Origin of the sequence: Clostridium zeae, from assembly GCF_017312485.1 — a bacterium.
Classification (GTDB): domain Bacteria; phylum Bacillota; class Clostridia; order Clostridiales; family Clostridiaceae; genus Clostridium_AR; species Clostridium_AR zeae.
This window is the reverse complement of sequence record NZ_BMBA01000001.1, coordinates 288,358-346,028: the sequence shown is the minus strand read 5'-3', so window position 1 is coordinate 346,028 and position 57,671 is coordinate 288,358. Positions and strand designations below refer to the sequence as shown.

The window sequence follows — 57,671 nt, the reverse complement described above, 5'->3', positions numbered from 1 at the left end:
CTTTAAGTTTATCAAGTATCCTATCTTTCATGCCTATGATCTTATAGTAAGATATATTTTTAAGCTCAGCGAATTTCCTAAAGGTGTAGCCTTTAAAGTATACGTAATCAATTAATTCTTGTTCTTCTAAACTCAGTTTTTTTATTTGAATATGAAGAGAAGCTAAAATTAATTTATTACAAATAAGATCCTCTAAATTCATGTCGTCTAATACAGACTGTTCGTCGATATTTGAGTCAAAACTAATAGTTTGAGTTCCATCTTTAGGTCTTTTATTAAGTGAACTTCTTATAAGTAAATTTACAGAATTTCTTAGGGCATTTGTAGCATAAGCTACAAACCTATGTTTACTAGTATCATATAGCTTTATACATTTAAAAAGAGTAAAGTAACATTCATTTTTTATATCTTCAAAATCATAGAAACCAACATAACACTTTTTGGATAAATTGATTATATAAGGGGTAAACTCAGCTGCTATAACTTCTTTTGACCGTTCATCTCCCGATTTACAAAGTACTACTAATTCTTCAATATTATTAAAATCCATAAAATCACCTCTCAAAGTGAATATACACTGAATAAGAAAAAAATGGGCTGTTTTATAGAAAAGTTAAGAAGTTTTTAAGAATTTTTAGTTTCCGTGTTCTTAAATTAGTGGTTCCTCTATATAGTTTTGTTCAAAGTGGAACAATTACTGAAGCACAAAAGAATTCTATTAATAACATATTGATGACACAAATGAGATATGAAGATAATGATAACAGTTGTGATGTTACTACTGTACCAAGCATTGGAGCTTAAAAAAATTTAGAAAATGTCCTGAGTTGAATTTTAACTCAGGATTTTTATTTGTAGTTTTTTAGCAAATGATGAACTGCTGTACAATAATTTGAATTAACAAAGTTTATTTTAAAATATAAAATTATAGATATTATTGAAACCGTTTTTTGATTTTATAGTTTGTTATTAAAAAAATAAGCGAACTAACAATAATAAAATGTCGAATATTTTAAGTAAAAATTTAATGTGATTATAAAGGATAATATTGACAATAGGTAAGTAACAAATTATAATTAAATTAGAAACATACATATAATGTGTGTTTGACCTATATTATATCAAAAAATTCATTTCTAGCTATTAAATTTACATTTATTCTGGTTCAAACATATTTTTATGTAGAAAGGGGTGAGCAATGGAGCGTAAGAAAAAAATAATTACCATCCTGTCATTTTTTCTATTAGTTGTAAGCGTGATTCTCTATAATTCTTTTTTATCTCAAAATACAAAGAAATTAACTACTAACACAATTGCTAAGACTCAAAATTTATCAACTGATAAATTTTCATTAAAGGAAGCTTATTCAAAAGCTTTAATAGAAGCAATGAATTGGAATAAGGATTCTAAGCTTGTGATAATTACAAGTGTTGATGATGATGAAAAAGAATTGGCGGGAGCATCAGGAAAGAGAAAAAAATGGAATCTTATATTTGCAAACCTTCCAACTGAAGAAACCCTCCAAATTTCAATAGACAATGGAGAGGTTAAGAAGTTTCCTGTAAGTAAGGAAAAGACCATGGCAAATGTAATAATTAATCCTGATTCTATGCAGATTGATTCAACTGAAATAATAGAAAAAGCCAAGAAAGATTTTAAATTAAAACCAGGAATTGATTGGGCTAATGGATTCCATTTTTCTCTCATGAATAATGGAAATCAAACCTATATGACAGTCACAGGGCTTAATCAGGACAATAAATTTACTCAAATCTATTATGATTCTAAAACTGGAGCTTGTATTGGTTCCAAAGTTCAACCCAACTAGAGCGCGTAGCTTTTGTAATAGTCTTATCTTTTTTATATTCAAATTCTAAATGACACTCATATACTAAAGGTGAAATACTTCAATCCAAAATTCATTTTAAAAATTCCTCTGGGTTATGATGGAGATCTTTTAAAATATAAATTTGATTATGAAGTGAGTCATCTATAACTTTAGATACCAATCCTATCTAATAAAGCGTGATATAGCGTTAATGGTTGTGTTTAATGATTACTTAGCTATAAAAAATGTCTGCAAGTATCATTTATATAAATATAATTTGATGAATGCTATGTCTAATTTTGAGTAAAGTCTTTTCTTAGAAATAAATTGATTTCAAAACTATGTGCAAAGTTAAAGCTATGAGTAAGACGATTTACTAAAAATATGTAATTTAATTTATAAGTAAATTTTAGGACAAGCTAGTTATGAAGTGGTTCATCTATATAATTGTAAAATATTAAATTAATAAGAGGATGTGTTAATGATGATTAAAAGAAAAGCATTGAAAAAAGTATTAGCTTCTGGAGTACTTACGTTGTTATCTGTTGGAGTTTTTCAGCCAGTTTTTGCATCAGCAGCAACTACTTATTCAAATCAAGATTTTACAGCATATACTTGCCCGGTAGGTGGAATTACTTCATCAGGTGTAGCACCTACTCCTTATACAACTTGTGCGGTTCATCCATCTAATAAGAGTAATCCTTACTCAGCACCAATCTTCCCATTTGGAACAGTGATAAAAACCACAAAAGCACTGAATCTTCCTGGTTATGGAAGCAAGAGTTCGTTTGTTGTTCAAGATAAGGGAGATCTAGCTTTCCAAAAATCTCAATATTGGGTAGATATTTTCTTTGATTATGAAAATAATCCTAACGCAATAACCAATGCTATAAATTTTGGGAACCAAAAGATTAGTTATACAGTAAACTAATTTTTAAATAATTTGAAAAGCACCACTTAACCTTTAAGAAAGCTTAGGTTAAGTGGTGTATTTTCTTTATCTAAATTAGATTGCTATATCTGGTTCAATTTCTTTAAAGTCAGCTTCTCTTTTTTTATTGAAGGGTACGGCGATAAGCCCGAAAAATGCAATTATTGCTGTTATTAAGAAGCACTTATTGTAAACTTTGTTTGTTTCATCATTCTTTATTGTAGCTGCTTCATCTATAATATTATGGATTTCTTCGGCCTGCTTATTGAAGTTTTCATTTATTGCTGATTTCATAGTAGTAGGAGCAGTAGATAAAACCACATTTTTCTTAGCTTCAATTAATTTATCGGCCATGTCCTTTGAAAATGTTATATTTTTGCTTGCATCAGCTACAGTTATCTTATTAATTATAGTGGATTTTACTTCTGGTTCTAGGATGACGTTTTTATTAACAATCTCAATAATTCTAGTTTTTGTAGTATCTATAGCTTCAGTAGTGTAGTGACTACTTAAAGTCGAAACTAAAGCGATGGCTAGACATGCAGTTAATTGTCTGAGACTATTGAGTATTCCAGATGCCATGCCGTTTTTATCTTTAGAGATTTCTTCAAAAGCACTTTGATAGAGTGGTGAAGTTGCACCGATACCTAGACCTACAAGAATGAAGGAGCTATAGATTATTTTCATGTTATTAGTATTGTTCATAAATACAAACATCAAATCTCCAAGAGATACAAATAAAATAGCAAACATTGAAGTTACTCTCGCACCAAATTTTTTAGATATAATACCGAATATAGGTGACATGAAAAAAGATATGCCGCTTACAATGCCAAGTATAAGTCCAGCTTTAAGAACCGAGTAACCTAATTGATTTTCTAGATAGAAATTCATAAGGTAGGATATTGGCATGTAGGCAAAAAATATAACGCTAATTACCACTATTGAAGAGGTAAAGGTTTTTGTTCTAAATAACTTAAATTCTATCATTGGGTTTTTTGCTCTAGATTCGTATATTAAGAATGAAATTATTGTAATTGATGAGGTTATAGCTAGTATAAGAATTTTTATGCTTCCCCATCCATAATCATTGCCTTTTACTAGTAGAAAAGTCAGTGCGCCAATGCCATAAGCTAATAGTACCGAGCCAATAAAATCTATCTTTCTTTCTATGGTTACATCAAAGCACTCTTTCAAATATCTAATTCCCAATAGTAAAGAAACTATGATAAATGGAGTATTTACATAGAAAATTGATTTAAAACCAAATACTTCATTTAAGAGACCACCTGCAACAGGACCTGAAGCAGCTGAAATTGATATTATCATACCAATGATTATAGCTAATTTTGACATGGCATTTTTGCCGAATATTTCTATTCCTAAGGGGATAGCTAGTGGGGTTAATATTGCAGCTCCTACACCTTGCATAACCCTAAAAATTATCATCATAATAAGAGATGTTGAGAGTCCGCAGAGTATTGAAGAAAATCCGAAGATAAAAAGACCTAATATAAATAGTTTTTTCCTTCCGAAAATGTCTGCGATTTTGGAAAAGTTAATCAAAAGTGCAGAAAAGGGAATTAAATAAGCTGTACTTACCCAAGAAATTCCTACTATATCTGTGTTAAAGTAGGTAGCCATAGATGGTAAAGATACATTTACGATGGTTGCGTCTAAAACAGTCAAAAAACATGCTATTGCTAAAGAGATGAATGCTAAAACTTTTTCTTTTTTACTCATAATATCCTCCAAAAACTAAAATATGAAATAAAGTTCACATTCATATACTATACTGGAAAAAAATAAAAGTCAATACATGAAATGAATTTCATATTTTGTTGACTTTTATTTTTTTATCTTTTATTATTAAATTAGGTGATAATATGGAAAGAAAAATAAGAATACCAACGCAAAAAAGAGCTTTAGATAAGTTTAATAGAATAGTAGATGCAGCTTATAAACTGTTTAATGAAAGAGGATATTATAATATCACTACAGCAGATATATCAAAAGAAGCAAATGTAGCTACTGGTTCTGTGTACGCTTATTTTAAAGATAAGAGGGAAATTTATATTAGAGTAATAGAGAGACTAAATGAAAGCTTTAATTATCCCACTAGGGAATATTGGGTTGAAAACATGGATAAACCTCTAAATAATCCTGAAACAGGTAAAGAGTTATTTAGGGTATTTATAAAAATGATGATTGAGTATCATAATTTCTCTAAAACTTTTCATGATGAAATGGATGCTTTAGCATTATTAGATGATGATATAGGTAAAACAATAAATGAGCAGCGTGAAGGAAGAACAAATAAAACAAGAGAAGTTTTTAAATTATTATCCATACCATTTAAAAGTGATGAAGAAGAAATAATATTTGTACACTATACTTTTTTACTTATTGAGGATGTATGTCATAAAATTCTTTATGACGAGGATATAAAAGATATAGATCTATGTATAGATAAGTGTGTAAATATGTTGTTTACTTTGTTTATGGATAGTACGAATTATAAGTAGTTAAATGATAAATAATTATGAGCTTTATTTATGCACTACGTATTAACAAACATTAAAATGTCTTAGAAATGTACCATATACGAAAGTGAAGAAGTAAAGTTTATATTTATGGAAATGATATTTATAATGGATTAACAAAATTGGTTTATTAATGAAAGACAATATGGTAATATATTGGTATAAATTAATAATTATTATGGGGTGTTTATGAGAAAAAACGGGTTTGAATGGCTTTTTTGGGGATTTCTTTTTGTGATGTTGGGTTTTAGCATTAATAATTTTGATATTTTGCCAGACATAGTAGGATATATCTTATTTGCTGTTGGTTTTAGCAAACTGTCAAATGAAAGCAGCTTTTTTTTAAAGGCCGGAAAGTATAATATAGTTTTAATAATTTTATCAATTCCTAGGATTTTTAATTCATCTATACCAATTACAAATTTTACATTTACAACTTCAGCTTTAATTTCAATGATTCTTTTTATTGTGTATATAATATTTAACTTACTCACAATCTATAATCTTTTTCAAGGAATACAAGATATGGCAAGGCAAAAAGAAAACAGATTTTTAGAGTTAGAGGCTGGTGAAAAATGGAGTCAGTATTTGTTTTTGCAGATTGGATTTGCATTGGCATTTATTTTTGTATTTATTCCTTTACTAGGACCAATATACTTCATTTTTATATTTATAGCATCAATTGTAATTGCAATTATGGTAATGAGGTTTATGAGTAAATGCAGTTATGAGCTTAATTAAATAGAAAGTATATAGGAATAAAGAGGTACAGCATATATTTATTAAAATGCTGTACCATTAAATTTTATTTAGCTTTTATTTAATCATGCTATAAAATTATTTATTCATTTAAATACTTATCTGATATTTCGCCGTGTTTTTCATAGTTGCCTACGTTTAAAATAGAGTTATCATCATTTACAAATACAACAGTAGGTTTATGTTCCTTTATCTCAATTTCATCCAATTGACAATAGCACATTATTATTACTTTGTCGCCTTTTTGCACGCAACGAGCAGCAGCACCATTAAGACAAATAACACCACTGTTAGGCTCACCAGCTATTACGTAAGTTTCAAGTCTTTCTCCATTATCTATATCAGCTATAGCAACCTTCTCATATTCATGAATCCCAGCAGCTTCCATAAGAACTTTATCAATAGTAATGCTTCCAACATAGTTTAACTCAGCTTGAGTTACAGTCGCTCTGTGAATTTTAGATTTAAGCATATTTAATATCATTATTTATCCCCCAAAAAATTAAAGTTTAAAAGTAAAATTATCTATTAATCTAGTTTTTCCCATAAAGACTGCAATAGCAATAAGGATACTGTTTTCTATGTAATTAATAGAAGTTAGTGATGTGCTGTCTACAATTTCAACATAATCAATTTTAGCTAAAGGTTCCGATGAAAGCGTATCAATTATGATATCTCTAATTTTTTCGCTGGACCTTTCTCCAGCTGTTAAAGCACTTTTGGCTTTTTCTAGACTTTTACTTAGTATTAGTGCAGCAGTTCTTTCTTCCGCATTTAGATAAATATTTCTTGAGCTTTTTGCAAGTCCATCATTTTCTCTAATAATAGGACAGCCTATTATTTCTACAGGAATGTTTAAGTCTCTTACCATTTTCTTTATCACTGCAAGTTGCTGAGCATCCTTCTCACCGAAATATGCTTTATCAGGTGTAACTATATTAAATAACTTAGTAACTACAGTACAAACTCCTTTGAAGTGTCCAGGTCTTTTAGCTCCGCAAAGTCCATCAGTAAGAGAATTAACTTCAACGAAGGAGGAGAAATCCTCCACATACATCTCAGAAGGATTTGGATTAAATATTAAATCCCCACCAGAAGCTTCAACTATTTTGCTATCTCTTTTAAGATCTCTCGGATATTTATCTAAATCTTCTTTTGGACCAAATTGAATTGGATTAACAAAGATACTTACTACAACCTTATGGTTTTCTTTACTTGCAGCTTCAATTAATGAAGCATGGCCTTCATGAAGATATCCCATGGTTGGTACAAAACCTACAGAAAGACCTTCTTTTTGCCACTGCTTAACAATTTCTCTAACATCACTTATTTTATTGATAATTTGCATTTTAAAATCCTCCCTAGAATTTAATAAAGTTTTTCTAATACATCGTCGGAAATAGTAAATTCATGCTCTGCTGAAGGGAAGCTTCCATCATTTACTTCTTCGATATATTGAGAAAAAGCTAGCTTCATTTGATCACCAATATTTGCATATTGCTTTACAAACTTAGGTTTAAAATCAGAGAAAAGAGCAAGTAAATCTTGATAAACCAGTATCTGTCCATCACATTTATTGCCTGCACCTATTCCAATTGTAGGAATTGATATTTTTTTTGATATAATTTCAGCAAGTTTAGCTGGTACACATTCAAGTACAATAGCAAAAGCTCCAGCTTCTTCTAGTGCTAAAGCATCTTCAATCAATTTCTTTGCAGCAGTTTCGCTTTTTCCTTGAACCTTAAACCCACCAAAGGAGTTTATTGATTGAGGGGTTAGGCCAATATGTCCCATAACAGGAATTGAAGCCTTTACTATTGCATTAACATGTTCAGAAAACTCTGAGCCACCTTCAAGTTTAATAGCATGAGCTTTTCCTTCTTTTATTAGTCTACCAGCGTTACAAACTGCATCGTATACAGAAGTTTGATAAGACATAAAAGGCATATCACAAACAACAAGTGCATTTTTATTTCCCCTTGTAACAGCTTTACAATGATGGAGCATGTCGTCCATAGTAACACTTAAGGTATCTTCATAACCTAGGCATACCATACCAAGAGAATCACCTACTAAAATGCCATTAACTCCAGCTGCGTCAATTAATTTTGATGTAGAGTAGTCATAGGAAGTTAACATAGTTAGCTTATTGCCATTATTTTTAGAGTCTTTAAAGGTAGTTACTGTGTTTTTCAATTTTATTCCTCCTGATTTATCAAAAACTTTTCCAATTTTTCATAATCAATATTCATATTTTTAAGTTTAGAAAGATATAAAAGTTCCGAAGACAAAGTTGTGTAATTAGCTTTATGCTCTGTAGGTATAACATCAAGATGTTTTTTTATAGTATTCAAATCGCATCTTTCCACTGGTCCAGTTAAGGAGTTTATAAGCCCATTCTTTTTCACATTCTCAATATTGGACAAGATTAGTGGATAAAGTGCATTTATTGCATCTTTTTCACTGAATCCATACTCTTTAAGATAAGAGCAGGAAAAGCTAATAAGAGCATTGACTAAATTGCTTGATGTAACAGCAGCTAAGTGATAAAGCGTTTTATCGTCTTTGCTAAGCGTAATAATTGGATTTTTTAGTTCTTCGAACATGGAAACAAAACTTTCAAGATATTTTTTATCACCTTCAATAGTGAAAAATGCATCTTTTAGTTTTTTATAGCTTTCATATTTATTGGATATTGGAAATAAAGGGTGAATTGAATAAGCATATGCATCAGACTTTTTGATATCAGAAAAGATATTGGAAGAAAGAGAGCCACTAGCGTGACAAATTATTTTTTCTCTTATATTTAAAATTTTTATGCGCGTCCATATGTTAGATATTTCATCATCAGGTGTAGTGATAAATATAATATCACTTTCAGAAACTAAATCCTCTAAGTTAGAATAAAATCTGGTTTCAGTAAATATAGCTGCTTCTTTCGAAGAAGTCAGAGTCTTACTAAAATAACCAGTTACTTCAATATTATTTTGGACAAAGTATTTTCCAAGAGAAAAACCAACTTTGCCTGCTCCTATAAAGCCAATTTTGATAGGCGTCACCTCCAGTTAATTAAAGACATAAGTCTTCATTATAAGATGATACCTGAGATAAAATATGTCCCATTCATTTAGATATGCGCATAATTTTTATTTATTAAAAAGTCTGGTGTAGCTCGTTAGATGCCACCCACGTTAACAATTTACTATACTTTTATTAAAATGTAAATATTAATGTTTAGATAGAGTAAGAAGTATGTGGAAATATTAACAATATATAAAAGTATTTTATGTTTCAATTATATTTGATACAAATAAAGCAGAAATTTAAAAATGAAATAGGTCAATTTTTGTTTATGGATAAACTGCTAACTCCAAGGGCTTTATTTGACCAAAGTATTGATTTTATCATATCTAATTCAGTTTCATTACACTCAATTATTAAAACGACTTCTGTTCCTTTTTTTTGATTCTCATGGTTAGATTTTTTTATGAGTATTAGTTTTATAATTAATCCTAAGATTATTCCTGTCAAAATAGCTATTAATCCCCATAGGAATGGCCCCCATTTTAATACGAAACCATAGATTCCTCCAAAAATCCCAAAAATCACTGCTAAAATTGCAGGTAAATCCAGTAAACTCAATCCATCAGAATTATGGATTGAATCAAAAAGCTTTATATCGTCATTTTTTTTATCCATAGGAATAGCTAGAATGTTTTCCTTTTTTATTCCGGTTTCTTCTATTTCAGTAATTGCTAGTTCTAAATATATACAATGATCAAAGGTAGAAACTATATGCATTTTGGCACCGCTTTCGTCGTTTTTTGAAGGCATATTAAAACTTGTAAATTGATAAGTTTTCTTTAAAAACTTACTTTGTTCCCAATCAAATAATTTATTATTTTCTACAGTGTTTACATAAGCATCATACATGGCAAAAAAATAAACAGAAGGGATATTTAAAAACCACTGCATATTTAATATAGATTTTACACTGTTAAAATCTCCCATTGCTGTGTAATGTGCTGCTGGAAGAAGCTTGGAGTTAAAGCTGATAATAATCCACCAAGCTATGAGAAAAAACGCTGTAATAAGTCTATGAATATAAAGCTGACCTGATCCAGGGATTAATAATGACCAAGTGGCTGAGACCCAAGGGTTTCTTTTATCTAAGTAATTGATTTCGATAAAGTTTAGAGTAAATGAATTTATATCAGCATCTTCTCGTTTAGCTAAAATATATTCATTATTTAAGTCAACTGTAGTTCTATAACTATCCCATATAGAAAATATATAAGTTGGAATGTACAAGGACATCCATTGAATATCTGTAACTTGTTTAGCTTTTTCAAAATCACCTATACATGAATATAATATCAATAGGTTAATATGTGCTTTGTAGTTTATATATACTTCCCATAGAAAGAGCACAAAACCTCGTAAATATTTAGATAAGAGAAGGTGCCCCATTCCTGGAAAGGCTACAGACCAAGCTGCAATAACAAAAGGATTTCTTAAGTGAAGTTGAGTTGACCCTAAGGTACTGATATAGGCTAATGTTCTTCTTGCAGTGGTGCGTCTAAATTTTGAACTATCCATAGTTAAACTCCTAAAAGTAAATTTATCAATTAAGTCTTTTATAGTATAAGTAATTATTTAATTAATATAACAAATAGATTTGGGTTGTTAAGAATGTGTGATTAGTAAAACATAGAATAAATTAGTTGACAAAAATTACATAATTAAATACAATGAAAATATAAAAGTACTAATAATAGTATTTTGCATTGAAAGGAGTGTTGTTTTATGAATGCAAATTTAAAGGTGATTGCAGTCTAAAACTAAATATGGGCAAGAATATAACTGTAGGGTAAGCATGCCCTTTGTTTGTGTTGTATTTTTGCAGTAATATATAACCTTTCATAATATACTGTCTAAAATGGATTAGTAACACGGCAGGAAGGTCGTGTTTTTTTTGTACCGTTATATAGCTTAAAAGCTATATAACTCTGCAAGTTTTAACCGTAGATAGCAGCACATTAAGGGTTGTTTATCTACGGTATTTTTATGCCCATTTTTAGACTAAAACAAAAATCAGACATTAAAAACTTATATCAAAATATTGATACAAAAACAAATTTTTTTAAAAGGAGTGATTTAATATGGTGATTTTAACAGGTAATTTTAAGATAGAAAACAACTATATAAATTTGGAGGAATTAGATGAACAATATTATAAAACAATATGGATATAATGAATTTTATGAAAGACAAATAGATGAAACTCAGATGGATTGTAGTGAACTAGTACCAGCAAGGATTCTTGAAGTGCATAGAGAATACTACAAACTTATGACTAGTGAAGGTGAAAATAGTGCAAAGCTTAAAGGATCAATTTTTTATAATGATAGTGCAAGCAGTGTGTATCCAGCAATAGGAGACTTTGTTTTAGTAAAGAAAAATCCTATGGGAGATGACATAATATATAAGGTTCTTGATAGAAAAAGCAAGTTTGCTAGAATTGATTCTTTTAATGAAAAAGAACAGATAGTTGCAACAAATTTTGATTATGTATTTATCGTGACATCACTTAACTATGATTTTAGTATAAAGAGAATTGAACGCTATTTGACTTGTGCTTGGGAGAGTGGAGCAAACCCTGTTATAATTCTTACTAAAGCAGATTTATGTGATGCTTATGAAAGCTATATAGCTGAATTAGAAACAGTAGCCATTGGTGTACCAATCATTGCTGTAAGTTCATATACAGGACAGGGATTTGATGAAATTAAAGACTTTGTAAAACCAGGAAAAACAATTGTGCTTCTCGGATCATCCGGTGTAGGAAAGTCATCATTGGTAAATGCTATAGCTGAAGAAGAGATAATGCGTGTAAATGGTATTAGAGAAGATGATAGTAAGGGAAAGCATACCACAACTCATAGACAGCTTATTATGCTAAAGAATGGTACGATGATAATTGATACTCCTGGTATGAGGGAGCTTGGTATGTGGGTTGTTGATGATGGTCTTAATGCTACTTTCTCTGATGTAGAACAATTAGAGCTAAATTGCAAATTTAGTGATTGTAAGCATCAAACTGAACCAGGATGTGCGGTTAAAGCTGCACTAGAAAGTGGTGAATTATCTACTGAAAGATGGAAAAACTTTGTGAAACTTAAGAAAGAGGCTGAGTTTGCAGAGAAGAAAGCTAAGCTATTAAGTAGAGATAAAAGTACTAATAAGAAAAAGCAATTTGCTAGATAAGTAGTGATATTAAGTTGGGTCTTTTTGATCCAACTTTTTTACTGTAAAAAAAAGTGTGAAATTTTTATAGCCGTTAAAAAGGTCACTTTAGAGACCTTTTACTTTATAAGGTTATTTATAGTAAGGTGAGTAATAAAGAAAATACCATAAATCTTATAGAAAGAACTGGATATTTTCAAAAACAGAAAATGTTTTCATTTGAATTTCGATAAAATGTTTTGTACAATAAAAATAGTAAATTAAAAAGGTAAACAATTGTTGGTTTTCATAATTTATAGTGAAAGTTATACTAGGAGGCGAAGTAATGAAAAATATAAAAATAGGTAATGGTAAAATTGATGGTTCTGAAATTTCTCTAGGTTGCATGAGAATGGCTGCATTAAGCAAAGAAGAAGCTGAAAAAGTAATTAAGGTTTCTTTGGAAGAAGGCATAAATTTCTTTGATCATGCAGATATCTATGGCGGTGGAAAATCTGAAGAAATATTTGCTGATGCAATAGGAATGAATTCAGATATAAGAGAAAAGATGATAATACAAACTAAATGCGGAATAGTTCCAGGTAAGATGTTCGACTTTTCAAAAGAGCATATTTTAGCATCAGTAGAAGGAAGCTTAAAAAGATTAAAAACAGATTATGTGGATACCTTATTATTGCATCGTCCAGATACTCTAATGGAACCTGAAGAGGTTGCAGAAGCATTTACTCAACTACATGATAGTGGTAAGGTAAAATACTTTGGAGTAAGTAATCAAAATCCAATGCAAATAGAGCTTCTAAATAAATACTTAGGTGAAAACAACATTATAATCAATCAATTACAATTTGGTGTGATGCACACTGGAATGATTGATTCAGGTATAAATGTAAATATGAAGGTTGATGGATCTGTTGATAGAGATGGAAGTATTCTTGAATATTGTCGACTTAAAGATATAACAATACAAGCATGGTCTCCATACCAGTATGGATTCTTTGAAGGGGTATTTTTAAATAATGATAAATTCCCTGAACTAAACAAGAAAATTGATGAAATAGCAGAGAAAAAATGTGTAACAAATACAGCAATAGCTACAGCTTGGATTTTAAGACATCCAGCAAAGATTCAAACAATAGTTGGTTCAATGAGTCCAAATCGTATAAGAGAAATCTGTGCAGCTTCAAAAGTTGAACTTAGTAGAGAAGAATGGTATTCAATATACCTTGCAGCAGGAAATAAATTACCTTAATAATATAATTAAAAGCATCCCGAATTTTAAACTTAGATTCGGGATGCTTTTACATTTATACAAATAAGTAAAGATAATTTGATGAAGCCTCAATTGAAGGGGTTTGATTAGTGCTTTTTACATCTGTACTGCCTAAAGAATCAGATAATATAGCTCCAACTCCAAAGAAAAGCATGTATATTGTGATCAAAGCCATAATTATAAATTTTATAAAAAAGATACGTTTCTTAAATCTTATGCTTTTTTCTGAGAAGTAATACATAAGATAAAAACCAGCGAAAAGGTTTAAAGTACCAAAAATTTTATTGTGATCTAAAAATAAATAAAGATACAAGATAATAGATACTGGGATAGTCAACCATCTAGGTATCTTTATTAAATTAATTTTATTAGTATTAAAATTAGATTCGGTTAATGTAAAATTATGCACTACGGTATTATCACAAATCTTTTGATTAGACTTTATTTTACCTCTAGAATCAATATGAGCAACACCAATTAAATTTTCATTAAAACTTTGATTATTTTCTTTATTGTCAATATCTATGTACATTTTTCCCCCTAATACAAAGTTGGTATATTAATATTATACATCTACCAAAGTGCATATGACACACGTAATATAAGTAAAGGATATTTTCACATATGTATTTAAATTTTGATTTAAATGTTTTGGCTGTAAGATTTCATCTAAGACCTTTATTTTAGTTCCTTTAATTTGAAAAGGACATATATTATTTAATATAGTGCCCTTATTTTGAAATGAAGAAAATCTTTTTAGTATTTTAGTAATTACATTTAGAAAGTTCTTTTTATCAGTAAACAAGTCTAAAAAACAGAGGGGATTTCTTACTTGGATTTGCAGGGGGAATCAGATTTATAATTAATTTAAATGTATTTATAAATAATAATTTTAATGAAGGGGTATGGGTAATGGAAAATGAGAACACAGCTGGGGGAAATGAACTATATGGAAGCGGAAACAAAAATGAACAAAAGAAGCTTAAAAAGATCATAAAAAAGAAAGCTAAAAAAGCAGGGAAAAAAGGTTACAAAAAGGGGTTTAAGGCAGGATTCAAAGCAGGTATTAAAAAGGCATTGGAGGAAAGTACTGGAGAGGTGTGAACTCACTTAAGCTTCAAAAACTTAATAGTCTTGTGTTAAATTTCTAATTAAAACTTTATATTCGTACATATAGCCTCTATTAAACAAGTGTAATAACTATAAATAGATTAATATGCAATTATGCAAAAACGCAAATGTGTGTAAAGTTTTATCATGAATCTGTGGCAATGAGTTTTGGAATCATTTATATAAAATTGTGCAGTTTCTAGACAAACCACACAAACTGTATAATTACAATAAAAAATCATTGCCTTATAATTGTTATTAAAGAGTTTATATACCAAAACTTAGGTTGCACTAGTTTGATAATTTATTTATTTAAGTTAATGGAGGAAAAAGGTATGAGTAAAAAGTCTAATAAGGATAACGTAAATATATTACTTGCATTAGGGGCAATAGCTGGTGCTGCAACGGTAGCAGCAATTGGTGCGAAAAAGTTAAAGGACAGAGCCCAAAAAACAGAAAAAAGTTTACCTAAAGTTAGTAACAGTGAAGATAAACAGGTTTATTTTGTTGGAGGCGGATTGGCTTCTTTAGCTGGAGCAGCTTATCTTATAAGAGATTGTAATTTTAAGGGTGAAAATATTCATATAATAGAAGGTCTTAAGATACTTGGTGGTAGCAATGATGGTGCTGGAGATGCAGTAAATGGTTTTATTTGCAGAGGCGGTAGAATGCTAAACGAAGAGACTTATGAAAATTTTTGGGAATTACTAGCAACTGTACCATCATTAGATATGCCTAACATGAGTGTAACTGAAGAAATATTAAATTTTGATAAGTCACATCCAACTTATGCAAAAGCAAGACTAATAGACAGAAACGGGGTCATTCAAGATGTAACTAGCATGGGGTTCAATAATGCTGATCGTATGGCACTTGGAAAGCTTATGGCTACATCTGAAGATAAGCTTGACGATATGACAATTGAACAATGGTTTAAACATACACCACATTTCTTTGAAACAAATTTTTGGTATATGTGGCAGACTACTTTTGCTTTTCAAAAATGGTCTAGTTTATTTGAATTCAAGAGATATATGGATCGTATGATTTTTGAGTTCTCCCGTATAGAAACTTTAGAAGGTGTAACAAGAACTCCATATAATCAATACGATTCAGTTATTCTTCCATTAAAAACTTTTTTAGAAGGTTTTAATGTTGATTTTAGTATAAATGCTACTGTTACTGATCTTGATTTTAAACCAGGTGAAGAAATAACAGTAACAGCAATACATGTACAAGATGGTGAAGGGGAAAAAGTTATCGAGCTAAAGGATGATGATGTATGCATTATGATAAATGGATGCATGACAGATAACGCAACTTTAGGCGATATGCATAGTGCGCCAGAATATACTACAAATAAGCCGATTTCAGGAGAATTATGGGCTAAAGTTGCTAAGAAAAAGTGGGGACTTGGAAATCCAGAACCGTTCTTTGGGCATCATGAAGAAACAAACTGGGAGAGCTTTACTGTAACTTGTAAAGGTAATAAGTTACTTAAGCTTATTGAAAAGTTTTCTTCAAACGCCCCTGGCAGTGGAGCATTAATGACCTTCAAAGACTCAAATTGGTTGATGAGCATAGTAGTTGCAGCTCAACCACATTTTAAAAATCAACCACTTGATACAACTATTTTCTGGGGATATGGATTATATACTGACAGAATAGGGGATTATGTTAAGAAACCTATGAGAGAATGTACTGGTGAAGAAATATTAATAGAGCTATTACATCATCTTCATATGGAGGATAAGACAGAAGAAATAATGGATACCGTAGTAAATGTAATTCCTTGTATGATGCCGTATATAGATTCTCAGTTCCAACCTCGTAAGAAGACTGATAGACCAGAAGTTGTTCCAAAGGGGTCAACAAATTTTGCAATGATAAGTCAATTTGTTGAAATACCAGAGGATATGGTATTTACTGAAGAATATTCTGTTCGTGCAGCCAGAATTGCAATATATACTTTATTTGGTGTAAAAGATAAGAAGATTTGTCCAGTAACACCATATAAGAAAAATCCTAAGGTTTTGAAGGATGCTCTAAAGACATCTTTTAGATAAAATTAAAAAATAAATTAGATAATTAAGAGGGTAATTTAGATATATAATTTATAGAATATTAGTTTAATATTATGGATTTATCGTAAGATAAATCCATAATAATTTTTACTATACAAAAAAATATGAAATTTTAAACTAACCATTGATATGAAAAAGTAATTATTAAATTGGTAAAATTGCATAAAATATGTTGACAGAAAACTAATACAAAGCATATAATATGTATTAATTAAATAATAGTTTTAACTTATCTCGAGAGGTGGAGGGACTGGCCCTGTGAAACCCAGCAACCAGCATAAATTTCATTTAATTTATGTAATGGTGCTAATTCCTGCAGTTATATATAACTGGAAGATGAGAATAGATTTCTGTAGTAAATACATGCCAGAGTTTATTCTCTGGCATTTTTTTATTCTTTAGACTAATTATATATGTGAATAAGTATGTTAAACAGACTTGAAAATTTTGTTGTCGACTTTTATAAGCAAAATATTAAGGGGGCATTTAATATGTGTGCAGAAAAATTACTGAAATTTGAGACTACAGCAGTACATGGAAGTAAGGGATTTGATCCGTTAACTGGTGCAATAAGCTTTCCAATATATCAGACAGCTACATTCAAGCATGGGGGCTTGAATGAAAGTACGGGATATGATTATTCTAGATTGCAAAATCCTACTAGAGAAGAGGTAGAGAAAACTGTGGCAAGACTTGAAGGAGCAAAATTTGGTGCTGGCTTTTCTACAGGTGTAGCAGCTGTAACTGCAGTGCTAAGCCTTTTTAAATCTGGTGATCATATTTTGGTTTCTGATGATTTATATGGAGGTACCTTTAGATTATTTAGAGATATTTATGGACCTTATGGAATAGAACATGATTTTATAGATACCACTGATTTAAATGATGTAATAAAAAATATCAAGGAAAATACTAAAGCCATCTTTATAGAAACGCCCTCAAATCCTATGATGAAAGTTGTAAATATCAATGAAGTGGTGAAGATAGCAAAAGAGAAAAATCTAATTGTAATAGTAGACAATACATTTTTAACACCATATTTTCAAAAACCTATTAATTTAGGTGCTCATATAGTGGTTCATAGTGGAACAAAGTACCTTGGCGGACATAACGATACTCTTGCTGGTTTTGTGGTAACTAATGAAGAATGGATAAATGAAAGAATAAGATTTTATGAAAAATCTACAGGTGCAACCTTAGCGCCTTTTGACTCATGGCTCATACTAAGAGGAATAAAAACATTACATATAAGAATGGAGAAAAGTCAAGAAAATGCAATAGAAGTTGCTGAATTTTTGAAAAAGCATCCTAAGATAAAAGAAGTGTTTTACGTAGGTTTACCTGAGCATAAAGGATATGAAATCTCTAAAAGACAGGCAACTGGTTTTGGTTCAATGATATCATTTAAAGTTAAAAACCAGGAGGATGTAGCTAAAATCTTAAAGAATGTCAAAGTCATAAACTTTGCAGAAAGTTTAGGTGGTGTTGAGACTCTGATCACCTATCCACAAACTCAAACACACGCAGAAATTCCAGCTGAAATTAAGAAGAAACTTGGAGTGACAGAAGATTTATTAAGGCTATCTGTAGGTATTGAGAATATAAGTGATCTAATTGAAGATTTAGAAAGTGCATTGGGGTGTTAAATATGAAATTTGGGACAAAATTAATTCATAATGGAAATGAGATAGATGAAGAAACAGGCGCACTAAGTATACCAATATACCAGGCTTCTACCTTTCATCAAAGAGACATAGATAGCTTTGGAAAGTATGATTATTCTAGAAGTGGAAATCCTACAAGGGAAGCGTTAGAAGACACAATTGCTCAACTTGAAAATGGACATAGAGGTTTTGCCTTTTCTTCAGGTATGGCAGCCACATCATCTGTTTTATCAATATTTTCAGCTGGAGACCATATTATAATCTGTGAAGATGTATATGGAGGAACATATAGAATAACTACTAAAGTACTCAGCAGATTTAATATAGAGTTCACTTTTGTTGATGCATCTAAATTAGAAAATATAAGAAGTGCAATTAAGGAAAATACAAAAGCAATTTTCTTAGAGACACCTTCAAATCCTCTGCTTAAAATAACAGATTTAAAAGGTGCTATATCTTTAGTAAAGGAGAAAGATATAATCGTAATAGTAGATAATACTTTTATGTCACCATATCTACAAAGACCATTAGATTTAGGTGCTGATATTGTAGTTCATAGTGCTACCAAGTTTATAGGTGGACATAGCGATGTGGTAGGCGGACTTGCTGTTGCTAAAACTAAAGAATTAGCAGACAGGATATACACTATACAAAATTCTTTTGGAGCTATACTTGGACCTCAAGATTGTTGGTTACTTCTTAGAGGGCTTAAGACATTAAAAATAAGATTAGATGCTCATCAAGCAACTGCGCTGAAGCTTTCAGCATGGCTTCAAGAGCAGGAACAGGTAGAAAAAGTTTACTATCCAGGATTAGAAGGTCATATAGGAAAAGATATTCATTTTTCTCAAGCCTCTGGTGCTGGCGCAGTGCTTTCTTTTAAGTTTAAAACTTTAGAGCAAACGAAATATTTTCTTAATAATATAGAGAATGCTGCTTTTGCTGTTTCTCTAGGTGGTGTGGAAACTATTGTTTCTTATCCAGCGAAAATGTCACATGCAGCTATACCGAGAGAAGAGAGAGAGGCACTTGGTGTTAGTGACACCTTAATTAGGGTATCTGTTGGACTAGAAGAATACGAAGATATAATTGAAAGCTTTGAAAAAGCCATTATTTAAAAAGGTACATCTATATATCAGCTACTTGCATATGAAATAATATATAAGTAGCTGATTTTTTACTGTATATAAAAGTAAAAAAATCACTGAAGTATTTAATAATATAAGTTGGTAAAACTAATTTTCAGATTAAGGATATAACTACAATAAAGAGGTGATTATTTTGAATTTAAAGGGCTTCTATTTATTACCACATCCTCCAATAGCTGTACCAGAAGTAGGTAAAGGAGAAGAAGAAAAGATAAGTGCAACTTGCAATAGTTTTCATGTAGTTGGTGAAGATATTGCTAAAAAGGCTCCAGATACTATTGTATTAGTTACTCCTCATGGAGTGATGTTTCAAGATGCTATTGCAATAAGTTATGAGAATGAGATATATGGTGATTTAAAAAACTTTAGAGTTCCCAACGTAAATATGAAACTTAAAATAAACAAAGAATTAACAGCAAAAATATACGAAATAGCATATGGAGAGGGAATACCAGTTATAATGGCAACTAATTCTCTTTTAAATAAGTATAAGCAATCAGTTACATTAGATCATGGAGCGATTGTTCCTCTTTATTTCATAAATAAACATTATAGTAACTACAAATTCGTACATATAACTTATGCAGCCTTAAGTGATATAGACTTATATAAGTTTGGAATTGCTATAAGAAAAGCAGTAGAGGAATTAAATGAAAATGCTGTTTTTATAGCAAGTGGAGACTTATCTCATAAACTTAAAGCGGAAGGGCCATATGGATATAATCCATTTGGTGAGAAGTTTGACAGAGAGTTTCTTGATAACTTAGCAAAAGGTGATGTTAAAACAGTATTAAGTATTGATAAAGAAACTGTTTGCGAAGCTGGTGAATGTGGAAGACGGTCAACAGTAACGCTACTTGGTGCACTTGAAGGTAAAAAATTTAATGGTGATCTTTTGAGTTATGAAGGAACTTTTGGAGTTGGGTATGGAATAATGAAATTTAGTATTTTGTCTGAAGATGAGCCAAAGCTTAGTGAATTAGAGGAACTTAGAAAATTACACTATGAAAAAAAGAATAAACAAAGTGATCCTTACGTAAGACTTGCTAGAGAAAGCCTTACTACTTATTTAAACACTAGGAGAAAACTTAAAGAAATTCCTGAATATGTACCTGATGAAATGAAAAATATGCAAAGAGGTGTATTTGTATCACTAAAGAAAAATGGTGATTTAAGAGGGTGTATAGGTACTATATTTCCAGCGACAGATAATGTAGCAAAAGAAATTATTAGAAATGCTATAGAAGCAGGAATTAACGATCCAAGATTTTATGAAGTGGAAGAAGAAGAACTTCTTGATATTGATTTTTCTGTAGATGTTTTGACCGAACCTGAGGTGGCAACAAAGGATGATTTAAATCCTAAGGAATATGGTGTTATTGTAAGGTATATGATGAAAACAGGACTCTTACTGCCTGACTTAGAAGGAGTAAATACAGTTGAAGAGCAGCTTTCTATAGCCTTAGAAAAGGGAAATATAGATCAAGAGGATGAGTACACTATACAAAGATTTCAAGTTATAAGACATAAAGAAAGCTAGGAGAATGCTATAAGAATGAAAAAAGAAGCTATGTTTTATGAAAATCTTAAAGATAAAGTACACTGTTATTTGTGTCCCCATAATTGTGTAATTGAAAATGGGCATATAGGAAAATGCAATGTGAGAACTCATGAGGATGGAAAACTTTATACATTAAATTATGGAGAAATAACCTCAGCTGCATTGGATCCAATAGAAAAAAAGCCGTTATATTATTTTAAACCAGAAAGTTTTATTTTGTCAGTGGGGAGCTTTGGATGTAATTTTGTATGTGGATTTTGTCAAAACTATAGGATATCTCAACTGATAACCAAAAGTGAATTTGTTTCAAAAGAAGAATTAGTAAAAACAGCGTTGACAACAAAAGATAATATAGGTTTAGCATTTACTTATAACGAACCTAGTATATGGTATGAGTATGTATATGACTGTTCAAAGCTTCTAAAAGAAACTGATGAAAATGCTTCTGTTGTAATCGTAACTAATGGGTATATAAGCGAAGAACCATTAAATAAGCTACTCCCTTATGTTGATGCTATGAATATAGACTTAAAAAGTTATAGTAACAGCTATTACAAGAATTTATGTGGCGGAAGCTTGAAGCCAGTATTAAAGACTATTGAGATAGCGGCACAAAAATGTCATGTTGAAATAACAACTTTATTAGTTAGCGGTGAAAATGATAGTTTAGAAGAGGTAGAAGAAATAGCAAGGTTTTTAAGTAGTATAAATAAAGATATACCTTTACATCTTTCAAGATATTTTCCACGTTATAAATTAATGAATTCTCCAACAGATTTAACATTTATGAGGAAAGCAGAAGAAGTTGCAGGTAAGTATTTGAATAGAGTTATATTGGGAAATGTATAGGAAAGATAAAAATTCTGAAATTTTCTGTCTATACCACTTGACTTATATACTACAAAAGGAGTTATATTAAACTTGTACACAAAGCTAGGTTATAGAAGGGAAGTTGTTTTTTATGAAATACATGATAAAGCAAGTAGCTGAAAAATTTGATTTAACTGAGTATGCGATAAGATATTATGAAAAAGAGGGATTACTTCCCAATATAGCACGTGATGAACATGGGATTAGAAACTTCAGTGAAGATGATATTGAATGGATAAAGCTTATATGCTGTTTACGTAATACTGGAATGGCCATTTCAAAGATTAAGAACTTTGTTGCTCTTTGTATGGAAGGTGACGGAACCTTAGAATTAAGAAGAGAAATTATACTGGCACAAAAGAAGATAACTGAACAAAAAATTAAGGAGATGAACAATAATCTAGAAATGATCAATTGGAAGCTTAATCATTACACTGGTCTAATAGAAGAAAAGAAAACAGATAACTGTTGCTGCAAGACTATCAATAACTGCGAAAATAGTGGAGCAGCAGTATAGTGAATTTTATAAAAAGATAAAATATGCAAAAAATAAACTATGCTATAGATATATAAATATTCATAATTAGGGAATTTAGATAAGTATGTATATATAGTATAGTTTTATTTAGAAAAGAAATTAATCTTAAACTTCTTATGAAGTTTCAAGGGTTAATTTCTTTTATTTTATCCCATAGATATGTAAGATTAAATTCTACTTACATTAATAAAGGGGGGGTTGAGATTCATCTAAGGAGACTACCTTACCATATTTTGTGCAAGACTAAAATCGTCAAACACGAATTTAACCTTGCATTCACGAATTTACTATTACATTTTACGAAAAAGATTTAGTCACTATATTGACTTAGAGTACACTTTAAGGTGTAATATTTATAATATATGGAAACAAACATCAAATAATAGTATTTTAAAAGGAAAATATTTAAGATTCATATTGTCAAATCTTTTTCATAATTGCCCGCGGAGCCTGGCTTATTAGTTTGGTTTTGCATATATGATTTAGGTTAAAGCATATGTGTCAAGAGTATGAGGAGGAGTCGAGATGTTATACAGAGAGTTTGGTAAGACAAATGAAAAGGTTTCAATTTTAGGTTTTGGATGTATGAGACTACCATTGATACCAGGAGGAGATCCATCCCAAATTGATGAAGAAAAATCAATGGGTTTAGTTCGTTATGCAATAGATAACGGCGTAAACTATATAGACACAGCTTACCCATACCATGGTAATGGCATGACTAGAGGTGGCGGTGCAAGTGAACCTTTTGTTGGAAGAGCGTTAAAAGATGGATATAGAGAAAAAGTAAAATTAGCAACAAAGCTTCCAAGCTGGTTAATACAGTCAAGAAGCGATATGGATAAATATTTAAATGAACAACTTGAACGTTTGGATACAGATCATATAGATTTCTATTTGGTACATGCTTTAAATAAAACTGATTGGGAAAGATTAAAAGCAAATGGGATAGATGAATTTTTAGATACTGCTATAAAAGATGGTAGAATAAAATATGCTGGTTTCTCATTCCATGATAAATTAGAAGTATTTAAAGAAATAGTTGATTATTATAATTGGTCATTCTGCCAAATACAATATAACTATTTAGATGAAGAATTTCAAGCAGGAACTGAAGGCTTAGAATATGCTGCTGCAAGAGGTTTAGGGGTTACTATAATGGAACCTATCAGAGGTGGAAAACTTGTAAATATCCCTGATGAAGCAAAAGAAGCTTTTGATAAAGCAGATGTAAAGAGATCTCCAGCAGAGTGGGCTTTAAAGTGGGTATGGAATCACCCAGAAGTAAAAGTTGTACTAAGCGGAATGAACACTTTAGAGCAATTAGTAGAAAATATAAAAGCAGCTGGTGAAACTCCTGAAAATTCATTGACTGAAAAAGAATTAGCAATAGTTGATGAAGTTAAGACTATAATAAAAGGTAAGATGAAAGTTAACTGTACTGCTTGTGGATATTGTATGCCATGTCCTGCAGGAGTAAATATACCAAGATGCTTCAGTGCATATAATACTTATAACATGTTCCCTGGAGACAAGTCATATGAGAATTTACCAGCAAAAGAAAAGGCAACAAGCTGCGTAAAGTGTGGTAAATGTGAACAACATTGTCCACAAAGTCTTCCTATCCGTGAGCATTTACAAACTATCAAAGAAGTGTTTGCATAAAAGATAAGAAGTTAAGAATTTAAATAGTAAAAAATTAAGATGTACAGGTTCTACTTTAAATATATCCTTAAAATTATTATGAATAAGTGATTTTAATAGACCAAACTAAATTGGGAGCTGTACATCTCTCTATATAGACATAAAAGTTCTAAAGAAAGTTAAATAACAAATGTAATGGAGAGAATAAGATGAAAATATTATATTATGATTGCTTTTGTGGAATTAGTGGAGATATGAATTTAGGAGCACTTATCGATTTAGGAGTGGACAAAGAATACTTACTAAACGAGATTGCGAAATTAAATATTTCTTCTGAGTATGATATAAAAATTAAAAAAGATATTAAAAACGGTATAACTGGCACTAAAGTTGATGTAATTATAAAGAAACAAGACAATCATAACCATGTTCATATTGATGAAGAATATCATAATGAAGCACACACACATACCCATAAACATGATGATCAAGATTTTCAGCATGAACATCATAACCACCATCATAAGCATATGGATGAACGACATTTACATGAGGATTTAAATATTGCGGAAAATAAAACACATCACCATCATGAACATAGAAATTTTAATGATATTAAGAATATAATTAGCTCCAGTGAGTTGAGTGATAAGGTTAAGAGTTTAAGCTTAGCCATTTTTATGAGAATAGCAGAAGCTGAAGCAGAAGTTCACGGAAAAACAATAGATGAAGTTCATTTTCATGAAGTTGGCGCTATAGATTCAATAATAGACATTGTAGGTGCAGCAATAGCATTGGATTATTTGAAGGTTGACAAGATAATGGCATCACCAATTCAATTAGGTGGAGGCTTTGTAAAATGCGCACATGGTCTTATACCTGTGCCAGCACCAGCAACAATTAGAATACTTAAAAATATACCAGTAAAAACTGGAATAGTTAATTTTGAAACTACAACTCCTACAGGTGCAGCAATTTTAGCTGAAAATGTTGAAGTCTACACTGATAAGACGGAGTTTTCAATAGAGAAGATTGGATATGGTCTTGGAACTAGAGTACTTGAAATACCTAATGTTTTAAGAGTATATTTAGGAGAAGAAATTAAAAATGAAGACATTGAAGAACAACACTTACTTGAAACTAACATTGATGATATGAATCCTGAAATATATAGTTATGTTGAAGAAAAGCTTTTTGAATCGGGAGCATTAGACGTATTCAAAACTGCTATAATTATGAAAAAAGGAAGACCAGCAATAAAACTAAGTGTATTAGTTAATAAAAAGGTTGAAAAGAAGGTACTAGAAGTTATTTTTAAAGAAACTACCTCTATCGGGGTTAGGAAGTTTAATGTAGAGAAGATTATGTTAAACAGAGAGTTTTCTAAGCTTACAACTAAGTATGGAGAGGTAACAGTGAAAAACTCATATTATAATGGCGAATTGGTTAAGTCAAAACCTGAATATGAGGATTGTAAAAGATTAGCTAAAGAAAATAATGTAGCAATATCTAAAATATATAACGAAGTATATAAGACATTATAGGAGGTATGGGGAATGGAACTTAAAGAAAAATTTCAATTACTTAAAGATATAATTAAAGAAAAGGGAAGTGCTGCTGTAGCATTTTCTGGTGGAGTAGACAGTACTTTTCTTGTAAAAGTAGCCTACGAAGTATTAGGTGAAAGGCTAATTGCAGTTACAGCGACTTCATCAACTTACCCTGAAAGAGAGCTAAAAGAAGCAATTAAATATGCAAAGGATATGGGAGCAAAACATATTATAATATCTTCAGAAGAACTCGATATAGAAGGTTTCGCAAGTAATCCTAAGAACAGGTGTTATTATTGCAAAAAAGAACTTTTTACAAAAATTAAGGATGTCGCTTTAGAAAATGGAGTTAAGTATGTATTTGATGGTTCTAACTTAGATGATAACGGAGATTATAGACCAGGAATGCAGGCTGCTAGGGAATTAGAAGTGATTAGTCCTTTAAAGCAAGCTGGATTAACGAAAAATGATATAAGAGAACTATCTAAGGAACTTGGTCTTCCAACTTGGGATAAGCCATCATTCGCATGTCTTTCTTCTAGATTTCCATATGGGCATAAAATAACATTACCTAAGTTGAAAATGGTAGATCAAGCTGAACAATTCCTTCTTGATATGGGAATTAAGCAAGTTAGAGTAAGACATCATGGAGAGATTGCTAGAATAGAAGTTGCCCCTGAAGAAAGAGAGCAATTTTTCAATATTGAACTTATGGATAAGATAGGAAATAAGTTTAAGGAAATTGGGTTTACTTATGTTACTTTAGATATGTTGGGATATAGAACTGGTAGTATGAATGAAGTTTTAAATAAAGAAGAGAAAACCCTATTTACTATGCAAAAAAAGAGTCTTAATTAAGACTCTTTTTAGTGATTACAATTTGAAATAAAAGCCTTAGTATATTTTAGGAGGAAAGTATGGACAAAGATGATATAAAAAAATTATTAGAAGCCGTTAAAAATGGTGGGATTGAAATAGAAAAGGCAGTAAAAGAAATTGAAGAGTTACCTTTTAAAGATTTAGGTTTTGCAGTAATTGACAATCACAGGCAAATAAGAACTGGGTATCCTGAAGTTATATACTGTGAAGGAAAAACAATAGAACAGGTAACAAATATCATTGAATTTATGCTTACTAAAGAAAATAATATTTTAGCTACAAGAGCCAGTGAAGAAATGTTTAATTCAATTAAGGAAATATGTAGTGAGGCAAAGTACAATAAGTTAGGTAGAACTATAACTATTAGAAAAAGAGAAGAAGAATTAACAGAAAGTTATATTGCTATTATTTCAGCTGGAACTTCTGATTTACCAGTTGTTGAAGAAGCATATGAAACAGCACTAATTCTTGGTAATAAAGTTGAGAAGATTGTAGACGTAGGTGTAGCAGGTATACATAGATTATTTGCTAGGCTCGATGTTATAAGAGGTGCTAAGGTAGTGATTGTCATTGCAGGAATGGAAGGTGCTCTTGCAAGTGTCATAGGTGGATTAGTAGATAAGCCTGTAATCGCTGTTCCTACAAGTGTTGGTTATGGAGCTAACTTTGGAGGTTTTGCTGCTCTTTTATCAATGCTAAACAGTTGTGCCAACGGTATAAGTGTTGTAAATATAGATAATGGATTTGGAGCTGCATATAATGCAAGCATGATAAATAAATTATAAAAGAACGTAATTGTTTGGTGTTAAGGGGGAGTTATAGGAGTATGCAATTAAAAAAGAATACTAATTGGATATTCTACTGTGTTATAGTAGTTGTATTACATATTATTGGAGTATCTTTGGTGTTAATTAATATTAGTAAGTATCCACAAATCATTGGCCTTGCTCTTTTAGTATATACATTAGGACTAAGGCATGCATTCGATGTGGATCATATTGCAGCTATTGACAATACAGTGAGAAAATTAATAGAGCAAAAAAAAGATTCCACAGGAGTCGGATTCTTTTTTTCAATGGGACATTCCTCAGTGGTCTTTATAATGGCACTTATAACCACATTTTCGATGGGGTGGGCAAGTAAAAATATTCCGCAAATCAAAGAAGTAGGAAGTATAATAGGTACATCAGTTTCAGGGGCATTTCTTGTGCTTATTGGCGTACTTAATCTATTTATTTGGTTCGATATTTATAAGTTTTTTAAAGATACAAGAAAAGGTAAATATGAAGAAGAAAGTTTAGAGAAACTTTTGTTAGATAGAGGACTAATTGCGAAGCTAGGGAAGCCATTCTATAAGTTCATAAGCAAAAGTTGGCATGTATACCCTTTAGGTTTTCTTTTTGGATTAGGATTTGATACCGCCTCAGAGGTAGCTCTTTTAGCAATTTCGGCAAACGCTGCAACAAAGAGCATACCGATAACAATGCTTATCGCTTTGCCTATTGTCTTTGCAGCTGGTATGAGCTTGATGGATACTGCAGATGGGATATTTATGACATCAGCATATAACTGGGCTTTTTCAACTCCTTTACGTAAGATATACTATAATCTTTCTGTAACAGGTATATCTGTAATAGCGGCATTATTTATTGGAGTAGTTGAGTTAACTCAAATATTGGCTCCGAAGCTAGGCTTAAACAGTGGAGTGTGGATGTGGATACAAAATTTAGATATGGCTAACATTGGGTATTTGTTAGTTGTATTGTTTGTTATAATGTGGGCATTGTCTTATATAATATGGAAAACATTAAAGTTAGAAAGTGCTTAAAATGCATTGAAATTTATAAACAATTTAATAAGGATTGGTTTTATAATTGAACAAATAGTTTTTTTAATTGATGGTACCATAAAACAAGCGAGAATACGATTTAAAGAAAAACACAGATGTATAAAAAATCTGTGTTTTTTTACGATATTTAATGATATTTAAATATACTGATTTCGAAATCCTCCTCTGGATAATCCATTATATAATCGAATCCACAATTTGAATAAAAGGTCTTTAATTTAGTGTTTTTTGACCAACAGTCCAAATAAAGTGGCTTGTTCAAGGTCACAGCTTGGTTATGTGAAAAGTCAATAATTTTGCAGCCAATATTTTTCTTCTGGTATTCTGGTAATATTGCTAAAGTATGTAGATAAAGTATTTCTTCATCAATTTCAGGTATCCAAGAACTTTTCGATTTTAGCTTTAAAGAAAAAGTACCTATAATTTTTTCGTTGTTAAATACAGCATAAGTATATTTGTTTTCAATATTACTTTTTATCTCTTCAGTATCCCAAGGGTATTTCCATTGATTTATATTTTTTTTATGTAGATTTAAAGTAACGGTATTAAGTAATTTAACGATATCATTAAGATTATTCATATGAGCTGTTTTGATTTCGTAATCCATTCCTACTCCTTATACAAAATATAAAAAAATATAGTGGTTTGGTTTTTACATTACAATAAACTGTAAAAAAATTCAAGTTAGTTAATCTTATATACTTCAATAGATTTAGAAGTTTTTTATATGTGAATATTTAAATGTTAATACTAATTCTAACATGAAGTTCTATAATATGGAATTGTTTATGGATTAGTTTTCTGAACATATCATAATTTAATTTGATTATAAATACTACAGTAACAAAATATACCTAAATCGTAGAAATACATTAAAACTTGATGATTTAGCTATAAAAATGAGTCTTAGTATAAAATCATAAGTTAGACTAATATAATAACCAAGTGTTATAATTGCTATAGTCTGAAATAATAATATAAGGCCAGTAATGCCTAAAACGCCTTATAATAAATAGGAGAGTGTAAAGTTTTATGATGAATGTTAATGCGGAAAAATGTATTGGTTGTGGATTGTGCGCAAAGGATTGTTTTGTAAGAGATATAGAGATGATTGAGGGAAAAGCAAAGATTAAGAATGAAGCTTGTTTCAAATGTGGACACTGCGTTGCAATATGTCCAAGAGAAGCAGTGTCAACTGATGATTATAACATGGAAGAAGTAAAAGCATATAAGAAAGATGAATTTGAAATAGAACCAGAAAGATTACTGAACTTTATTAAGTTTAGAAGAACAGTAAGACAATTTCAAGCTAAAGACATAGAAGTTGAAAAACTAAATAAAATTATAGAAGCAGGAAGATTTACACAAACAGGAAGTAATGCACAGAATGTTTCTTATGTAGTAGTAAGAGAAAGTTTAGACAAGTTAAAAGCTTTAGCTTTTGAAGGCTTAAGTAATTATGGAAAATATATGCTCAATAATTTAACACCTGAGACTGCTCATTTTAAAAGATATGCTGATATGTGGGTGCAAATGAACGAAGATTTTAAAGCAGATAATACTAAGGACAAGTTGTTCTTTAATGCGCCAGCAGTAGTATTGGTATTATCTGAATCAGAAGTTAATGGATCTCTAGCTTCTTCAAATATGGAGCTTATGGTAGATGCTTTAGGATTAGGAACTTTCTTTAGTGGTTTCTTTGTAAGAGCGGCACAAGGAAATAAGGAAATAATGGAGCTACTAGGATTAAATGAGGGACAAAAGATAGTTACCTGTATGGTAATAGGTTACCCTGCTGTAAAATATTCAAGAACTGTACCAAGAAAAGATGCCGTAGTTTCATGGAAATAGGATTCTTAACATATCTAGGTAATATATTGCATTAGAAAACATTGATTAGTATAGGAATTTATATTGTTAAAAGTTTTACTTATAACTAATCATAAGGTGAAAATAGATTTGAATACTTAATAGACTGCGACTACATTGATTTAATAGTCGTAGTCTTTAATATTTAAAAAAGATTTAACAGTAAAAGATATTTTAATGAATACATTGTTTCACTGCTTTTAGCATTTCTTCTCTGGCTTTAGCAACAATCTTGCCAATTCTCTTTAAAGCTACCAATTCACTTTCTGAATTTATTATCATTTATATCACATCTTAAATTCTTTTTAAGCAACTTCTAATATTTTACTTTTAATAAATATTTATATAATACCATAATTCTGCCTAATAAGTTATTAAGATACATTTTAAATATAGAGCTTTCAATAAATTGAATGGATATTAAGAAACTTGAAATTTTATACGAAAAAGCATTGGAATAATTCGTGATATCTTACCATATGCGTATGGGTTTAATATTAATTACTATATTGATAATAAAATGTTACAAATAAATAAGAAATTTTATGACTAAATAGAATAATATTGGAATTATAGATAATAATACTTTAATGGAACTTTGTTTTTTATTTATGAATCTACAATTTAATTAATTATGTAGATAAGTGTGTGTAGTAGGCTTAAATAATAATATAGGTTAAAGAATAAAAAATAAAAATTGATGTCTGCAAGATTCTTCATTAAGTTCTGAAAAAGCAAATGCTCAAAGAAATAATTGAAGAAAGTCGATTCGGTAATTTTTTATGGAGGGTAAAATGAAAGTTGGTATTCCAAAAGGACTCTTATATTATAAGTATCATCCTTTCCTAAATACATTTTTTACTGAACTAGGAGCTGAGATAATAACATCGGAAGATACAAACAAAAAGATTTTGGATGAAGGTGTAAAGTATTGCGTAGATGAGGCTTGTTTACCTATAAAAATTTTTCATGGTCACGTGGCAATGCTCAAAGATAAATGCGATGTTATAGTTATACCAAGAATAATGCAACTTAGGTCAAGAGAATATATATGTCCTAAGTTTTGTGGCTTGCCTGAAATGGTTCTAAATAGCATACCAGGTATTACAGAATCAATATCAGAGCCTATATATGCAGCTTCTGAGAAGGAACTTTATCACTGGGCCCAGAAGGCAGGAAAAGCAATCACAAATAATAGAACACAAATAAGAAATGCTTTTGATAAGGCATTAGATGAACAAAATAAATTCAAAACTGGAATAAGAAATGAGAATTATAAAATAAATGTTGCTTTAGCAGGTCATCCCTACAATTTATATGATGACTTTATAAACATGAATATAGTGAAAAAATTAAATAAATTAGGGGTTGGGGTTATAACAGAGGAATTCATAGATGACAACTTAATTGATAATAAAGTTAAAGATCTATATAAAAGACCGTTTTGGACTTTTGCTCGTAATGCATATGGATTCACTTTAGAAGCTTCCAAGGAAAAAATGGTCAATGGAATAATATATATATCATCCTTCGCTTGTGGCATTGATTCAGTTATAGTGGAGCTTATTAAGGATAAAATTGGAGATTTTCCTTTTATGATTCTAAAGGTTGATGAGCATACTGGGGAAGCAGGTCTAGAAACCAGAGTAGAAGCTTTTGTTGATATGTTAGAAAGGAGCTGTTAATTTGAAAATAACATTTCCACATATGGGTAATGTATATCTTGCAGCTAAGGCCTTATTTGATGGCCTTGGCATTGAATATGTTATACCTAATCAGAGTAGTAAATCATCACTTGAAATAGGGGCATTACACTCGCCTGAAGAAATATGCCTTCCATTTAAAATAATGATTGGAAACTATATTGAAGCAATTGAGCAAGGGGCAGACACTGTAATAATAACTGGAAGCTGTGGGCCTTGTAGATTTGGAGAATACTGCGAGATGCAGATGAATCTACTCAAAAAGCTTGGTCATGATTTGGATTTTATAGTTATAGATGCTCCAAAAGAAATAGGGATTAAAGAACTATTTGCTAGAGTTAGTAAAATATCATCGGTTAGTGAAAAAAATTCTTTTGAAAAATTAAGAGTATTATATGATGCTTTAAGAGTGGTAAGGTTAGTTGATGAAATAGAAGCAAAAGCACACTATCTTGCTGGTTTTGAAAATGAAACTGGCACTTGTAAAAGATTACTACATAAATGTAAAGTTGAGGCTTTAAAGACTTCAAATCCATCCCAGATGATAAAGCTCCTTTTAGATTATAAAAAGCAGTTGGATAATGTACCTGTAGATAGTAAAAAGAATCCTATTAAAATTGCAATAATAGGGGAGATATATACGGTAATTGAGCCATTTTCTAATCTATACATTGAAGATAAATTAATGGATTATGGAGTTTCAACAATAAGAAGATTAACTCCTAGTTGGTGGGTGAAAAATACAGCACTTGTTCCAACTAAATTAAATTCACTAGATTTAAGAAAGGGGTCTAAAAAATATCTGCCACTTTATATTGGGGGGCATGCTAGAGAATGTATTGGTGAAGCAGTTTTAGCCTATGAAGATGGATGTGATGGAGCTATTCAGATTTTTCCAATGGGATGTATGCCTGAGATTGTTTCGAAAGCTATTTTGCCTAAAATATCCAGTGACAAAGATTTTCCTATAATGTCTTTAGTTGTTGATGAAATGACCGGAGAGGCAGGATATGTCACAAGAATAGAAGCATTTGTAGATTTACTTGAAAGGAGAAAGATGAGATGTACTACCTTGGCGTAGATGTAGGTTCTGTAAGCACTGATTTAGTGCTTATTGATGATAAAATGAATGTAATAGAAAAACTGTATTTGAGGACTAAGGGAAGACCAATAAAGGCTATTCAGCAAGGCTTTAAGATTCTAAAAGAAAAATATAATGGAATAGAGGTAAATGCTGCAGGAACAACTGGAAGTGGTAGGCATATCGCATCAACACTAATAGGTGCTGATGCCATAAAAAACGAGATAACAGCTCATGCAGTAGCAGCTCTAGAAATTGACAAAGATGTAAGAACAATAATTGAGATTGGTGGTCAAGATTCAAAAATTATTGTTTTAAAAAATGGAGTGGTTTCTGATTTTGCAATGAACACTGTATGTGCAGCTGGTACCGGTTCATTCCTTGATAGGCAGGCAGAAAGACTAGATATTCCAATTGAAGAGTTTGGTGAATACGCGCTTAAGGCTACAACACCTGTAAGAATAGCAGGTAGATGTGCTGTGTTTGCAGAATCTGATATGATACATAAACAGCAATTGGGATATAATGATTCTGATATTATAAGAGGTTTATGTGACGCATTAGTAAGAAATTACTTGAATAATATAGGGAAGGGAAAGGATATTGAATCCAAGGTGTTTTTTCAAGGTGGAGTAGCAGCAAACAAAGGTATGAAAGCTGCTTTTGAAAGCTCTTTAGGTTTTGAGATCTTTGTACCAGAGCACTATAATATGATGGGAGCTATAGGTTCGGCGCTTATTGCTAAAGCAGCAGTTGAAAAGACTGGTAAGACTAATTTCAGAGGATTCAATCTTGCTGATAGTAAATTTATATCAAAAAGCTTCGAGTGCGAAGGGTGCCCTAATAGGTGTGAAGTTGTTAGGATTAATGAAAATGAAAGTACAATTGGATGCTTTGGAGATAGATGTGGTAAGTGGAGTAATAAGAAAGCGATATAATATATAATCCTGATTTGATAAATCGTAAATTAATGAGATAAAAATATTACTATTATTCTTAATAGTAGAGTATAGGTGCTGAAAATTTCAGGTTTCAGCACCTATACTTTTATTAAATTAAATAACTATAATTGACCAGTTTTAAACAAAATCTAACATGGTAATTTAGTCTCCATTAATAGTTAGTGGAATCATTAACTAAGGTTTGTATATCTTATTAATAAATAATAAAAGGTTAAAATAACTAAATTTTTTGATGCAAATGAGTTATAATTTAAAATATGATTTGTATAATAGGTATATTAAGGGAGAATTTATGAAAAAGTTAAAGATTGAAGAGATAAAAATTTATGAGACCTTCGAAAATAAATTGGCTGAGTGCCCATTTTGCGTTATGGAAAAAAACTATGAAGAACAGCTTATGCATTCTATTTTAGGCGAAAGAATAATGGATATTGATTTCTACCCTAAAATAGGAAATGAGCATAAGTTTTGTGAAATTCACATAGAAAAATTAAATAGAGGTAGTGATAAATTAGGTTTTGCAATAATGTTAGATAAAATAATAAATGAGGAAAAGAAAAAATTACATAAAAATAAAACCCTACAAAAAAACGATGATTCAGTAGTTAAAAAGTTATTGTCTTTATCAAAAAAAACTAGTAAACCTTTAAACGGAAAAGCAGACTATGAATGTTTTATATGTAGTAAGCTCGATGAAAACAATAAAGATAATATTATGGTAACCATTGAATTATGGAAAAAGGATACTGATTTTAGAGTACTTTATAAGGATTCTAGGGGATTTTGTAATAATCATTACATAAATTTGATTAATGAGTTAGAAAAATCATCTGATAAGAAAAATATAGTTGATATGCATGAAGTTACTAATGAGATACATTTAAAGAATTTAGAAAGACTTCAAGAAGAACTGCAATGGTTTATTAAAAAATTTGACTATCTTAATGCTGATAAACCTTGGGGAACATCTAAAGATTCTGTGCAAAGAGCACTTCAAAAACTTTTAGGAAATCATTAATTAAACACAAAATTTTTATATTAGTGGGTAGGTAATTTATGAGTAAAATATTCAGCAAAAATAATTTGCAGGAAGCTTATAATATACTAAATGTAGAACAGAAAGATTTTTTAGAAAACTACATTAAGAGAAGTAAAAAAACACAATGGCTAAATAGTTGGGCTAAGAAATTAGGGATTGTTCTAGATGAACATGATTTAGAAGATCCAGAAGTTTCTATGAATAAACTTCTTGATTGGGTATTGCTAGAGTATGAGGAAGCTGATTCAAAAACCGGGGAAATGAGATGCGAATGTGGAAGAGCTTTAAAGTATAGATATACAATTAAGCACATGGGGACGGGTAAAGTATATAGGCTAGGTATAGTGCATCTGGGACAACATACTGGTTTAGATTTAGAACTGGTTAGACAAGTAAGACAGGGATTAAATAGAATAGATTTAGAAAAAGATGAAATATTATTGAAAATGCTGAATGGCTGGAAATTATCATTTAAAATACCAAATGACATAGAATTGCCTAAAGATATAGAATTGCAAATGAATATTGGATTACCATTATTAACTTCCCAAGAGAAACGTTTAAAAAAAATAATAAATAAAGCTAATAAATCTCTTGATTTTCATAGAAATATTGATTTGTTAGAAATACCTAAAAGTATTAATAATACGGGTGTGGAACAAGCTGTTGACTTAATTAATAAATTAAGAAATGTGGAAATAAATGAACTAGAAGTTTTGGAGTTATATAGATTTATTAAGGATAACGTTAATAATCTTAATGCTTATGAACTTGATATTAAGGCTATAAGAAAATTAGTAATACAAGCTCAATCAACAACTAAGAATAAAAACATAAGAAAGTGTTTGATAGATATAGAGTTCTTTATAGATTATAATAGTTAAATTTGAGCGGTTTGAGAATAAAATCTATATTGTGGTTAAAAATTACATAATCTTCATGAATTAAAAACTCTGCCTTGAATTCGGCAGAGTTTTTTTAAAGTAGACTTCGGATTGTTCTAGCAAAGAATATTAGGTTTATTACTAGAATTTTCACTATTTGTTTTATTATAAGTTAGATAACTTTGGATTACTATTTATTATCTTATATATATCTAGTAAGATTAAGTTTAATGTAAGCCATACTAATCCGAAAACATATCCATTATAAATTGAACTTGGATTTTCCATATTAGATAAAATAGGTGAAATTCCACATAATAAACATATTAATAAAGTTGATGCGATTAAAATTATAGCAGACAAATGTTTTTCTATGTATTTTAATAGTACGAAGGCAGAAAAACCATATGCAACGATTGAAATTAAACCTTCATGGCTAGGGAAAGTGTAGTCTATATTACTATAGTAGTTTGATATTGGGTTTAACCGCTTAAATATGGTATTTAAGGATATGCATAATATTTCTCCACCTATTATAGTAGTGAATAGAAATTGTAGTTCAAGCCATGGAGTGGAGCTTTTTTTAATTATTAACATAGCTATCAAGAATATTAAAATAACTATAAATGTGTTTGAAGTCAAGAAGGTTAATATGGTAATAAACTTTGATAAACTACTTGAAAAAATATCCTTGATATAATATGTTGCTACTAAATTAAATTGATTTAAATCAGATGTTATATAGTCTTGAACTATTCCTACAATTAGTGCAAAAATTCCTATTAGTGCGAGAGTTAATATACTCATAACATTACGATTTCTGGCGAAAGAATATACATATATAAAGGTATTGTTGAGTATTTTATAACTAAACTTTGCCAGTTTAAATCCATGATTTTTATATGAATATATACTTCCAATAACCATAAGCAGTATAAGAAAAATATAGGACATATATTTTGACATATAGCTATCAAGTTTTTCCCAATTCGGACCTAAAAACATACCTATGGATATAAAAGTAGAAGTCCAAATAAATGCACCTAGATATGCATTTATAGCAAATTTTTTATAAGATATTTTAGTTATACCAGAAAAATATCCTGTAATATGCCTAACCCCTGGAATGAAGTAGGAGAAAATTAATAAATTATTTCCATAGGAGTTGAACCAATTTGATGGTTTCTCTAAGTTTCTTTTATCTATATGAAAGTATGAAAAATATTTATTAATAAATTCAATGCCTAATTTACTTCCTATTATGTAGGAAATAGTTATTCCTAATATTACACCAAAGGTAGCTGATGAAACACTAAGTATGAGATTAAGTTTAGATTCATATATGAGAAAACCACAGTATGTCATCATTATTTCTCCTGGAAGCGGAAATGCTATAAGTTCTAATGTCAAACTTATAAATAAAATAGCGTAACTATAGCTATTGAAGAGATTCATTATAAATTGCACAGTATCACCTCCTACTATATATAGATAAATAACTTCACTATTAAATTGTATTTTCAAGTTGAAGTAGTCTATAAAGTTCCTAAACTCAACTATTAATTTATACATGCAAGAAAATCGCCAGAAGCCGCAACTTTCGAACAAGTATAAATTAAGTTTCGATGCAGGAACTCTTTATCTATATTTCTTATCATAAGTATTTGTAATAAAACCATATTTTATGTCTAAATTATTCCATAAAAGAAAATTTTACAAATATAAGGCTGTTTATTATAATTATACTAATTAAGTTATAAATATTTGTGGTGCAAAATTAGGAGGAATCATGATTAGAAAGATCTCGAGGGGATTAGGAATTTCTATAAGGAAGTTTACTGGGAAAGGCAAGAATCTAAAAAAAGAAATCGGGGCCTTATACTTGGCCTATAAAAGAAAAGATATTCCAATATATACGAAAATAATTATTATGGCTGTAGTTGGGTATGCATTAAGCCCAATAGATCTTATACCAGACTTTATTCCTGTTATAGGCTTTCTTGATGATCTTATAATTCTTCCTTTAGGAATTGCTTTAGCTGTTAGACTTATACCAAAGAATGTTATGGATGAGTGTAGAATTGATGCTGAGAAACAGTATAATAAAATAAAAAAGAAAAGTTATTTCTTTGCTAGTGTAATAATTCTGATTTGGATTCTTCTTATTGCATATATAATTTTAAAGATTAAGAACTGGATTTCTTAAAAGTATTAAATATTATAAAATATAACTTTAGTTAATTTTATTTGTAAATTAGTTTTTGTATTAAAACATAATATTAGTAATCAAAAGGATATATGTTAAAGTTTTACTGTTTATGAACGAAAGATTATATATGACTTATAAGAAATCATTAGGGGGATTTATTATGTTAAAAATATCAGAAAATGAAGTGCTAGAAGCATTTAACACAGCATTACCATATTTAATGGTATTATTTGATGATGAAGCATCTTTTGCGATTACAGATGAAGATAAATATTTATTAGTTGAAAATTGCAGTAACTTACATATTAAAGCTAAAGAAGGAGACATAATTCCTAAAGGTGGTGCAATACATAAAGCGATCACTTCAGGAAAAACAATCATAATGGATGTTCCGAAAGAAGTATACGGAGTACCTTTTAAGTCATATGCGATTCCTATAAAGAATGATAATAATAAAGTAGTCGGTTCAATTGTGGTAGGTAAATCTTTAGAAAAAAGAAATCAAGTTCTTTCAACCTCTGAAGCTTTAGCAGCTTCACTTGAACAGATTTCTGCATCTATTCAAAGTTTAACAGAAGGAGTACAGAACGTTGTTAACTCCAATAATGAAATTTTAAGTGAGGTAAAGGTTGCAAAAGAAAGTACAAAAGGTACAGATGATATTTTAAAATTTGTAGAAAATGTTTCGCATCAAACTAATCTGTTAGGGATAAATGCGGCTATTGAAGCTGCAAGAGCTGGTGATCTCGGTAAGGGATTCGGAGTAGTAGCACAAGAAATTAGAAAACTATCAGCTTCAAGCAGTGAGTCGATAAAAAAGATAAATGGTGTGCTTACAAAGATTGAAGGATCAGTTGGAAAGATTTCAACGAAAGTGAGTGACACAAGCACTATTTTTGAATCTCAGGCAACAGCTTTTGAAGAAATATCGGCTTCAATCCAAGAATTAAGTGCTAATGCAAATATTTTAGATCAATTAGCGAGAAAGCTTTAATGTAAAAGTCATTACTTTGATATGCTTATAATATCAAAGTAGTGGCTTTTTTGTATTTTACTAAGAAAGAATATGATTTTTATATTAATTTAAAGCTAGCAAATTTGATTATTTTGTTAGCTTTTTTTAGTATATGTATCTAAAGTATTAAATTTATGTGAATTAACTTGTCTTATTGATAAAATATTATGTATAATATTACCATATGTTAAATCAATAGTAAGTAAGATTTATAGAAGGAGAAAAAATGACTATATTAATTCCTCAAAATATTGAGCAAGTACTTTTTGCTTATGAGAATGAGTTAAAGTGTACTTTTAATGATAAAGTTTTTGGAGTATACATATATAATTCAGTAGCGCTAGGAAATTTTGATGATAATAAAAGTGATATAGACTTTATCACTGTAATTAATGAAGATTTTAATGATGTGGATTTAAAAAAGTTAAAATTAATTCATCAAAAACTTATTAATGCATACAAATATGCTAGAAAGATGGAAGTTATGTATATTAAATTTGATGAAGTAGGTAAAGGAAATAATGAGATTTCACCATATTTATACTTTGCTGATAGAAAACTTCATGAGTATGGATATTATGACATAAATTCAGTTACTTGGTGGACTTTAAAAAACTATGGAATTGCTATAAAGAGTCCAGATATTTCGAATTTGCAGTTAAATGTTGAATGGAAAGACGTTATAACAAATATGAACCATAATCTTAATTTTTATTGGAAAACAAAACTAAAGAATAAATTTATCTTTATAACAGATTACTGGATTGAGTTTTCAATTTTAACATTATGTAGGATATTATATACTTTCGAGAATAATAAAATTACCTCCAAGGTAGAGGCAGCTGAATTTGCTTCTAATGTAGTGGATGAAAAGTATAAAATGATTATTTCAGAAGCATTAAGGATAAGAACTGCCGCTTCAAAAAAATCTCTGTATAAGTTTAGGGTAGTTAGGCAAAGAGAGGCCAGAGTCTTCATTGAAAATATAATAACTTATTGTAATGATAAATATAGTTTGATTTAGAAATTTAACACTTCAACATTTAACTGATTTTAGGAATGAGGGTAGATTTATTTGTCTTTTGCTTTCAGGTATTTATTTTTTGCCTTAAAACATTCGTTTATATGAACTATATGATGTCGTGTAACTGGCATAAGTAGGATACCAGAAACAGTTTTTTTGCTCCAGAAATCAATAAGCCAATTTGCAGTAGGAACATTAGAAACAGCTTTTTCTTCAATGATTCTATTTAGAGCTTCCTTAGAAAATTTTCTTTTTAGATCTTCAAATGTAAGATTTCTAATGATTTGTTGAGAGTTTCTTCCTACAGCTATTCTATAGTTGCGAAGTTCGTTTATATCTAAACTTTTACTAAATTCTAAAATTTCTATGGAATTAAGTTCGTTTCCAGTAGTAGAGATTGGAGAGCGTGTTTTTTTTAGCCAATTTTCAGTATTAATTACCTGTTCACCACTGGCTACAAGAATATTCATTGTAATATCCTCAATTCTGGCTGAATGCCACAAACCATATAAAATAGTTCTACCTTTCTCATTAGTAGAAGTTCTTAAAGAGGTTTCATCTAGGTCTTCCCATAAATCATCCTCAAAAGTATTTGATTGTATAGATGACATTTCAGAAAGATGTACCATAGAGTGCTGTTCTAGGCATAGTTTAATAGCTAGTTCGAATTTACTGTTGTCTAATAGAAGTGATCTTAATGCTTTTTGTTTTTCGTTCCACTCAGATTTTTTATCTACCATAATTTTTAATCTCCCTTTTATTATAAAATATTAATAAATAAAAAAAGCAATTTGACAAAAAAGTTTTTTCATACAATTATAACATATATTTACAAGAAATTAAAAGTTGAAAAATATTCACTTTGATAAGTGGAATAGATAAGTATACATTAGATATAGCTGGAATTCTTAAGAAAAATATTACATATTTTATAATATGGTTGCCTATATCAAATTAATTGATTTCTATTGAATAAAGGTGTACAACAGGGTTTGTGAGCAACTTTTACAATAAAAATCAGATTTTATTACTAGAATTAAAAATAAGAGGTTGATTTATATAAATATTAATGTTATTATAAGTATGTAACTTAAATGAAACGTAAATAATGTAACACAAATATATTTCAATTAGTGCTTATTATTATGAGGACATCGAAATTTTATTGTGAATTATTACAGAAGTTTAAGAAAAAAATAAAATTTCGGAGGTACACAGAATGACTGGTACAGTTAAATGGTTTAACGCAGAAAAAGGATACGGATTTATAACAGGAGAAGATGGAAAAGACGTTTTCGCTCATTTCTCACAAATCCAAAAAGATGGTTACAAGACTCTTGAAGAAGGTCAAAAAGTTAACTACGAAGTAGCTCAAGGACCAAAAGGACCTCAAGCTGAAAATATCACTTTAGCTTAATAAGTTGATGTTTAACCCTTAAAGATTTATCTTTAAGGGTTTTTTATTTTTATTTTTATTTGCTTAACTTTATATAAGTTGTTTTAATTGTACTGCTGTAATTTATTGATATCAATTAATTATGGCAGTTTTTACTTTGTAACAATAGGTGAGTGTGGTTTTGTTGGTGAATGTAAATTGTACTAAGGTATATTTGTCCAAGTACAAGTTAATTTGTGAGAAAATACAACTCATTTTAGCTTGTGTGAATCGAATATAAAGGATCAGTACCAAATAATTAGTTTGTAAATTATAATGTTATACAAATTGGCATTGAAATGAATAAAATCATGGGAATATGTGCTAAAATATAGTGGTGTAAATTGTAATAGGAATCAGTAGGGTATCTATTTTGGGTTTGATAATATTATGAAAGTTGAGGGGTAACTGAATGAAAGAATTTATAACTGATAGATTAGTAATACGAAGATTTAAAACTGATGATTGGAAAGATTTATATGAGTATATGTGCATACCTAATGTTATATTTTATGAGCCGTACGAGGTGTTTAATGAAGAAGATAGTGTTAATGCTGCGAAAAATAGAGAAACTCAAGGTGAAGAAAGTTGTTTTTGGGCAGTTTGTCTAAAAGAAGATAATAAGATGATCGGGAATTTATATTTTCAAAAGCAAGAACCGGAGGATTTTATGACTTGGGAGATTGGATATGTTTTTAACCCTAAATATTATGGACGTGGTTATGCAACAGAAGCGAGCTTTAAGATGCTTGAATATGCATTTGAAGAGCTTAAAGCTCATAGAATAACTGCAGGGGTTAATATGAACAATACAAAGTCTTGGAGACTGTTAGAGCGTCTAAAAATGCGTAGAGAGGGATTGTTTTTACAAAATGTGTTTTTTAAGAAAACTGCTGATGGCAAGCCGATTTGGCATGATTCGTATCGTTATGGAATGCTTGCTAGTGAATGGTTCGAAAACAAGAGTAAGTATAGTAAGGTAACAACTTTTGAGTTCTAAAATAATTTTTAGATTCAATTATCTAATCTATATATAGTTATTTGAGGAGATATTTTATATGAACATGGAAAGAATATTAAAAGAAAGAAGAAGTATTAGAAAGTTTAAAGCTGAAAAAATTTCTGATTCTACAATAAATGAATTAATAGAAGCAGCGAGACTAGCTCCTTCTGGATCGAATAAGCAACCGGTAAGATATGTAATTGTTAAGAGTGATGAAATGATAAAAGAACTTGGAGAATGCACATCTGTACCGTTTGTGTCAAAAGCTCCTTTGGTATTAGTTTGCTGTGTAGACAAAAAAACATATAAGCTTTCAAATGCTTCTAAGATTGATGAAATAGATTTTTCTAAACTTAGCGAACAAGAAAAAGCTGTGATAGAGTATAACAAGAAGAGAAGTGAATGGGATGATTCTACGTTAATGGCGTACTTATATCTTAATGCTGGTATTTCATTAGAACATGTGGTGCTAAAAGCAGTTGATTTAGGATTAGGGAGTTGTTGGATAAGATTGTTTGATGTTGTTAAGGTGAAAAGAATGTTGAAACTAGAGGATAGATATGAAGTTGTAGCATTGCTTCCGGTTGGTTATCCTGATGAGGAACCTATTGCAAGACCAAGAATAGACCTGGAAGAAGTTATATTGAAAACTTTATAGATAAAGATGAAACACTTTAGAGGCTAGTAAATTAGAAAGGGTGTTGTATATGAGCGAGATTGCTAGAAGATTGGATCAATGTAGAAAGCCTACTGGTGATGTAGGGAAAATAGTTGTTGAAAATATGAATGAAGGCCATTATAATCTCACTACTTGGGGACTTGATAAAGTTGATATAAATAATAATTTTGTTATTTTAGATGTTGGCTGTGGAGGAGGAAAAACAGTAAATCGATTAGCGGAAAAGGTTGAGAGTGGAAAAGTCTATGGTATGGATTATTCAGATGATTGTGTTAAATGGTCTATTGGTTTAAATAGAAAATATATTGATGAAAATAAAGTGGAAATATTCCAGGGAACGGTTGAAAGTATCCCGTTTAAAAATGAAAAATTTGATTTAATTACTGCTATAGAGACAGTATATTTTTGGCCAGATATTAAGGATTCTTTTAAAGAGATAAAAAGAATATTAAAAATTGGGGGAACATTTGTAATTATAAATGAAATGTATAGAAGTGATAAGTTTAAAGATAGAAATGAAAAGTTTGAGGAATTAGGGAGTATGAATATATTTAGTTCTAATGAACTAGAGATTTTGTTAAAGGATGTAGGTTTTGAAAAGATAGAAACTGACTTGATCGAAGATAAGAATTGGTTAAGATGTATGTGTAAAAAGAGTATATGAAAGCAAGGTGGGGAGGAAATTTATATTTCTCCTTATTTTTTTGCTTTACTGGTTATTTGTGTATAAAACTAGTATGAAAATGATAAAGTTAAATTTAAAATAATATATAATTAAGCTTTTAAGTTCTAATTAAATAACATAAAATAGTATATGCTTTAAGTTAATATATAATGAAAACGTATAATTAAATAAAAATGTAAAATATTTTCTTAAAAATTATTGACTTGTATGCTCAATGCTGTAATATTAATAGTATAAATGTCCGTACAAATATATCTTTGGATATAATAAATTTAATGTGGTGCAAGGTTATGATTTATTATCGCCACATCATATATTTAGTGAGTTCTGATATACATTTATCTTATAATTCTGTAATGTGTACCTGCCAAAGTCTTAAAAAACAGTTTTTATATTAAATTGTATTCTATTAATTCAATAAAGTTTAAAGTATATCCTGATTTCTTTTTAGAATATTTTAAACTGATTCATATTTTTTTGATAATTCGAGAAATTAAGGCGTGATCACTGAATTTGAAAAGACTTTTTGTACAAAAAAGATATAATTTAAGGAGATTATATTTAATATGATGTAAACTAAATATGCTTTAAAGCTTGTATTAACCTGTTCGAGTAAAGGTTTAATACAGTTGATTTAATATAATATAAAATATTTTAAATAAATTTAAAATAAAGCATTGACTTAATATTTATACGAGTTATAATATAATCAAGGAACGAACAAATGAAAAAACAATAATAGTGAAAAAATAAATATTTTTTTTAACGAAAATGAAAATGTTTACTAGAAAATTATACACTAAAATTGAAAAATTTGAAAGTACAAAATGTTTTTCGACTTTTTATGTTTAAAAAGTAGGAAAAATAAAGACAAGCCTAATATTATTTCACATAATATTAAAACAAAAGAAAAATGAGTTAAAAGCTTTAAACTCATGAAAGTATAGGCCTAAACTAAATAATTTTACAAATCATTAAAATTCTACGTTTAAAACTATCAAGGGGGAGAATGTATGTTAAAGAGATCAAAGAAAATAATGTCAATTCTTATTACTGCAGTAGTAGTAGCGTCAGTATTTGTAGGTTGTGGAAATAAGAAAGATACTGCTTCAGCTGATGGAAAAATCGAACTTACTTGGATGTGTTATGGACAACCACAAGAAACTAAGGTTTTTGATCAAGTAATAAAGAAATTTGAAACTAAATATCCTAATGTAAAGGTTAAGATAGTTTCAACAACAGCAGATCAGTATGGGCAAAAAATGCAAGCTTCAATGGCATCAAAGAAACTACCTGACGTACTATACATGAATCCAGGAGATGTAAAAGCTTGGGTTAATTCAGGGAACATATTAGATATGACACCTTATCTTAAAAAGGCAGAAGAAGCTAAAATATTAGATTTATCTGATATATGGCCAAAAGGACTTGCGAAATATAAATATGATGGTGAAAAGATTGGTCAAGGAGATCAATATGCTTTACCTAAGGATATAGGACCTTTCGGCTTTGGATACAACAAGGACATGTTTATAAAGGCTGGAATTCCTCTTCCAGATAAAACTAAGCCTTATACATGGCAAGAATGGATAGATGTTTGCAAAAAGCTTACTAAGGATACAAACGGTGATGGTAAGAATGATCAATGGGGAACTGGATTAAATGTTAACTGGACACTTCAAAGTTTTGTATGGAGTAATGGTGCTGATTTCTTAGATGAATCAAAGACAAAAGTAACCGTTGATGATCCTAAATTTGCTGAAGCGTTACAATTCTTCGCTGATCAAACAAATGTAAATAAGATAACACCATCTTCAGCAGAAGGTCAAACATTAGATACTTATCAAAGATGGATAAAGGGACAATTAGCATTCTTTGCTGTTGCACCATGGGATATAGCTGCATTTAAAGATCTACCATTCAAATATGATATAATACCATATCCAGCAAGTCCGGCAACTGGAAAATCTGCAACATGGCTTGGATCAGTTGGATTCGCAGTTGGAGCAAATACAAAACACCCACAAGAAGCAGTTAACTTAGCAATATTCTTATCAACTGATAAAGATGCTAATAAGATGGTTTCTGATATGCAAATTCAAGTGCCAAACTTGATGTCAATGGCTAAAAATGAATATGTAAATAACAAAGATATTCAACCAGAAAACAAGGCAGAATTCTTAAATATAATTGAAAACACTGGTAGATCAATGCCAGCAGAATATACTTATAATGCTGAATGGATCAATAAATTCTTTGAAGGAATTCAACCAGTTTTAGATGGTAAGAAGACAGCGGCAGCATATTGTAAGGAAGTTCAACCTAAGATGCAAGAACTTTTAGACAAAGCAATTGAAAGAGAAAAGAAAGAAAAGAAGAAATAATTGAAATTAATCATTTATCTATTGTAGAAGAGATTATTATTCTTCTTCAATAGATAAAGATTAAGTACTTAAATCTAAAAAATAGCTAGAAATAATAAGGTAAGCGCGGTAATTAATATAATAATAGGTGGTGGAATCATGGCTATAAAATCAGACTATTATGCTAAAGAGCGTAAAGCAGGTCTATTGTTTGTTCTTGCACCAGTTCTTGGTTTTTTCCTTTTTGCCTTTGGCCCGTTAATGTTTTCGCTTTATGCAGGATTCACTGATTGGAGCTCAATAGGTGATATACATTTTGTAGGACTTCAGAACTTTAAAGATATGTTTAATGATGTTAATTTTTGGAGAGCACTTTTTAATACATTATTTATGATGATTGGTATTCCTATCGGACTAATTTTAGCTTTAGCCTTAGCGCTTATGATGAATAGAAAGATATTCGGAGTGAAAGCTTTTAGAGTAATTTATTATATACCTGTTATATCTTCTGTTGCGGCTGTATCTATTTTATGGAGATGGGTATATAACGGAGACTATGGTTTGTTAAATCAATTATTAGAAGGCTGGTTCCATATAAAAGGGCCAAACTGGTTGTATAACGAAGCTACTGTTAAGCCAGCGATAATTGGTATGGCTATATGGAAAGGCTTAGGAGGATCAATGCTTTTATATCTAGCTGGTATACAAAGCATTTCAAAAGACTATTATGAAGCAGCTCAACTTGATGGAGCAACTTCTTTCAATATATTTAAATATATTACAATTCCTCTATTAAAACCGGTTACTTTTTATATGGTTATTACAGGGATAATAGGTGGATCACAAATGTTTGTTGAACCAATGATAATGACAGATAATGGTGGAGTTAATTATAGTGCTGCTACCGTGGTTTATTATTTATGGGACAAGGCGTTTAAAAATTATCAAATGGGATATGCATGTGCTGTTGCGTGGCTTCTTGCAATATTCATATTTATCGTTACTTTAATTCAATTCAGAAACAATGATACATTCTTTGAGAGCTAACAAGAAAGAGGTGATATAAATGCTAAATACTGAAATAACAAAAAAGAAACCCAAATATGAGATGTCAGGAATGAGAAGAAGAACTCAGTTAGCTAATATAATTATTTTTCTTATATTGTTAGCTGGATCACTAGTGATGATTGTGCCACTACTTTGGATGGTTTCTACTTCTGTAAAAGAGAAGCTTCAAGTATTCCAATTACCACCGGTTTGGATACCAAAACCTTTTGTATGGGGAAAGTACTCTGAAATATGGGAAAAGGGACCTTTACTAAGTGGATTCATTAACAGTTTAAAGGTTGGTATAACTGTAACTGTAGTAGGTACATTTACATCAAGTCTTGCTGCTTTTAGTTTTGCTAAGTTAAATTTTCCTCATAAAAATAAGATATTTTTAGCTTTATTGGGTACTATGATGATACCTTTTCCAGTTGTAATGATACCTCAATTTGTTTTCTTTTCTAAAATTGGATGGGTAGATTCGTTATTACCTCTTATAGTGCCAGGTTTGTTTGGTAATGTTACAATGATATTCTTCTTAAGACAATACATCCAAGGAATTCCTAATGACATCATAGATGCAGCTAAGATAGATGGATGTTCCTTCTTCAAAATATATTATAAAATAATATTCCCTCTTACTGGTCCAGCTTTATCAGCTCAGATAATACTTTGGTTTATGGGAATATGGAACGATTTCTTAGCGCCTGCAATATATATAAGTACACCAGAAAAAATGACTATTCAAACTGTTATACAATCATTTAATGCAACATATGCAATACAAACTGATTACCCGCTAATAATGGCAGCGTCAGTAGTTGCAATGCTTCCTATAATAATAGTATTTATAATATTCCAAAAATGGATTATAGAATCTGTAGCAATAAGTGGAGTAAAAGGTTAACTTTAACATATAGCAGCAGCATTTAAAGCAAAAAGGAGCAATAGTTATGAAAAAAGTAAAATACTTTGTAGACAAAAATTATAAGATTTCGGAAGTAGATCCACGTATGTTTGCTTCTTTCATAGAACATCTGGGAAGAGCAGTTTATACGGGAATATATGAGCCTGATCATCCAACAGCTGATGAGCAGGGCTTTAGACAAGATGTAATGGAGTTAATAAAAGAGCTTAAAGTTCCGATGGTTAGATATCCTGGTGGAAATTTTGTATCTGGTTATAACTGGAGAGATGGAATTGGTCCTAAAGAAGATAGGCCAAGAAGACTTGACTATGCTTGGAGAACTACTGAAACAAATGAAGTAGGAATAGATGAATTTGTGGATTGGGCAAAAAAAGCAAGCATAGAGCCAATGATAGCTGTTAATTTAGGTACAGGTACACCTCAAGATGCAGGTTACTTTGTTGAGTATTGTAATCATCCAGGTGGCACAGATTTAAGTGAACTGAGAAAGAATAACGGACATGAAAAACCATACGATTTTAAGCTGTGGTGTTTAGGAAACGAAATGGATGGACCGTGGCAAATAGGGCACTTGAATGCTGATGATTATGGAAAAAAAGCTCTTGAAGCTGCGAAAATAATGAGATGGGTGGACCCGACTATTGAGCTTGTTGCTTGCGGAAGTTCAAATGCTGAGATACCAACTTTTCCAGAATGGGATAGAACGGTTTTAGAATATCTGTATGAGCAAGTTGATTACATATCTTGCCATAGATACTATGAAAACTTTGGAAGTACTGAGGATTTCTTAGGATCCTTTGCAGATATGGAGAAGTTTATTAATACAATTGTGAGCACGGCTGACTATGTAAAAGCAAAGAAGAGAAGTAATAAAACGATGTATCTTTCTTTTGATGAATGGAATGTTTGGTATCAAAAGAAGATAAAACTTACTGATTGGGAGATTGCTCCGCCAATACTAGAAGATATATATTCCTTATTAGACGCTTTAGTGTTTGGAGGATTAATGTGTTCGTTGCTTAAGCATGCAGATAGAGTTAAAATAGCTTGTCTTGCTCAATTAGTTAATGTTATAGCTCCTATCTTTACAAAAAAAGGAGGTCCAGTTCTAAAGCAGACTACTTTTTATCCTTTTCAACAGGTATCAACTTATGGAAGAGGCGAAGTGCTAAATGTTTTGCTTGATGCACCGACTTTTGAAACTAATTTACATGGTGAAATACCAATTGTACAATCTACAGCTACTTATAATAAAGAAGACAATACTATAACTATATTTGCACTTAACTGTGATCAAGCTGAAGATGTAGAGTTATCTGCAGAGTTAAGATCATTTGGAGGTTTAAAGGTTATTGAACATGTTGTATTAGATGGTCCAGACCTTAATGCTACTAATACTTTTGATAATCCTGAGAATGTTAAACCTAGAAATGTAAATATTCCTGAAGTCAGAGAAGGTAGTTTAAATATAGTTCTTCCGAAATTATCATGGAATATGATAAGAATTAGTTGTCAATAAATTGCGTAAAACATAATTTTCATAATATTATTCTCTAATTAGGATTTAGTGCACAAGTTAAATTGATGTGCTAAATCCTATTTTACTGCATAGGAAACTATAAGGATTTTATGTGAGTTACGCTAAGGAATTTAATTGCTTTATGAGTTTTTAGAGATACAGTAAAAAAATATTCACTCGCAAAATAAGGAGGTTTTAATATTAAAAGGTATTTTCAGATAACAATTTCATTGATTTTTTTAATTAGCTTTGTGGGCTGTTCTTCTAGTTTGAATAAAGAAAAAGCATTAAAAGATATAACCTTCCCTAGTGGAATAAAACAAGAGAAGCTTAGAGATGTAGAGGCTATGAATGATAAAAGTAAATGGGGAACTTTAAACACCCATGATCCGTCTGTTTTCAAAGATGGTGATACTTATTATGTATTTTCTACTGATGCTAGAGTAGGTGGACCTGCAACACCTGGGATACAGGTTAGAAAATCTAAAGATATGATTAATTGGCAATTTGTTGGTCAAGCCTTAGAAGGAGTGCCAATTGGTGCATATGATTGGACTGGAGCTCAGGGGTTATGGGCGCCAGACGTAACTAAGGTTGGAGATTACTATTATTTATATTATGCAGCCTCCTCCTTTGGTAAGAATAAATCATATATAGGACTAGAAAGAAGTAAAACAATAGAAGGACCGTGGGAGGATATGGGATGCGTTATAAAGACTGAAGAAGGCGAAAAAATGAACGCAATAGATCCTAATATAGTCTTTGATAAAAACGGTGATATGTGGATGAGTTATGGTTCTTTTTGGACTGGAGTATATATTGTTAAGCTTGATAAGAATACAGGAAAACCAGTTGATTCTTCAGATAAAGGCAAGAATATATCTTCTAGAAATAACTTAGTAAGTGGTGCTGTTGAGGCACCGTATATAATATACAGTGATACTCAGAAAAAATATTATTTATTTGAGTCTTATGATTCGTTATCGAAAGATTACAATGTTAGAGTAGGAAGATCTGATAATATTAATGGTCCTTATTTAGATATTAACGGAAACGATATGACTGACACAACAATAGAACCAAATGAAGTAGGAAATAAAATTATGGGGGGCTATAAATTTGGGGAAAGCGAAGGCTGGTTAGCACCTGGACATAATTCAGTTTTAAAGGATGGGGATGATTATTATATCTATCATCATATAAGAACTGAAGAAGATCCGAATTGGTTTTATCTAAATGTAAGAAAAATTGAATGGTCTAAAGATGGCTGGCCGATGGTATCACCAGAAAAATATGCAGGAGAAAAAGAACAAAAAATATATAAGGATGCTATCGCTGGACAATGGGATATTATATTATTAGCAAAGGATAATAATGATATAATACCATCTGAACAATATACCTTTAAATCTAACGGGAAAATAGATAAAGATAATGCTAAATGGAACGTTGAAGGAGATAACGATATTGCTATAAGTTTATCAAATGATGAAGAAGATAGGTTTGAAGGTAAGGTTCTTCCGGCGTGGGATTGGGAAAACAACAAATCAACATTAGTGTTCACTGGGATCAATAAAAAAGGTCTAGCTATATGGGGAAAGATGAGTAAATAGAATTTTTATATAGCAAGAAATGATTTAATATGTATTTTAAAAGCACGTAAATTCATTTTATATGAATGTTACGTGCTTTAATTATTTTACTGCATTGGTATATCATAAACAACTCTTACATTTAAACCTTGATTATAGTTTCCGAAGTTTTTGCCGAAGATGGTTAAGCCTCCTACATGTTTAGTTTCTTCAGGAACAGCCATTTTTAATATTAAATCGCTCTTATAATTTAAATTTATATCTTCTATTGTAGTATCTGATATTTTTAAACCATCAATAAATGTACCGAACTTGTTGATTATTAAGAGTTTAAGTAAACCGTATTGATTCCAGTTAGGGAACCACCAAGATGGAGTTAAGATACCTTTACTATCAGCGTAATCTCCAGGACTAGTCCAGCTACCTACATTTATATTATTTAATATGAAATGAATATCTGAAGGCCAAATATTGCAGTTTCCTGGTGCTTCAGAACTTATTTCCATAGATATTTGTATTTCTGAAAACTCTTGACCTGGTTTCAAATAATTTGGGATTCTATATTCGATAAAACCTTTGGTAAACCATAAGATATCTGCATTAATTCTTTCTGGATCAGCAAAATAGCTAGGATTATCAACTTCCCCAACAAGTTTTTCTTTAGTAGCGATACCGCAAGTAGGGGAAATTTCATAAGAAGAATAGTGTCCTATTCCAATTTCTAATTCATAGGAATTTTCTATATCTTGTGTTCCTATATCGATTACGAATTTATCTTCATGTAGATAACAAATTTTTTGGATTCCATGTTTTGCGGTCAAGGTGTTAGTTTTTATTAAACCGCATTCTTCTAATTTCTTTATGTGCATTGTTACGGCACCATTAGTCAGTTGAAGCTTTTCTGCTAATTCGTTCATATTTAATTGTTTATGTTCTGAAAGAAGTTCAATTATCTGTACCCTTATATCAGAGCTTAAGGCTTTGAATAAAGGTAAGCTTTCTTTTAAGTCCGTTATGTGTATCATGACATTCTCCTCTATAGTATTAATAAAATTTTATGCAATAAACTCAGTGAAAGTATCCTTTAAGAGATTACTATCAAAAGAATCAGAGCATATTTTTAAAATTATCTTTAAATTAAATATACTACTCTTACATTATTATACTATTTTACTGAAAATAATGAAATAATATTTTAAGTTTTTCTAAAATAAAATTTCATTATTTAAAAAATGAATAGGTTAAATAAGCGGTAGTGGCAGCTGTTTAATCATTTACATCTATAGATATAACATATTTTCACATATTTAGATAAAAGTAAAATAGTTATGTAGTAATTCGGAATGAAGTGTTTCATCTATATTAAAATATTATAGATAAAGCATTATATTAAATGAAAAATTGTTTTTAGGAAGAACAAAGTGGGTGATAAAAAGCAAAAAATATGAAGCACTTTTACGTAACTTCATATTTTTATATATAATGAATAACTTATGGGCTTATAAATTTTTTTTCTACATAATCGAATATTTTTCTCATATTAAATACTATTCCGTAAGCGGCTAGACTTCCTAAGAATAGACCGATTATACCTCTTCCTTGAAAAAATAAGAGGGTAGAAACAATAAGTACTGCAATATTAATCAATGAAATAAAAGGATTTTTCAGTGATAAGTAAACGGATAATTTAATTATATCTATTGTTTTCATACTAAACCTTGATAGTAAAGGGAAGGCGTATGAAAAAATCAAAATTAAAAGAAATAAAATTACAACAGTAGGTATTAATAAAAATAGAAAGCTTTTATTCATGAAGCATAATTTTATATCCAGTAACAGAATGAAAGTGGTTAAAAGAAATAAAATCCATAACTTCATTGAAGGAAAGAAATTATCTTTATAGGCTCTAAAAAAGTCTTTTGTTGTATCTAAATATTTTTCCCTAACTATCTTGCCCATAGAAGAGCATACTGCAGTTATGGATGGACCGGTAGGGATTAGTGCGATTAAAAAAACTAGTATATTGTCGAATTTAATTTCAATAGTATATGCACATATAATAAATAAGATATTACATAAAAAGAAATATATATTTGTAATGAAAAACCAATGAACATAGTTAAGTACTTTGCTTAAATTGCTGTCTCCGAAATCGTTATTATTAGCCATAATATCACTCCGTATTTTAAAATATTGTATAAACTGATTTTAATATTGAAAGTAGACTATATTAAATAATGAGTTTAGTATTCAATACTAAAATAAATTTATATTATTATAACATGAATAAAAAGCTTTAGCAGTTGTTAGATTTTTATCACCCCAGCATCAATATTTTAATGATGCTGGGGATAAAACATTTTAAGGTTTAATTATAGAAGTATTGAGTTTTAAACTACCTTAATTTCCAAGCAACGTCATTCCAAAGTATTTGGTTCTTGAAGTCACGAATCTTAGTGTCAGCATCTATGATAAGAGTTTCTATACCAACCAATTCTGCATAATCTAATAATTGATCAGTTGTTACTTCGAAGGAGAAGCTAGTATGATGAGCTCCACCAGCAAGTATCCATGCTTCAGCCGATTCTTTTAATGAAGGAAGTGGTTTCCAAAGAACTCTTGCTACTGGTAGCTTTGGTAATTCTTTTTCAATTTCAACAGCTTCAACTTCGTTGATTAATAGTCTAAAGCGGTTACCCATGTCAAGTAGGGAAGCGCAAAGGCCAAAACCAGCAGCTCCATCAAAAACAATTCTAGCTGGGTCTTCCTTATCGCCAATTCCTAAGTGATGCACTTCAATTCTAGGTTTTGTTGCAGCAACTGTTGGGCAAACTTCTAACATATGAGCACCTAATATTAATTCATTTCCTTGTTCTAAGTGGTATGTGTAATCTTCCATGAAGGCAGTACCTTTGTTTTCTGCCATTATCTTCATAACACGAACTAGTGCTGCAGTCTTCCAGTCACCTTCACCACCAAAACCATAGCCTTTAGCCATTAAGTGTTGAGCAGCAAGACCAGGTAGTTGTTTCATTCCATGTAAGTCTTCAAAATTAGTAGTGAAAGCAGTAAAGCCGCCTCTAACTAAGAAAGATTCAAGACCTAATTCGATTTTAGCTTGTTCTCTAACAGCATCTCTCTTTTTACCAGGAACAAGTAAATCTTCAGCAAAGTCGTATTCACTTTCATATTCTTTCATTAATACATCTATTTGCTCTTCAGTGATTTTAGCCATTTCATCTACTAAATCACATATTCCGTAAGCATGAACTTCCCAGCCTAGTTTAATTTGAGCTTCAACCTTGTCACCTTCGGTAACAGCAACATTTCTCATGTTATCTCCGAAACGAGCAACCTTTAGAGTTTTACCCTCAACAAATGCAACTGCAACTTTTGTCCAACTTGCTATTTTAGCTAAAACATCTTCATCTTGCCAATGACCTACAACAATTTTTCTTTTAACTTGCATTCTAGCTCCGATAAAACCATATTCTCTATCTCCGTGAGCTGATTGATTAGTGTTCATGAAATCCATATCCATTGTACTCCATGGAATTTCACGATTGTATTGAGTGTGTAAGTGAAGAAGTGGCTTGTTCAATTGTTGTAATCCTGATATCCACATTTTTGCAGGTGAAAAAGTATGCATCCATGTTATTATACCTGCACAGTTTTCATCTGAATTGGCTTCTATACATAACTTTGCTATTGAACTTGAGCTAGTTAGTATTTTCTTGAAAACTATTTTATGTTGTGATCTTAATTTTTCGTTTAAATTCTTAGCTATTTCTTTAGAATGATCTTCTACTTCTTTAAGTGTTTCCTCTCCGTATAAATGTTGACTACCTGTTACAAACCAAAATTCATAAGGTTTTGTTTTAAGCATTTTACATCCTCCTTTTTAGTTAAGTTATATTAAGTAATAAACATACAAATTTGTGATTAAATTTAGAATTTGTACGTACCATTTGAGTATATTGTAAACCTTTTATTATTTTATTTCAATACAAATTTTGAGAAAATAAATAAAAATTTTTTGAGATTTTAGAGTTTATAGGCATTGACATAAAGAAATATTGTTATAAAATAGAATTATAGGACATACGTACAAATAATTTGAGGAGAAATAACTATATGCGTGAAGAAGCAAAAATATCAAAATACATGCAGATAGCGTCCTTTTTTAAGAAAGAAATGGAAGAAGGAAGAATTGCCTATGGAGATCAACTTTTAACAGAAAATGAAATCGTTGATAAATTTTCTGTAAGTAGACACACTGTAAGGCAAGCTTTTATGGAATTAGAAAATAATGGCTACATTAAGAGAGAACAAGGTAAAGGAACTTTTTGTAGTTATAGTGAGAAGAATAAGTCAAACGAGCAGAAAACAATTGCAGTTTTAACTACTTATATATCAAACTATATTTTTCCTTCAATAATATCTGGAATAGAAGAGGTTTTAAGTTCTGCTGGTTACAATCTACTTCTCTATAATACAAACAACGAGAAGCAAAAAGAAAAAGAATGTTTAGAAAAAATAATTGAAAATGGAGTAGCGGGTCTTATAGTTGAACCTACTATGAGTGCTGCTGAAAATACAAATTTAGCTTATTATAGAGAGCTAGAAAAAAGAAATATTCCTTATATAATGATTAATAGTAAGTATAAGGAACTTAGTGGACCTTTTGTAGGTATGGACGATATAGAAGGGGCATACATATTAACTAAATATCTTCTTCAGATAGGTCATAAAAATGTTGCTGGTATTTTTAAGAATGACGACTTGCAAGGTTTAAATAGAGAAGTTGGATATTTAAAAGCACTTAAAGAAAAAGATATTACAGCTAATGACCATAATATCGGGAAGTATGGTACTAAGGAAAAAGAATATTTTCCTCAAGAGTTTACTAATGGACTTCTAAGAAGAAAAGATAGACCAACAGCAATTGTTTGTTACAACGATCAAATAGCTGTTCAAGCGCTTCAAGCCATCAGAGAAGAAGGTCTTAGAGTACCTGAAGATATAGCTTTAGTTGGATATGATGATTCTTATATTGCTACTGCTACAGAAGTAAAGCTAACAACAATAAGACATCCAAAAGAAGATCTTGGAAGAAAAGCTTCAAGAATGCTTATGGATGTAATTGAGGGAAGAGTTGAGCATAGTTCCTATGTATATAAGCCAGAACTCATAGTTAGAGCATCCACTACAGGATTTTAATTTGCTTAAAATATAATTAGCTAGCTGTAAAAAGCTAAGCTAATGTATTTTACATATATTTTTTTAAGGATATTTGTACGTACAATAAAAGATATTTGTATGAATAACAATAGGCTTTTATGATGAAGAAGAGTTCTATAGTAGAAATGTTTTTTTGTAATTAGGTATTAAGTACTCATTAATTTGAAAAGGTTTAGAAGGACATAATATGATAGATATTTTATAGGTAATCTTTTAGTTTTTATATCATTATTAAATCTGACGAACTGATAGGATACCTGTAATCTATATATATCTAATCTTATTTATCTTAAGGAGGTAAACATGTTAGAAGAATTAAAAAAGCAGGTCTTAGAAGCTAATCTTATGCTTCCACAATACAACCTTGTTAAATTTACATGGGGTAATGTAAGTGGAATAGATAGAGAGAAGAATTTAATTGTAATTAAACCAAGCGGAGTTCCATATGAAGAGTTAACTATTGATAAATTAGTAGTTCTCGACTTAGAAGGAAACATAGTAGAAGGAGATTTAAGACCTTCCTCTGATACCCCAACTCATATAGAACTATATAAAAGATATAAAGAAATGGGAGGGATTGTTCATACTCATTCTACATGGGCTACTATATGGGCACAAGCTTCAAAGGAGATGCCAGCGTTAGGTACAACTCATGCGGACCATTTCTATGGTAATATCCCTTGTACTAGAAAACTTACTGAAATAGAAATAGAAGGGGATTACGAAGGAAATACAGGGAAAGTAATAATTGAAACTATAGGTGATGGAGAAGTGATGGCCATTCCAGGCGTGCTAGTAAGCTGTCATGCACCTTTTACTTGGGGGAAAACTCCAAAAGATGCAGTTGTAAATTCAGTTGTTCTTGAGGAAACTTGTAACATGGCTTATCATACTGTTACTTTAAATAAAGAAATAGAAA

The 57,671-nt window shown here is 30.3% G+C and carries 52 protein-coding genes and 1 riboswitch (2 of these 53 only partly in view); of the genes, 38 read left to right on the top strand and 14 right to left on the bottom strand.

Annotation, left to right across the window (positions count from 1 at the left end; all coding sequences use genetic code 11):
• Positions 1-550, bottom strand: the 5' portion of a protein-coding gene (locus J3477_RS01595) for a sigma-70 family RNA polymerase sigma factor (RefSeq protein ID WP_206867805.1). 47 nt of this gene lie to the left of the window's left edge; 550 of the gene's 597 nt are visible here — the first part of the coding sequence; it begins with the start codon at positions 548-550; its stop codon lies beyond the left edge, outside the window.
• 648 nt (positions 551-1,198) lie between these two features.
• Here J3477_RS01595 and J3477_RS01590 point away from each other — a divergent pair.
• Positions 1,199-1,828 (top strand): hypothetical protein, encoded by a 630-nt coding sequence (locus J3477_RS01590; RefSeq protein WP_206867804.1) that lies wholly within the window; start codon positions 1,199-1,201, stop codon positions 1,826-1,828.
• A gap of 481 nt (positions 1,829-2,309) precedes the next feature.
• The gene (locus J3477_RS01585) at positions 2,310-2,759 is read left to right on the top strand and encodes a DUF8837 domain-containing protein (protein WP_206867803.1); all 450 of its coding nucleotides are present in this window, start codon (positions 2,310-2,312) and stop codon (positions 2,757-2,759) included.
• Between the two features lie 75 nt (positions 2,760-2,834).
• Here the strand turns inward: J3477_RS01585 and J3477_RS01580 are convergent, their stop codons facing one another.
• Entirely contained in the window at positions 2,835-4,502 is a 1,668-nt protein-coding gene (locus J3477_RS01580; protein ID WP_206867802.1) for a DHA2 family efflux MFS transporter permease subunit, read from the bottom strand.
• A gap of 143 nt (positions 4,503-4,645) precedes the next feature.
• Here J3477_RS01580 and J3477_RS01575 point away from each other — a divergent pair, with 143 nt between their 5' ends.
• The gene (locus J3477_RS01575) at positions 4,646-5,284 is read left to right on the top strand and encodes a TetR/AcrR family transcriptional regulator (RefSeq protein WP_206867801.1); all 639 of its coding nucleotides are present in this window, start codon (positions 4,646-4,648) and stop codon (positions 5,282-5,284) included.
• Positions 5,285-5,491: 207 nt separating this feature from the next.
• Positions 5,492-6,043, top strand: a complete 552-nt coding sequence (locus J3477_RS01570) for a hypothetical protein (RefSeq protein ID WP_206867800.1) — start codon at positions 5,492-5,494, stop codon at positions 6,041-6,043.
• A gap of 100 nt (positions 6,044-6,143) precedes the next feature.
• Here the strand turns inward: J3477_RS01570 and panD are convergent, their stop codons facing one another.
• The 5 genes from panD to J3477_RS01545 form a co-directional block, all read right to left on the bottom strand.
• Positions 6,144-6,545, bottom strand: a complete 402-nt coding sequence (gene panD / locus J3477_RS01565; RefSeq protein ID WP_206867799.1) for an aspartate 1-decarboxylase — start codon at positions 6,543-6,545, stop codon at positions 6,144-6,146.
• Positions 6,546-6,563: 18 nt separating this feature from the next.
• A complete protein-coding gene (panC, locus tag J3477_RS01560; protein WP_206867798.1) occupies positions 6,564-7,409 on the bottom strand; it encodes a pantoate--beta-alanine ligase in 846 nt (281 codons plus the stop codon).
• Between the two features lie 20 nt (positions 7,410-7,429).
• Positions 7,430-8,257 (bottom strand): 3-methyl-2-oxobutanoate hydroxymethyltransferase, encoded by an 828-nt coding sequence (panB, locus tag J3477_RS01555; RefSeq protein WP_206867797.1) that lies wholly within the window; start codon positions 8,255-8,257, stop codon positions 7,430-7,432.
• A 2-nt stretch (positions 8,258-8,259) separates the two neighbouring features.
• Complete coding sequence (locus J3477_RS01550) at positions 8,260-9,120, bottom strand: Rossmann-like and DUF2520 domain-containing protein (RefSeq protein ID WP_308483196.1); 861 nt, start codon at positions 9,118-9,120, stop codon at positions 8,260-8,262.
• A gap of 280 nt (positions 9,121-9,400) precedes the next feature.
• Entirely contained in the window at positions 9,401-10,660 is a 1,260-nt protein-coding gene (locus J3477_RS01545) for a hypothetical protein (protein ID WP_206867796.1), read from the bottom strand.
• A 624-nt stretch (positions 10,661-11,284) separates the two neighbouring features.
• On the opposite strand from J3477_RS01545, the gene rsgA reads away from it, so the two are divergent.
• On the top strand, positions 11,285-12,328 hold the full coding sequence (rsgA, locus tag J3477_RS01540) for a ribosome small subunit-dependent GTPase A (RefSeq protein ID WP_206867795.1): 1,044 nt from the start codon (positions 11,285-11,287) through the stop codon (positions 12,326-12,328).
• A gap of 304 nt (positions 12,329-12,632) precedes the next feature.
• Positions 12,633-13,556 carry an aldo/keto reductase gene (locus J3477_RS01535; RefSeq protein WP_206867794.1) on the top strand — a complete coding sequence of 308 codons (924 nt, stop codon included), beginning with the start codon at positions 12,633-12,635 and terminating at the stop codon, positions 13,554-13,556.
• Positions 13,557-13,611: 55 nt separating this feature from the next.
• Here the strand turns inward: J3477_RS01535 and J3477_RS01530 are convergent, their stop codons facing one another.
• Positions 13,612-14,109 (bottom strand): hypothetical protein, encoded by a 498-nt coding sequence (locus J3477_RS01530; RefSeq protein WP_206867793.1) that lies wholly within the window; start codon positions 14,107-14,109, stop codon positions 13,612-13,614.
• A gap of 380 nt (positions 14,110-14,489) precedes the next feature.
• Between J3477_RS01530 and J3477_RS01525 the strand changes: the two genes are divergently transcribed.
• The 12 genes from J3477_RS01525 to J3477_RS01470 all read left to right on the top strand — a co-directional run bounded on the left by J3477_RS01525 (position 14,490) and on the right by J3477_RS01470 (position 28,453).
• On the top strand, positions 14,490-14,681 hold the full coding sequence (locus J3477_RS01525; protein ID WP_206867792.1) for a hypothetical protein: 192 nt from the start codon (positions 14,490-14,492) through the stop codon (positions 14,679-14,681).
• Between the two features lie 341 nt (positions 14,682-15,022).
• Positions 15,023-16,753, top strand: coding sequence for an oleate hydratase (locus J3477_RS01520; RefSeq protein ID WP_206867791.1), 1,731 nt, complete (start codon positions 15,023-15,025; stop codon positions 16,751-16,753).
• Between the two features lie 244 nt (positions 16,754-16,997).
• A riboswitch (SAM riboswitch) is annotated at positions 16,998-17,114 on the top strand.
• A 148-nt stretch (positions 17,115-17,262) separates the two neighbouring features.
• The gene (locus tag J3477_RS01515; RefSeq protein ID WP_206867790.1) at positions 17,263-18,417 is read left to right on the top strand and encodes a trans-sulfuration enzyme family protein; all 1,155 of its coding nucleotides are present in this window, start codon (positions 17,263-17,265) and stop codon (positions 18,415-18,417) included.
• Between the two features lie 2 nt (positions 18,418-18,419).
• Positions 18,420-19,553, top strand: coding sequence for a trans-sulfuration enzyme family protein (locus J3477_RS01510; protein WP_206867789.1), 1,134 nt, complete (start codon positions 18,420-18,422; stop codon positions 19,551-19,553).
• A 163-nt stretch (positions 19,554-19,716) separates the two neighbouring features.
• Complete coding sequence (gene amrA, locus J3477_RS01505; RefSeq protein WP_206867788.1) at positions 19,717-21,123, top strand: AmmeMemoRadiSam system protein A; 1,407 nt, start codon at positions 19,717-19,719, stop codon at positions 21,121-21,123.
• Between the two features lie 15 nt (positions 21,124-21,138).
• Positions 21,139-21,993, top strand: a complete 855-nt coding sequence (gene amrS / locus J3477_RS01500) for an AmmeMemoRadiSam system radical SAM enzyme (RefSeq protein ID WP_206867787.1) — start codon at positions 21,139-21,141, stop codon at positions 21,991-21,993.
• A 112-nt stretch (positions 21,994-22,105) separates the two neighbouring features.
• A complete protein-coding gene (locus J3477_RS01495) occupies positions 22,106-22,531 on the top strand; it encodes a MerR family transcriptional regulator (protein ID WP_206867786.1) in 426 nt (141 codons plus the stop codon).
• Positions 22,532-23,077: 546 nt separating this feature from the next.
• On the top strand, positions 23,078-24,217 hold the full coding sequence (locus tag J3477_RS01490; RefSeq protein WP_206867785.1) for an aldo/keto reductase: 1,140 nt from the start codon (positions 23,078-23,080) through the stop codon (positions 24,215-24,217).
• Between the two features lie 188 nt (positions 24,218-24,405).
• On the top strand, positions 24,406-25,740 hold the full coding sequence (gene larC, locus J3477_RS01485) for a nickel pincer cofactor biosynthesis protein LarC (RefSeq protein ID WP_206867784.1): 1,335 nt from the start codon (positions 24,406-24,408) through the stop codon (positions 25,738-25,740).
• A gap of 12 nt (positions 25,741-25,752) precedes the next feature.
• Positions 25,753-26,604, top strand: coding sequence for an ATP-dependent sacrificial sulfur transferase LarE (larE, locus tag J3477_RS01480; protein WP_206867783.1), 852 nt, complete (start codon positions 25,753-25,755; stop codon positions 26,602-26,604).
• Positions 26,605-26,663: 59 nt separating this feature from the next.
• On the top strand, positions 26,664-27,410 hold the full coding sequence (gene larB / locus J3477_RS01475) for a nickel pincer cofactor biosynthesis protein LarB (protein WP_206867782.1): 747 nt from the start codon (positions 26,664-26,666) through the stop codon (positions 27,408-27,410).
• Between the two features lie 41 nt (positions 27,411-27,451).
• Positions 27,452-28,453, top strand: a complete 1,002-nt coding sequence (locus tag J3477_RS01470; protein ID WP_206867781.1) for a HoxN/HupN/NixA family nickel/cobalt transporter — start codon at positions 27,452-27,454, stop codon at positions 28,451-28,453.
• Positions 28,454-28,601: 148 nt separating this feature from the next.
• Here the strand turns inward: J3477_RS01470 and J3477_RS01465 are convergent, their stop codons facing one another.
• Positions 28,602-29,081: a GNAT family N-acetyltransferase gene (locus J3477_RS01465; RefSeq protein WP_206867780.1), complete on the bottom strand. Its 480-nt coding sequence runs from the start codon at positions 29,079-29,081 to the stop codon at positions 28,602-28,604.
• Positions 29,082-29,506: 425 nt separating this feature from the next.
• Between J3477_RS01465 and J3477_RS01460 the strand changes: the two genes are divergently transcribed.
• From J3477_RS01460 to J3477_RS01435, 6 genes are all read left to right on the top strand, one after another.
• On the top strand, positions 29,507-30,325 hold the full coding sequence (locus J3477_RS01460) for a nitroreductase family protein (RefSeq protein WP_206867779.1): 819 nt from the start codon (positions 29,507-29,509) through the stop codon (positions 30,323-30,325).
• A gap of 812 nt (positions 30,326-31,137) precedes the next feature.
• The gene (locus J3477_RS01455) at positions 31,138-32,028 is read left to right on the top strand and encodes an acyl-CoA dehydratase activase-related protein (protein ID WP_206867778.1); all 891 of its coding nucleotides are present in this window, start codon (positions 31,138-31,140) and stop codon (positions 32,026-32,028) included.
• A gap of 1 nt (position 32,029) precedes the next feature.
• Positions 32,030-33,127, top strand: coding sequence for a 2-hydroxyglutaryl-CoA dehydratase (locus tag J3477_RS01450; protein ID WP_206867777.1), 1,098 nt, complete (start codon positions 32,030-32,032; stop codon positions 33,125-33,127).
• On the top strand, positions 33,109-34,065 hold the full coding sequence (locus J3477_RS01445) for an acyl-CoA dehydratase activase (protein ID WP_206867776.1): 957 nt from the start codon (positions 33,109-33,111) through the stop codon (positions 34,063-34,065). The genes J3477_RS01450 and J3477_RS01445 overlap by 19 nt, the downstream gene beginning before the upstream one ends.
• 316 nt (positions 34,066-34,381) lie before the next feature.
• The gene (locus J3477_RS01440; RefSeq protein ID WP_206867775.1) at positions 34,382-35,107 is read left to right on the top strand and encodes a DUF6062 family protein; all 726 of its coding nucleotides are present in this window, start codon (positions 34,382-34,384) and stop codon (positions 35,105-35,107) included.
• Between the two features lie 38 nt (positions 35,108-35,145).
• Positions 35,146-36,012 (top strand): hypothetical protein, encoded by an 867-nt coding sequence (locus J3477_RS01435; protein WP_206867774.1) that lies wholly within the window; start codon positions 35,146-35,148, stop codon positions 36,010-36,012.
• A gap of 165 nt (positions 36,013-36,177) precedes the next feature.
• On the opposite strand, the gene J3477_RS01430 is transcribed toward J3477_RS01435, so the two are convergent.
• A complete protein-coding gene (locus J3477_RS01430) occupies positions 36,178-37,479 on the bottom strand; it encodes a VTT domain-containing protein (RefSeq protein ID WP_206867773.1) in 1,302 nt (433 codons plus the stop codon).
• Between the two features lie 322 nt (positions 37,480-37,801).
• Here J3477_RS01430 and J3477_RS01425 point away from each other — a divergent pair, with 322 nt between their 5' ends.
• The 3 genes from J3477_RS01425 to J3477_RS01415 all read left to right on the top strand — a co-directional run bounded on the left by J3477_RS01425 (position 37,802) and on the right by J3477_RS01415 (position 40,260).
• Entirely contained in the window at positions 37,802-38,218 is a 417-nt protein-coding gene (locus J3477_RS01425) for a YkvA family protein (protein ID WP_206867772.1), read from the top strand.
• 163 nt (positions 38,219-38,381) lie between these two features.
• Entirely contained in the window at positions 38,382-39,215 is an 834-nt protein-coding gene (locus J3477_RS01420; protein WP_206867771.1) for a methyl-accepting chemotaxis protein, read from the top strand.
• Positions 39,216-39,462: 247 nt separating this feature from the next.
• A complete protein-coding gene (locus J3477_RS01415) occupies positions 39,463-40,260 on the top strand; it encodes an aminoglycoside adenylyltransferase domain-containing protein (protein ID WP_206867770.1) in 798 nt (265 codons plus the stop codon).
• A gap of 47 nt (positions 40,261-40,307) precedes the next feature.
• On the opposite strand, the gene J3477_RS01410 is transcribed toward J3477_RS01415, so the two are convergent.
• Positions 40,308-41,000 carry a DinB family protein gene (locus tag J3477_RS01410; RefSeq protein ID WP_206867769.1) on the bottom strand — a complete coding sequence of 231 codons (693 nt, stop codon included), beginning with the start codon at positions 40,998-41,000 and terminating at the stop codon, positions 40,308-40,310.
• 479 nt (positions 41,001-41,479) lie between these two features.
• On the opposite strand from J3477_RS01410, the gene J3477_RS01405 reads away from it, so the two are divergent.
• The 9 genes from J3477_RS01405 (at position 41,480) to J3477_RS01365 (ending at position 51,532) form a co-directional block, all read left to right on the top strand.
• Positions 41,480-41,677, top strand: coding sequence for a cold-shock protein (locus J3477_RS01405; RefSeq protein ID WP_183277507.1), 198 nt, complete (start codon positions 41,480-41,482; stop codon positions 41,675-41,677).
• A 430-nt stretch (positions 41,678-42,107) separates the two neighbouring features.
• A complete protein-coding gene (locus tag J3477_RS01400; RefSeq protein ID WP_206867768.1) occupies positions 42,108-42,695 on the top strand; it encodes a GNAT family N-acetyltransferase in 588 nt (195 codons plus the stop codon).
• Between the two features lie 58 nt (positions 42,696-42,753).
• The gene (locus J3477_RS01395; RefSeq protein WP_206867767.1) at positions 42,754-43,356 is read left to right on the top strand and encodes a nitroreductase family protein; all 603 of its coding nucleotides are present in this window, start codon (positions 42,754-42,756) and stop codon (positions 43,354-43,356) included.
• A 49-nt stretch (positions 43,357-43,405) separates the two neighbouring features.
• Complete coding sequence (locus J3477_RS01390; protein WP_206867766.1) at positions 43,406-44,041, top strand: class I SAM-dependent methyltransferase; 636 nt, start codon at positions 43,406-43,408, stop codon at positions 44,039-44,041.
• 1,034 nt (positions 44,042-45,075) lie between these two features.
• On the top strand, positions 45,076-46,446 hold the full coding sequence (locus tag J3477_RS01385) for an ABC transporter substrate-binding protein (RefSeq protein WP_206867765.1): 1,371 nt from the start codon (positions 45,076-45,078) through the stop codon (positions 46,444-46,446).
• A gap of 138 nt (positions 46,447-46,584) precedes the next feature.
• A complete protein-coding gene (locus tag J3477_RS01380; protein ID WP_206867764.1) occupies positions 46,585-47,472 on the top strand; it encodes a carbohydrate ABC transporter permease in 888 nt (295 codons plus the stop codon).
• Between the two features lie 19 nt (positions 47,473-47,491).
• Entirely contained in the window at positions 47,492-48,379 is an 888-nt protein-coding gene (locus tag J3477_RS01375) for a carbohydrate ABC transporter permease (RefSeq protein WP_206867763.1), read from the top strand.
• Between the two features lie 46 nt (positions 48,380-48,425).
• The gene (gene arfA, locus J3477_RS01370; RefSeq protein ID WP_206867762.1) at positions 48,426-49,919 is read left to right on the top strand and encodes an arabinosylfuranosidase ArfA; all 1,494 of its coding nucleotides are present in this window, start codon (positions 48,426-48,428) and stop codon (positions 49,917-49,919) included.
• Positions 49,920-50,188: 269 nt separating this feature from the next.
• Entirely contained in the window at positions 50,189-51,532 is a 1,344-nt protein-coding gene (locus J3477_RS01365; protein ID WP_228731179.1) for an arabinan endo-1,5-alpha-L-arabinosidase, read from the top strand.
• Positions 51,533-51,618: 86 nt separating this feature from the next.
• Here J3477_RS01365 and J3477_RS01360 read toward each other — a convergent pair whose 3' ends face one another.
• From J3477_RS01360 to araA, 3 genes are all read right to left on the bottom strand, one after another.
• A complete protein-coding gene (locus tag J3477_RS01360) occupies positions 51,619-52,536 on the bottom strand; it encodes an ArsR/SmtB family transcription factor (protein ID WP_206867761.1) in 918 nt (305 codons plus the stop codon).
• Between the two features lie 466 nt (positions 52,537-53,002).
• Positions 53,003-53,680 carry a YesL family protein gene (locus J3477_RS01355; RefSeq protein WP_206867760.1) on the bottom strand — a complete coding sequence of 226 codons (678 nt, stop codon included), beginning with the start codon at positions 53,678-53,680 and terminating at the stop codon, positions 53,003-53,005.
• Between the two features lie 226 nt (positions 53,681-53,906).
• Positions 53,907-55,397 (bottom strand): L-arabinose isomerase, encoded by a 1,491-nt coding sequence (gene araA / locus J3477_RS01350; RefSeq protein WP_206867759.1) that lies wholly within the window; start codon positions 55,395-55,397, stop codon positions 53,907-53,909.
• A gap of 248 nt (positions 55,398-55,645) precedes the next feature.
• On the opposite strand from araA, the gene J3477_RS01345 reads away from it, so the two are divergent.
• Together J3477_RS01345 and J3477_RS01340 are read left to right on the top strand one after the other, a co-directional pair.
• Positions 55,646-56,731 carry a GntR family transcriptional regulator gene (locus J3477_RS01345; RefSeq protein WP_284691968.1) on the top strand — a complete coding sequence of 362 codons (1,086 nt, stop codon included), beginning with the start codon at positions 55,646-55,648 and terminating at the stop codon, positions 56,729-56,731.
• A gap of 324 nt (positions 56,732-57,055) precedes the next feature.
• Positions 57,056-57,671 carry the 5' portion of an L-ribulose-5-phosphate 4-epimerase gene (locus J3477_RS01340; RefSeq protein WP_206867758.1) on the top strand. Its footprint extends 74 nt past the window's final position, so the window shows 616 of its 690 coding nt (coding positions 1-616); the start codon lies at positions 57,056-57,058; its stop codon lies off the right edge, out of view.

Coding starts and splice junctions, on each gene's coding strand:
- J3477_RS01590 (WP_206867804.1), top strand. CDS start 1,199: ATGGAGCGTAAGAAAAAAATAATTACCATCCTGTCATTTTTTCTATTA.
- J3477_RS01585 (WP_206867803.1), top strand. CDS start 2,310: ATGATGATTAAAAGAAAAGCATTGAAAAAAGTATTAGCTTCTGGAGTA.
- J3477_RS01580 (WP_206867802.1), bottom strand. CDS start 4,502: ATGAGTAAAAAAGAAAAAGTTTTAGCATTCATCTCTTTAGCAATAGCA.
- J3477_RS01575 (WP_206867801.1), top strand. CDS start 4,646: ATGGAAAGAAAAATAAGAATACCAACGCAAAAAAGAGCTTTAGATAAG.
- J3477_RS01570 (WP_206867800.1), top strand. CDS start 5,492: ATGAGAAAAAACGGGTTTGAATGGCTTTTTTGGGGATTTCTTTTTGTG.
- panD (WP_206867799.1), bottom strand. CDS start 6,545: ATGATATTAAATATGCTTAAATCTAAAATTCACAGAGCGACTGTAACT.
- panC (WP_206867798.1), bottom strand. CDS start 7,409: ATGCAAATTATCAATAAAATAAGTGATGTTAGAGAAATTGTTAAGCAG.
- J3477_RS01545 (WP_206867796.1), bottom strand. CDS start 10,660: ATGGATAGTTCAAAATTTAGACGCACCACTGCAAGAAGAACATTAGCC.
- rsgA (WP_206867795.1), top strand. CDS start 11,285: ATGAACAATATTATAAAACAATATGGATATAATGAATTTTATGAAAGA.
- J3477_RS01535 (WP_206867794.1), top strand. CDS start 12,633: ATGAAAAATATAAAAATAGGTAATGGTAAAATTGATGGTTCTGAAATT.
- J3477_RS01530 (WP_206867793.1), bottom strand. CDS start 14,109: ATGTACATAGATATTGACAATAAAGAAAATAATCAAAGTTTTAATGAA.
- J3477_RS01525 (WP_206867792.1), top strand. CDS start 14,490: ATGGAAAATGAGAACACAGCTGGGGGAAATGAACTATATGGAAGCGGA.
- J3477_RS01520 (WP_206867791.1), top strand. CDS start 15,023: ATGAGTAAAAAGTCTAATAAGGATAACGTAAATATATTACTTGCATTA.
- J3477_RS01515 (WP_206867790.1), top strand. CDS start 17,263: ATGTGTGCAGAAAAATTACTGAAATTTGAGACTACAGCAGTACATGGA.
- J3477_RS01510 (WP_206867789.1), top strand. CDS start 18,420: ATGAAATTTGGGACAAAATTAATTCATAATGGAAATGAGATAGATGAA.
- amrS (WP_206867787.1), top strand. CDS start 21,139: ATGAAAAAAGAAGCTATGTTTTATGAAAATCTTAAAGATAAAGTACAC.
- J3477_RS01495 (WP_206867786.1), top strand. CDS start 22,106: ATGAAATACATGATAAAGCAAGTAGCTGAAAAATTTGATTTAACTGAG.
- J3477_RS01490 (WP_206867785.1), top strand. CDS start 23,078: ATGTTATACAGAGAGTTTGGTAAGACAAATGAAAAGGTTTCAATTTTA.
- larC (WP_206867784.1), top strand. CDS start 24,406: ATGAAAATATTATATTATGATTGCTTTTGTGGAATTAGTGGAGATATG.
- larE (WP_206867783.1), top strand. CDS start 25,753: ATGGAACTTAAAGAAAAATTTCAATTACTTAAAGATATAATTAAAGAA.
- larB (WP_206867782.1), top strand. CDS start 26,664: ATGGACAAAGATGATATAAAAAAATTATTAGAAGCCGTTAAAAATGGT.
- J3477_RS01470 (WP_206867781.1), top strand. CDS start 27,452: ATGCAATTAAAAAAGAATACTAATTGGATATTCTACTGTGTTATAGTA.
- J3477_RS01465 (WP_206867780.1), bottom strand. CDS start 29,081: ATGGATTACGAAATCAAAACAGCTCATATGAATAATCTTAATGATATC.
- J3477_RS01460 (WP_206867779.1), top strand. CDS start 29,507: ATGATGAATGTTAATGCGGAAAAATGTATTGGTTGTGGATTGTGCGCA.
- J3477_RS01455 (WP_206867778.1), top strand. CDS start 31,138: ATGAAAGTTGGTATTCCAAAAGGACTCTTATATTATAAGTATCATCCT.
- J3477_RS01445 (WP_206867776.1), top strand. CDS start 33,109: ATGTACTACCTTGGCGTAGATGTAGGTTCTGTAAGCACTGATTTAGTG.
- J3477_RS01440 (WP_206867775.1), top strand. CDS start 34,382: ATGAAAAAGTTAAAGATTGAAGAGATAAAAATTTATGAGACCTTCGAA.
- J3477_RS01435 (WP_206867774.1), top strand. CDS start 35,146: ATGAGTAAAATATTCAGCAAAAATAATTTGCAGGAAGCTTATAATATA.
- J3477_RS01425 (WP_206867772.1), top strand. CDS start 37,802: ATGATTAGAAAGATCTCGAGGGGATTAGGAATTTCTATAAGGAAGTTT.
- J3477_RS01420 (WP_206867771.1), top strand. CDS start 38,382: ATGTTAAAAATATCAGAAAATGAAGTGCTAGAAGCATTTAACACAGCA.
- J3477_RS01415 (WP_206867770.1), top strand. CDS start 39,463: ATGACTATATTAATTCCTCAAAATATTGAGCAAGTACTTTTTGCTTAT.
- J3477_RS01410 (WP_206867769.1), bottom strand. CDS start 41,000: ATGGTAGATAAAAAATCTGAGTGGAACGAAAAACAAAAAGCATTAAGA.
- J3477_RS01405 (WP_183277507.1), top strand. CDS start 41,480: ATGACTGGTACAGTTAAATGGTTTAACGCAGAAAAAGGATACGGATTT.
- J3477_RS01400 (WP_206867768.1), top strand. CDS start 42,108: ATGAAAGAATTTATAACTGATAGATTAGTAATACGAAGATTTAAAACT.
- J3477_RS01395 (WP_206867767.1), top strand. CDS start 42,754: ATGAACATGGAAAGAATATTAAAAGAAAGAAGAAGTATTAGAAAGTTT.
- J3477_RS01390 (WP_206867766.1), top strand. CDS start 43,406: ATGAGCGAGATTGCTAGAAGATTGGATCAATGTAGAAAGCCTACTGGT.
- J3477_RS01385 (WP_206867765.1), top strand. CDS start 45,076: ATGTTAAAGAGATCAAAGAAAATAATGTCAATTCTTATTACTGCAGTA.
- J3477_RS01380 (WP_206867764.1), top strand. CDS start 46,585: ATGGCTATAAAATCAGACTATTATGCTAAAGAGCGTAAAGCAGGTCTA.
- J3477_RS01375 (WP_206867763.1), top strand. CDS start 47,492: ATGCTAAATACTGAAATAACAAAAAAGAAACCCAAATATGAGATGTCA.
- arfA (WP_206867762.1), top strand. CDS start 48,426: ATGAAAAAAGTAAAATACTTTGTAGACAAAAATTATAAGATTTCGGAA.
- J3477_RS01360 (WP_206867761.1), bottom strand. CDS start 52,536: ATGATACACATAACGGACTTAAAAGAAAGCTTACCTTTATTCAAAGCC.
- J3477_RS01355 (WP_206867760.1), bottom strand. CDS start 53,680: ATGGCTAATAATAACGATTTCGGAGACAGCAATTTAAGCAAAGTACTT.
- araA (WP_206867759.1), bottom strand. CDS start 55,397: ATGCTTAAAACAAAACCTTATGAATTTTGGTTTGTAACAGGTAGTCAA.
- J3477_RS01345 (WP_284691968.1), top strand. CDS start 55,646: ATGCGTGAAGAAGCAAAAATATCAAAATACATGCAGATAGCGTCCTTT.